This window comes from Sinomonas terricola (genome assembly GCF_034931225.1).
GTDB lineage: Bacteria > Actinomycetota > Actinomycetes > Actinomycetales > Micrococcaceae > Sinomonas > Sinomonas terricola.
Genome location: NZ_JAYGGQ010000018.1, coordinates 1 through 57,073, shown reverse-complemented (window position 1 = coordinate 57,073; position 57,073 = coordinate 1). Strand labels below are relative to the sequence as shown.

The following is a 57,073-nucleotide window of genomic DNA, read 5'->3' as shown; positions in this document are numbered from 1 at the left end:
GCGGACCTTGACGTTGCGGCCTTGGAGGGCCTTCGTGCGGAACGGCTCGGGCCAGCCGCCGGGCGGGTCGCCGAGCTCGCCGCTCAGGAAGCCGATCACGGAGTCGGGGATGTCGTACTTCTGCGGGTTCTCCTGGAAGTCCTTCGGATCCGCGTTGAGGCCCACGAGATGCAGCGCGAGATCGCCGACGACCTTCGACGACGGCGTGACCTTCACGAGGCGGCCGAGGATCCGGTCCGCCGCCGTGTACATGTCCTCGATGGCCTCGAACCGCTCGCCGAGGCCGAGCGCGATGGCCTGCTGGCGCAGGTTCGAGAGCTGGCCGCCCGGGATCTCGTGGCGGTAGACGCGCCCAGTCGGCCCCGGGAGACCCGACTCGAACGGCGCATAGACCCGCCGCACGGCCTCCCAGTACGGCTCGAGCGCGCTCACGGATTCGAGCGAGATCCCCGGATCCCGCGGCGTGTGCGCGAGCGAAGCGATGAGAGCCGACGCCGGGGGCTGGCTCGTCGTGCCGGCGAGCGCCGCCGAGGCGACGTCGACGGCGTCGACCCCTGCATCGATCGCGGCCAGGAGCGTCCCGAGCTGACCGCCCGCCGTGTCGTGGGTGTGCAGGTGCACCGGGAGGTCGAAGCGCTCCCGCAGCGCCGAGACGAGCTTCGCGGCGGCGGCCGGGCGGAGGAGGCCCGCCATGTCCTTGATTGCGAGGATGTGAGCACCGGCGTCGACGATCTTCTGGGCGAGCTCGAGGTAGTAGTCGAGCGTGTAGAGCGATTCGTTCGGATCAAGGAGATCGCCCGTGTAGCACAGCGCGACCTCGGCGACCGCGGTGCCCGTCGCGCGCACAGCCCGGATGGCCGGGGCCATCTGGTTCACGTCGTTGAGCGCGTCGAAGATCCGGAAGATGTCGATCCCGGTCTCGGCGGCCTCCTTGACGAAGGCGTCCGTGACCTCCTCCGGGTAGGGCGTGTAGCCGACCGTGTTGCGGCCGCGCAGCAGCATCTGGAGGCACACGTTCGGAATGGCCTTGCGGAGTGCCGCGAGGCGCTGCCACGGGTCCTCGCCGAGGAAGCGCAGCGCGACGTCGTAGGTCGCGCCGCCCCAGGCCTCGACCGAGAGGAGCTGCGGAGTGAGGACCGAGACAGCAGGGCCGGCCGCGACGAGGTCCCGCGTGCGGACGCGGGTCGCGAGGAGCGACTGGTGCGCATCGCGGAACGTCGTATCGGTCACGGCCACAGCCGTCTGCTCGCGCAGCGCCTTCGCAAAGCCTTCAGGCCCGAGCTCGAGGAGCCGCTGGCGCGACCCCGCCGGCGCCGTCGCGGGATCAACCGCGGGCAGCTTGGCCCGCGGGTCGGCGTGGACGGTGAGCTCACCGTTGGGCCTGTTGACCGTGACGTCGGCGAGCCACGAGAGGAGCTTCGTTCCGCGGTCCGCCGAGCTGCGCGCGCGGAGCAGCTCGGGGCGCTCGTCGATGAACGACGTCGCGACGTTGCCCGCGACGAATGCCGGGTCGTCGAGCACGGCCTGCAGGAACGGGATGTTCGTCGAGACGCCGCGGATGCGGAACTCGGCGAGGGCGCGGCGCGCGCGCTTGACCGCGGTCGCGTAGTCGCGGCCGCGGCACGTGAGCTTGACGAGCATCGAGTCGAAGTGCGGGCTGATCTCCGCGCCCTGGTACACCGTGCCGCCGTCGAGCCGCACGCCCGCGCCGCCGGCCGAGCGGTAGCCAGTGATCTTCCCGACGTCGGGGCGGAAGCCGTTGGCCGGGTCCTCCGTCGTGATGCGGCACTGGAGGGCCGCGCCCTTGAGCTGGATCGAGTCCTGGGTGAGGCCGAGATCGGCGAGTGTCTCCCCCGAGGCGATGCGGAGCTGGGCCTGCACGAGGTCAACGTCGGTGACCTCCTCCGTGACCGTGTGCTCGACCTGGATGCGCGGGTTCATCTCGATGAACACGTGCTTGCCCGCGCGCTCGCCCACGGTGTCGACGAGGAACTCGACGGTGCCGGCGTTGACGTAGCCGAGGGCCTTCGCGAACTTCACGGCGTCCGCGTAGAGCGCCTCGCGGATCGAGTCGTCGAGCTGCGGCGCGGGCGCGATCTCGATGACCTTCTGGTGGCGGCGCTGAAGCGAGCAGTCGCGCTCGAAGAGGTGCACGACGTTGCCTTCGGCGTCCGCGAGCACCTGGACCTCGATGTGCCGCGGACGCAGCACGGCCTGCTCGAGGAACACGGTCGGATCCCCGAACGCGGCGTCCGCCTCGCGCATGGCCGCGTTGAGGGCCTCGGGGAGCGCTTCGCGCGTGTCGACGCGGCGCATGCCGCGCCCGCCGCCGCCCGCAACGGCCTTGACGAAGATCGGGAAGCCGATCGCGTCCGCCTCCGCGAGGAGTTCCTCGGCGTCCGCGCTCGGAGCGCTTGATCTGAGGACGGGGATCCCGGCCTTGCGGGCGGCCTCGAGGGCGTGGACCTTGTGGCCAGCGAGCTCGAGCACCTCGGCCGGCGGGCCCACGAACGTGATGCCCGCTTCCGCCGCGGCGCGGGCGAGCCCCTGATTCTCCGAAAGGAAGCCGTATCCCGGGTAGATGGCATCCGCGCCGGCTTCCTTGGCGACGCGGATGATCTCCTCGATATCGAGGTACGCGCGGACCGGGTGGCCTTCCTCGCCGATGAGATAGGCCTCGTCCGCCTTCTGGCGGTGGATCGAGTTGCGGTCTTCATAAGGGAAGACAGCGACTGTCTTGGCACCAAGTTCGTAGCCGGCGCGGAAAGCACGGATGGCGATCTCACCGCGGTTGGCTACCAGAATTTTCGAGAACACGTCGACTCCTGATAGGGGCACTGAGGGGTCTGGCTAGGTGGTGCCTAGTCTCTATGCGAGAAAACTACCAACTCAACCCGCTGTGGCCGGAATCACGCGCAAAAGATCGAGTAACGTAAGCCCTCCGCCGCGCCCCGGGCCCGGCCGAAGCTGCGCCCGATGGCCACTAAGATGGTGGGGAGTCGGCCAGCGGATAGGTAGTGGATTCTCCAGTGCAAGTAGTCAGCATCAGCAGCCTCAAAGGCGGGGTCGGGAAGACGTCTGTGACCACGGGCCTGGCATCGGCGGCCCTCGCCGCCGGCATTCCGACCCTCGTCGTCGACCTCGATCCCCATGCTGATGCCTCGACCGCCCTGGGTGTGGCCGCCGACGGCAAGCTCGAGGTCGCTCGCCTGCTCAAGGCCCCTCGCCGGGCACGGCTCGCCGACAACGTCGTGGGAAGCACCTGGGTGAACCGCGCAGCAGCCCTCGACGGAACGAAGAACCGCGTGCTCGACGTCGCGTTCGGCGGCTCGCTCAGCAGCGTCTACGACCGCCCGGACCTCGGCCGCCGGGACCTCAAGCGGCTCGCCGCCGTCCTCGACGGCATCGATGGCTACGAACTCGTGCTCATCGACTGCCCGCCCTCGCTCAACGGGCTCACCCGCATGGCGTGGACCGCGAGCAACCGCGTGCTGCTCGTTGCCGAGCCAGGCCTCTTCTCCGTGGCCGGAACCGAACGCACTATGCGCGCGATCCAGGTCTTCCGCCAAGAGTTCGCGCCGAAGCTCGCGCCCGCGGGAATCATCGCCAACCGGGTTCGCCCCTCGTCGACCGAGCACACGTACCGGCTCGAGGAGATGAAACAGATGTTCGGCCCGCTCATGCTCGCGCCGACCATCCCCGAGCTCGCGAACTGGCAGCAGATCCAAGGCGCCGCGCACTCCGTACACCACTGGCCGGGAGAAGCGGCTCGCAGCACGGCCGCGCTCTACGATCAGCTCCTCGCCGAAGTCATCAAGCAGAGCCGCGAGTTCCGCCCGCGCGCCGCGCGCTGAGCCACGGAAGCTGAGCCCACGGAAAAGGGCACCCCACGCGGGGTGCCCTTTCGCACGTCGGCGAGCTGCGCCGTCGTCGTCCGTACTCAGCCCGTCTTGCGGGCGGCGCGACGTCGGCTCAGCTCGTCGCCCGGAAAAGTCTGGTCCTCGGCGTGCTCGCTCGGAAGCTCTGCGAGGCTGCCCTCGACTTCGCGCCACACGCGCCCGACGGCGATGCCGAACACGCCTTGCCCGCCCTGGACGAGGTCGATCACCTCGTCGGCCGACGTGCATTCGTAGACCGAGGCGCCGTCGCTCATGAGGGTAATCTGCGCGAGGTCATCGACGCCCCGCTCGCGGAGGTGGCCCACAGCAATGCGGATCTGCTGGAGGGAGACGCCCGTGTCGAGGAGGCGCTTCACGACCTTGAGCACGAGAATGTCGCGGAAGCCGTACAGCCGCTGGGAGCCGCTTCCGGCCGCCCCGCGCACCGTCGGCTCGACGAGACCCGTGCGCGCCCAGTAGTCAAGCTGCCGGTACGTGATGCCAGCCGCCTTGCACGCGGTGGGGCCACGGTAGCCTGCCTCCTCGTCGAGCACGGGCAGGTCCTCGTTGAACAACAGGCCCTGCTCGCCGACCGGGACATCAGCGCCGGGGCCGCTGATATGGCGTAGCTTTCCCGACTCGCCCTTGGGACTCACGTCACCCTCCTTCTCTCGCTCCCCTGGGGGATGCCGCACCGCCCAGGAGAGGGAGGCGATTGAAGCGCAGCACTGTAATTACAGCCGTCAGTGCACCTTCAAGTGTCGCCCGCGCCAGCCGGGGATGCAATGGGAGCGTCCACCCACGACGTTAGAGGGGAGCCGAACCGAAATCAAAGACCCCGGCCTCGAGCGCAGCCGTGTCGGGCTACTCGTCGAAGTCCTCGGGCTCGACGTCGGCGAGGAACTCGCGGAATCGGCGCATCTCGCTCTCTTCCTCGTCCGAGCTCGGGGCGGCCTCCTCGGTGCCCTCCTCGCTGCCCTCGGCGAGCTGGACGCCCGCCTCCTCGAGCACCGCGTCCGCGCACCAGATGTGGCAGTTGACGCGCAGCGCGACGGCAAGGGCGTCCGAAGCCCGGGACTCGATGACGGTTCCGTCGTCGAAGCCGAGCTGGGCGTAGAACACGCTGTCCTGGACGGCGACGATCGTTGCGCTCACCACTTGGCGCCCGAGGCCATGGACGACGTTCACGAGGAGATCGTGCGTGAGCGGCCGCGGCGGGACGACGTGCTGTTGCGCGAGGGCGATGGCGCTCGCCTCGGCCGTGCCGATCCAGATCGGAAGGTGACGTTCCCCGTGCTTCTCCCGGAGGAGCACGAGGGGCTGGTTGGACGGAAGTTCGATGCGGACACCGACAACCTCGACTTCGATCATCACCCCTCCATCCTTGAGATCCGGCCGTGCACAAGAGCCCTGTGCAGCGTGAGGCACAGATCGCTGATCTCACGTGCGGTTTCAGCGGTGCGCGCCCTCGACGCCTCGTCGCGCCGCGACGCGACCGGGGCCACCGCTCGCTCGACCAGCCCGAACTCGCGCTCCGCAGCCGCACGGAAGGGCCCGAGGTGCCGCGGCTCGATGCCGTGGGACTCGAGCTGGACGCACGCCCGCGCGACCTGGAGCGCGTGCTCGTCGAAGCGGCCGTTCTCCGACGCGATCAGACCGTAGCTCACGAGGGTCTCGACCAGGGTCGCGCTTGCGCCGGACTCGGCCCGAAGCTGCTCCTCCGAAAGCGAACGGGCGCGGTTTCCCCCGAGCTCGGCCGCGACGTCGTCATTCACGGCACGCGGTGCGAGCGTAAGGCCGCCGGGCACGTTCTCAGGGCGCTCGCCCCGATCGATCGCGTCGAGATAGTCCTTGATGACCTTGAGCGGGAGGTACTGATCCCGCTGGAGGGCGAGCACGAACCGGAGTCGCTCGACGTCGCCCTCGCCGTACTGCCGATAGCCCGCGGGGGTGCGCTGGGGCGAGATGAGCCCCTTCTCCTCGAGAAATCGGATCTTGGACGCCGTCATGCTCGGGAACTCCTCGGCGAGCGCGGCGAGCACTTCACCGATGTTGAGGGAGGACGTCCCTCTGCGCTCCGGATGAGCGAGTGCCATGCGCGCCCCCTAGGCGGTGTGCCTCGCCGAGCTCGACGCAGGGCTCAAGTAGAACGTGAGCCGGAATTTGCCAATCTGAACCTCGGAGCCCGTGCGCAGCACGACGCTGTCGACGCGGTCGTGGTTCACGTACGTGCCGTTGAGGCTTCCCGCGTCGACGACCTCGAAGCCGCCGTCGGGCGTCCGCCGGAACTCCGCATGGCGGCGCGAGACCGTGACGTCGTCGAGGAAGATGTCGGCATTCGGGTGCCGGCCCGCCGTCGTCGTATCGGAGTCGAGCAGGAAGCGGGCTCCCGCGTTGGGGCCCGAGTGGGCGATGAGGAGGGCAGAACTGCGCGGGAGGGCAGCGATCGCCGCGGCCTCCTCAGACGTGAGCTGGCGGGCAGTCGTCGGTTCCCGGACAAGCGGCGGCAAATGAATCGACGTCGTCTCCGACGCCGAGATGTTGCGCTGCGTGGCTTCCCCGGCGTCGGACCCGCGACGCTCCTCGCTCCCCATCATTCCTCCTCTTCGATCTTCCCCCGTCGTCTACCCTACCTGCTGTTCGTACTGCGATGCACTGAGCAGATCGTCGACCTCCGAGGCGTCCTTGAGCTGGACGTCGATGAGCCAGCCCTCGCCGTAGGGGTCCGAGTTCACGAGGGCCGGATCGGCGTCGAGCGCCTCGTTGCGGGCCACAACCGTGCCGCTCACCGGGGCATAGATGTCGCTCACGCTCTTGGTCGACTCGACCTCCCCGACGACGGCGTTCGCGGCCACGTCGGTGCCGACCTCCGGCATCTGGACATACACGACATCGCCGAGGGCGTCCTGGGCGAAATCAGTGATTCCGACGCGCACGACGCCTTGGCCGTCTGCCTTCGAGATCCACTCGTGCTCGGCCGTGTAGGAGAGGTCGGCGGGGACGTTGCTCATGGGGCTCGCCTTTCGTGGTCGTGAGGGCCGGGGCGGTGCCCGAGGCCATGCCGCTGAAAGTATAGGCACAAGGCTTGCGCTGCCCCGGGGAGCATTTTCTGCCACGATGGGTCTTGACGAGCGAGGTTCCTCCGGGAAGCACCCGGGTGCCTGTGGGGAGCCTGCATCGAGTGCGGACGAAAGGCAGCCATGCCCGAGCTTCCAGAGGTCACAGCCCTCGCCGCGTTCCTCGACGGCCGCCTCGCAGGCGCGACCCTCGACCGCGTCTACTTCCCCGCTTTCCACGCCCTCAAGACGGCTGACCCGCCTTACACCGAGCTCGTCGGGCGGCAGGTCGAATCCGTGGGGAGACGCGGCAAGTACGTCGTCCTTACTGTCTCGCCCGCCTCTGCTGAAGGCGCAGGGGCGGACGACGGCGCAGGCCGCCTTCACGTCGTCGTCCACCTCGCGCTCGGCGGATGGGTGCGCGTGCTCGACAAGCTGCCTGACCCGGCGCCGCCGCGCGGCAAAGGCTACGTCGCCGCGCGCTTCGGCTTCGTGCGTGGCGAGCAGACGACGGGTGTCGACCTCACCGAGGCGGGGACCTGGAAGAGGCTCGCGGTGTGGATCGTCCGGAGGCTCGAGGACATCCCCCCGATCGCGGAGCTCGGGCCCGAGCCGCTCGAGGACGAATTCACGCTCGAGAAGTTCCGCTCACTGCTGAACAAGCGCCAGCAGATCAAGGGGCTCCTGCGGAACCAGAAGATCATCGCGGGGATCGGCAACGCGTACAGCGACGAGATCCTCCATGTCGCGAAGCTCTCGCCGTTCGCGGTCGCGTCGACGCTCGACGACGAGGAGACGGCACGGCTGTACACCGCCCTCCGCGAGACCCTCGAGGGAGCGACGGCCGAGGCGGTCGGGCGGCCGCCCGAGGATCTCAAGGACGAGAAGCGCGCGAGCATGCGCGTGCACCGCAGGACGGGCGAGGCGTGCCCCGTGTGCGGGGACACGATCCGGGAGGTCACGTTCTCCGACAGCGCGCTCCAGTACTGCCCGACGTGCCAGACCGGCGGGAAGATCCTCGCCGACCGGACGACGTCGAAGTTCCTCAAGTAGCCCTTCACCCGCCCCCCGACGAAGCCGAGCAGGAGCCATGACCCGCCCCAGAATCGCCCTCGCCTCCGCACCCGCCTACGGCCACCTCTACCCGCTCATGCCTCTCGCTTTCGCCCTGCAGCGCGCGGGCGCGGACGTGCACGTGGCCGTCGGCACGCCGTTCCACGGTCGCCTCGACTTCCCCACGCGGCTGGGCTTTCCCGAGGGGGCGACGATCGGCGACGTGACCGCCGAGGTCATGGCGACGTTCCCGGAGGTCAAGGAGAACTTCCGCGAGCGCTGGGTGCCCTCGTTCTTCGGGAACGTCATCTCGCGCCACGCGGCGCCCGTGCTCCGCGAGCAGTGGGCCGCGGAACCGCCCGACCTCGTGATCTACGAGGCGATGTTCCCCGCGGCGAAGCTCGTCGCGGACGAGGCCGGCGCCCGCACGCTCGCGTTCGGCATCACCCAATGGTCCCCGTTCTTCGGGAGCCTCCCCGCGGTCGCCCGGGCCGCGAACGGGGACGACGCGAGGAAGCCATGGCAGGTCGCCGGCGCGTCCATTGGCTTCGAGGCCGGCGGATATGTCGACCCGTTCCCGGCGGGGCTCCAGACCCTCGCGGAGTCGACGCCCGAGCCGCGCATTCCCGTGCGGACGACGGCGTGGAGCGAGGCGGCACCCCAGACGGACCCGTCGCTGCTCGCGCCTCACGTGGACGGGCGGCCGCGGGTGTTCGTGACGCTCGGGACCGTCTCCTTCGGCGCCGTGGACGCCCTCCGCACGGCCGTGCTCGGCGCGGCGCGCACGGGCGCGGAGGTCGTCGTCGCGTGCGGGCCCGAGGGCGATCCCGCGGCCCTCGGCGACGTGCCGGACACGGTGCGTGTGCACCGCTTCGTCCCGCAGGCGGCCATCCTGCCGACGCTCGACGCGATCGTGCACCACGGGGGCTCGGGCACGATGCTCGCGGCGATCGAGCACGGCATCCCCCAGCTCGTCGTTCCGCAGGGCGCCGACCAATTCTTCAATGCGGAGGCCATCGAGCGGGCGGGCGTGGGCATTTCGGGCTCGGCGGGGCTCGACGTCGACGGCGTCGCCGAGGCCGTCGGCCGGCTGCTCGGCAACGGCGAGCATCGCAGTGCGGCGCGGCGGCTCGCCGCGGAAGTGGCTGCGACGCCGTCGCCCGACGACGTGGCCCGACGCCTGCTCGACGAGCTCTGACTGACGGCAGTCCCGCCGCTCCCGCACGGGCCGATGAGGGCCTACTGTGGTGGCGTGGACGCCGCAGCAGCACCCGTCTTTCCGAGCACTCCGCACCTCGCGCATCGGCACACGAGCGCCATCGAGGACGCCGTGACCCTCGTGGCCGGGGCGTGGCTCCTCGCGGGCACGTACGTCGACGGCTGGGCGCACAACAACCTGCCCGATCTCGAGACGTTCTTCACGCCATGGCACGCGATCCTCTATTCGGGGTTCGCGGCCTCGGCCCTGTGGATCGCGTCCCTGACGTGGCGTCGGCGCGCGCCGGGGACGTCGTGGCGGGCGGCCATTCCTCCGGGCTACGGCCCGGCAGCGTTCGGCGTCGTCCTCTTCCTCGCGTCGGGGGCCGCGGACTTTGCGTGGCATTCGGTGTTCGGCATCGAGCAGAACATCAAGGCGCTCTTCAGCCCGTCCCACCTCGGGCTCGCGACGGGCGGCTTCCTCATCCTGGGGGCACCGTTCGCCGCGGCGAGGCGGCACCCAGTCGAGCGCGGGGCGCTTCGGCTCGTCCCCGCCGTCGTGAGCGCCATGTTGTGCGGCATGGTGGCCGCGTTCATCCTCCAGGAGTTCGCGGTCTTCGCGCGCCACGGGCTCATCCAGACCTACGCGGGCTCGGCTGGCGGGCCGCGCGTCGTGACGGAGCCGACGTCGTCGGCGATCATCGTCGCGCTCGGCTCGTTCTTCGTCTCGACCGCGGCCCTTTTCGTCCCGGTCCTGCTGCTCGCGCTGCGCTGGCGGCTTCCCGGCGTCGTGCCTGCCGCCATGGCGTTCGTGCCGTCGGTCGCGCTGCAGTTCATGGTGGCCCTGCGGGACGCCTGGCTCGTGCCCGTCGCCGCGATCGGCGCCGCCCTCGTCGGAGCCGTATGGCTCGCGCTCCGACCCGCGCCCGAACACCCCGTGCGCCTCGCCGCGGCCCTCGCGCTCGCCCCGGTCGTCTTCTGGGGACCCTATTTCGCGGTCGTGGCGATCCGCGACGGGGCCCTGAGCTTCTCGCCCGAAGTCTGGGGCGGGATCCTCGCGTGGACGGGGCTCGAGATGCTCGCCCTGGCCGCGCTGGCCCTTCGACCCTTGCGCGACCGTACTTAGAGTGGCTCGCCCTCGACCGGGCCCTCCGTATTGGGCTTCCAGCCGAGCGCAGGCGCGACGTGCTGGGCAAACGACTCGAGGAGATGCAGGTTGTATTCGACGCCGAGCTGGTTCGGGATGGTGAGCATGACCGTATCTGCCGCCATGACGGCCGAATCCTTGCGGAGCTGCTCGATGAGCTCGTCAGGCTCCGCGGCGTAGGTCTTGCCGAAGGTAGAGCGGAAGCCGTCGATGATCCCCACCTGATCGCCTTCCGGGCGCGAGCCGAAGTACATCGCGTCGCGCGACGTGGTGATCGGGAAGACGCTGCGGCTCACGGACACGCGCGGCGCCCGCGTGTGGCCGGCAGCCTGGTAGGCGGCCCGGTAGCGCTCGATCTGCTCATGCTGGAGGACATGGAACGGCACCCCCGCATCCTCCGTGAGGAGCGTCGAGCTCATGAGGTTGAGGCCCTGTTTCCCCGTCCATTCGGCCGTGTCCCGCGTTCCGCTCCCCCACCAGATCCGCTCGCGCAGCCCGGGTGACTGCGGCTCGACCGGGAGCTTGGTTCCGTGCGGGAATTGGCGCGGATCGCCGTCGGCCACTCCCTCGCCGCCGATCGCCGCGAGGAATCGCTCGAACTTCTCCCGCGCGAGGTCGGCGCCACGTGGATCGGCTGAGCCCGTGTAGCCGAACGCCTCGTAGCCCCGCACGGCGGGTTCGGGGGACCCCCGGCTGATGCCGAGGGCAATCCGGTTGGCGCTGAGGATGTCGAGGGCCGCGGCCTCCTCCGCGAGCTGGAGCGGATTCTCGTAGCGCATGTCGATGACGCCCGTGCCCACCTCAATGCGCCGGGTCTTGGCGGCCATCGCCGTGAGCAGAGGGATCGGCGAGGCCTGCTGCGGCGCGAAGTGGTGGACGCGGACGTACGCGCCATTGACCCCGAGCTCGTCCGCGCCGACGGCGAGATCGACGGTCTGGAGGATCATGTCCGACGCCGTCCGGGTCTGCGAGCCGTGGAACGGCCCGTAGTGGCCGAACGAGAGGAATCCGAAGGCTTTCACGGCAGGGTGCAACCGCGGCGGGGCATGGAAGATTCCCGGCGGCAGCTCATGAGACCGTCGGAGCGGATTCCCGCGGCGCGGTTCTCGCGGCGCTGTCCGTCGGCTCGGGCGCCTCGGCGAGCTCGCGGATGCGGGCATTGGCCGCCTCTTCGACCGTGAGGCCGTCGCCCGGATCCGCGAGGCCCGTGAAGAGCGCAAGGGTCGCGGTGCCCAAGAGCGAGGTCTCGAGCTCGGTGTCGAGCACAGAGTCATCGAGGCCCGCGAGGAGACGCTCGCCGAGTCCCTCTGCAACGGCGAGGAGGAGGATGATGAAGCGCTCGGCGTCGACCCCGGGACGGAGCTTGAAGCGGAACCTCTCGACCCATTGCTCGAACAGGCCGAGCATCGAGCGCGAGGTGTACTCGTAGGACTGCTGGACGATCGACCCCGCCGTCGCCGTGTCCGCGGACGCCACGGCGAGGAGCCGCAGCCGATACGCAGGGAGGTCCACGAGGAGCCGGATGCCGTGATACGCGAACTTGTGGACGGCGGCGGCGAAGTCCGCTTCCGGATCCACGAGCTCCTCGGCCCACACCGTGCTCGTCTGCCACACACGCAGGTGGCGGACCGCGAGCGCGTACGAGATGAAGTCGCCCAGGAAATCCTGATGGCCGCCCCAGCGGTCGCGGAACTTGGCCTCCGTCGGGTCGAGCTCGGGGTACTCAACCTGGGTTCGCCTCACGAGGCGCGGCCGCGAGAGGAACGCGAGGGGAATGGGGTCGTCGTCCAGCTTCGCCTTCGTCTTGCCGCCGAACTGCTCCTCCATCATGCCGAGGGCTGTCATGAGGAAGGCGCGCGTGAGTTCGGAGTTCGCGAGGCGCGCCCGCGCCCCGGCCCGAATCCTGTTGAGGCGGGTCACGATCGTGGAGAGATCGATCTCCGACTCGTCGAGCGGGACCTCATACTGCCAGCCTGACAAGGGGGTCATGGCGCCAGTGTGTCAGAGATGGGACGTGATCCGCCGGATTGGCTGGCCGACGGCCTTCTACCCTTGTTCCAGAAGGAACGCGGCGCCGTCGCGGCGCAGGACGCCGCCCTCGGGGAGGTGGCTCGCGAAGAAGTGCGTGCCCGAGTCGGCGTACCGGTCGAGGACCTCGCGGCGGGTGGCCGCGGAGGCGCTCGGGTCGACGCACATCGCGGCCGAGACGTCGGGGCGGCGCAGCTGGAGCGGGTGGTGGATGAGGTCCCCGGCGAGCAGCACGCGGCGCCCGTCCCCGGAGACCTCGACTATCAGGTGCCCGGGCGTGTGGCCGGGAGCGGGAACCAGCCGCACGCCGTCGTCGATCGTCACCTCGCCCGGCTCCAGGGCGCTAGCGATGGGCCGCGTCGGATGGGCCGAGATCGTCCGTGTAGACGTGCAAGTCCTCGAGCATTTCCTCGTCGACGATGAGTTCGGAGCGGCTTCGCGTCCCCAGGTGGAGTGCGACGGCGGGTCGAAAGGGCCTGGACAAGTGAGACAAATGCTGTGAGGGATCGCAGGATGGTCACGCCCTCACAGTCGACAAACAGTGTGTGCTGGGCTTGGTTGGCGAGCGGCGAGGCGGCATTGTCGGTGAGCGCGATCGTGGTCAGTCCGCGTCGATTCGCGGCTTCCAGGGCGTTCACAGTGTCGGCGGTGTAGCGGCGGATCGAGATCGCGATGAAGACCTCGCCGGCCTCAAGCTCATGGATCTCGTCGGCCAGTTGGCCTGTCACGGGTGCCAACTGATGCACTGCGGGACGAACGAGCCGGAGCGGATAGGCCAGGAGCTGGGCCACCGAGAGGCATTTGCGCAGTCCGATGACATGCACCCGCGGTGCGGTGGCCACGAGCGCGACGATTGCCGCCCATTGGAGCGGATCGATTCGGGAGAAGGTGCGTGCGAGATTCTGCTGGTCAAAATCGACCACGGTGGCGAGAAGGTTCTCCGGGCTGGAGTCCCGCTGCGCCTGGTCGAACCGTCGGACCATGTGCGCCTGGTCGCTGAGGTGTTCGCGGCACAGCCGAACCAGCGCTGGGTATCCGGTCAGACCCAAGCTGCGGGCGAATCGCACCAATGAGGACTGATGGACCTCGGCCAGCTGAGCACGTGAGGGGCTGCGCCGCTGGGTATCTGCGGGCACCGGCGCCCACAATTATGCCCGGGTGGCCGCGGCGACGAGACGGCACCATCCGACCGCCCTCGCCGAGCTCGCGGCCCTCGCTCGCGGCGCCGAGATTGACGTTGACGCATTGCTGCTGGCCAACCTGCGCGGGGACCTTGGCAGCAGCGACGGCACGGGATGCTCGGACCTGGGCTGGCGTGGCCGGAACACGGTCCTCGCGCACAATGAAGATGCCGCGCCCGCGCTTGAAGGGCAGCTGATGTTCGTCACCCTCGCGATCGACGGCGAGCCGACGGTCACGGCCCAGTGGTACCCCGGGTTCCTGCCCTCGAATGCCTTCACTGCGACCTCGAACGGCCTCGTGTGGGGCATCAACCACATCCAGGTCGCCCATCCGAGCGCAAGCCCTGGGCGCCACTTCGTGATGCGATCCCTGCAGTCCGCGCCCGATCTGACGACGGCGCTCGAGTACCTGCGCTCACACCCCATGGCCGGCGGATTCGCCGTGACCATCGGATCCTCACAGGATGGGCGGGCGGCTGGGGTGGAAACCGCCGCCGGTCTGGTGGACATCGCCGAGATCTCCGAGGAGCAGCCGCTGCAATGGCACGCCAACCACCTCCGCCGGCTTCCCGCCACGCTAGACGAGCCCGCAGCCCCCACTTCCGAGGACCCGACCCAGCAGCTGGGCGGCTTCGCGGAAAGCGTCGCGCGCGGGGAACTGCTCGAACGACTGTGCACAACCGTGGCCAACCTGGGTGAAGACCGCATCACCGTGCGCGGCGCTGCGGGTCTCACCTCAACGCTCCCCCTGTCCGACTTCGTAGATGGGCGCCAATTCGTGACCAGCTGACGCCCGAAGCCGCCTTCCCCGCCCGTCGCGACCCGACCCCGCGTGCCGCACGATCAGCCGGAGCTGATGAGATCGACCTGGCACGCGAGATAGAGATCGAGGTATTCCTTGTTCCTGCGCGTGGTCCAGCCGAGCAGCCTCTCGATCTTCTCAAGCCGAAACACCAGGGTATTCCGGTGGATGCTCAGCATCTTCGCCGAGGTGACCAGCGAAAATCCGCTCTCGCACCACGCAATGATGGTGTCGCGGAGCGTTCTCCAATCGGGTTGAAGGAGGAGCCCCGGAGCCACCGATGAGATGAAGCGGTCCCTTGCGCGTCCGGTCAGCCCCTCGAGGAGCTGCGCGGTGCGCATAGTGGCGATGTGCACGACTGGCTGTCGGACCCGGATGCCATGACGCAGCGCGTCGAGGGCGTCGTCGTAGGAGGTCTTGAGGCCGTCGACGTTCTTGCCAATGCTCCCGACACCGATGTTCGGCTCCCCCAGCAACCGCGATCTGAGGTCGTCGGCGCATCTGCGGCACGTAGCGAGCACCCCCTCGAGTCCGTCTTCGCCGACCGGGGCCAACAGCATGTACCGATCGCTTCCCGTGGTGACCGCGACCGTCTGACGATGCGGAAAGTGTTCCCGCAACAGGACAACGATCGTTGAAATCCACCCCGAGTGGCTCAACGTCTCTCGGGTATCCGAAGGGCATTGAACTGCTATTGCCACTCGGGGAATCGAAAGGTTGAGGTTGTATTCGCGTGCCCTCTCGACGATGAGCCGCTCATCGAGTGGATCTTGGGCAAAAGAGCCAACATCTCGGACCAGGTCCTCGAGGAAGCGCTCGCGGCGCAGCGTCGTGCGGAGCAGCGACGCCTGTTGGAGCAGAATCTCCGTCTGGCGTTCGATGATGAGGCCCAGCCGCGTCACTTCGGCTGGGCTCCCAGTTATCCCAACGGTGCCCACTGCGTGGTCATTGAGGAGGATCGGAAGGGTCACCCCGGGCTTGACGCCCTTCAGCGCAGCCGCTTGCTCTGCCGAATGGGCCGCTGCATGCCGCGTCGCGATGACCTCAAGCGAGGCTTCGTGGAAACTGCCGACCCGCTCGGGGTCGCCGCTTCCGAGCACGATTCCCTCGGCATCGGTGATGATGATGTTGAAGCCAACAATGGCGCTAGTCTCGCTTGCGATCTGTTGCGCGAGGGCCGGCGTCAGCTGGGGTGCGTTCAGTATGGTCTCGTGAGTCATGGCAGGTCCTTCGAGGTCCGGTGCTGAAATCGTAGCCCACCTTCCGCCCTCAAATTCTGGACGAATCGTACAATCGCTTCCGCATCCGGGGAACTAGCCTTGAACTAGTCGACGGGCGCCATTCTCCCCAAAGCCCGTCGGTCCCCAGCTCCCGAATTCACAGGGAAGGTAGACGAAGATGTCAGCCAAAGATCCGGCAGTCCTGAAACGAAGCATGGCCGTTGTATTTGCCGCGGCCGCGTCCTTGGCGCTCGCGGCCTGTGGAGCGAGCTCCGCGAGTCCCGGGTCAAGCGGTTCCGCCCTCGACACGATGACTCCCGGCCAGATCACGGTAGCAATCGAGCCGTATGCGCCCTACACCTCGATGCAAGGCGACAAGATGGTGGGCCTCGACGCGGACATTCTTCAGGCGGCCGCGGACAAGCTGGGCCTCAAGATTGTTCCGCAGGTGACTGACTTCAACGGAATGCTCGCGGGCGTGCAGAGCCAGCGTGTGGACATCGCCATCGGCGGCATCGCCTGGACCCAGGACCGTGCCAAAGTGGGACTCTTCACCGATCCGCCCTACTACTCCCCCTCCGCGATGGCCATCAAGGACGGTGCCTCCGCCCCGCAGACAGTCGACGCCCTCAAGGGCCTGGACCTCGGCACTGTGACCGGATACGTCTGGGTCAAGGCGATCCAATCCGTGCCGGATTCGAGGCTCCACACCTATCCAGACGCCAACGGCCTCTTCGCGGATGTCGCGGCAGGGCGCGTCAATGTCGGATTCGTCGATCCGCTCCTCATCTCGTACACCCAGCAACAGCGCCCAGACCTCGGCCTCCAGACCAAGTACATGGACCCGCCGACCGACGCGCAGGTCAAGCAGACTCCCAACTACCAGTACTTCCAGCCCTACATGACCGGCTTCTACGTCCCCAAGCAGGAGCCCAAGCTCGAGGCCGCGATCTCGAAGGAGATCGACGCGATGTACACGGACGGCACGCTCGCCAAGCTCATCCAGAAGTACGGCGGCGATCCAAGCCAGTACCTGACGCCCTCGCCGACGATGTCCGCCGCACGGCAGTCGGCGGACCGCGCCGCGTCGTGGAACGCGCCATCCGGAAAGTGAGATGGAAGCCATGAGTGTTCCCGCCGCCCTCTTCAACGTGGAGTGGAAGGACTATGTCCCGGCTCTCGCCGAGGGCCTCGGCCGCTCCCTCAGCTACACCCTCGCGGGGTTCGCGGGCGCCGTCGTCGTCGGGGCCGTCGTCGCCCTCCTGCGGGTCAGCCGAAGGAAGCCGATCCGTGCCCTTGCCGCCGTCTACACGGAGATCTTCCGCAACGTTCCGCTCCTGGCCATCATCTTCATCACCTATTTCGGCCTTGCATCGGTCGGGCTCAGGCTCGACGCCTTCTCGGCCGGCACGGTGAGCCTCGTGATCTTCTACGGGGCGTACCTCTCGGAGATCTTCCGGGCGGCGCTCCTCGGGGTCCACGGAGGCCAGCGAGAGGCCGGGCAGGCCCTCGGCCTCAACGGCGTGACGACGTTCTCGAGCATTGTCTTCCCCCAGGCACTCCGGCTCGCGCTTCCCGGCACGGCCACGATGTTCGTCGACCTGCTCAAGTCCACTTCGCTCCTCGTGGTGATCTCGGCCGGCGAGCTCATGTCCCAGGCCCAGCTCATCGCGTCCGAGACGTTCCGGGCGCTCGAGGTCTACATCGTGATCTCGGCTGTCTACTTCGTGGTGTGCTATCCGCTCTCGCAGCTGCTCGTGTTCCTCGAGCGGCGCGTCCAGAAGGGCGCCCCCCTATCGGTCCGGCGCCACAGGCGCCTGCGGCGGGCCCGCCAGATTCTCGCATCAACGCCCGAAACGTCGGAGGCGACGTCATGACCATGCACGAGTTCCTGGGAATCGGAACCCCGAATGCCTCGACCGTGACCGAGCTGGTCACCATCCGAGACCTCACCAAGTCCTTCGACGGCCGCGTTGTGCTCAACCACGTCGACTTCGACGTCCCGAACGGAAGCACCGTGAGCATCATCGGCCGCAGCGGCGGAGGCAAGACCACGCTCATGCGGTGCATCAACCTCCTCGAAATCCCCGACTCGGGCCTCATCCGGCTTGAGGAGCAGGACATCTTCAGCGGCACGCGCATCGCATGGAAGAACATGGCCCGGCTCCGCCAGCTGGTCGGGATGGTGTTCCAGCGGTTCTACCTCTTCCCGCACCTCACGGCGCTCGAGAACGTCATGCTCGCCCAGCTCAAGGCTCTCAAGAGCACGGAGGAGGAGGCACTCGAGACGTCACTCGAGCTCCTGACCCAGGTCGGGCTGCGGCACCGCGCCCTGGCGTTCCCCGAGCAGATGTCAGGCGGCGAGCAGCAGAGGGTCGCCATCGCGCGGGCGCTCGCCCTCAAGCCGAAGGTGCTGCTCTTCGATGAGCCGACCTCTGCCCTCGACCCGGAGTCGACCCGTGATGTCCTCAGGGTCATGCGGAAGCTCGGAGACGCGGGGATGACGATGGTCATTGTGACCCATGAGGTCCCGTTCGCGCGCGAAGTTTCGGACAACGTCGTCTTCATCGACGGCGGCCGGATCATCGAGCAGGGCCCGCCGGCGCAGGTCATCGACGCGCCCGAGCAGGAGCGCACGAAGGCGTTCCTGCGAGCGTTCGACACCCCCTGACCCTCGTTCCCCAGCCCCTCCACCCCACGGGGCCCGAGCCCCTGCAGCACACGGGGCAGATCTGCTCTGCCCTGCGGAAGGAAGACCTGTGCCATCAGAACTGTTCGCCATCGACGTACCCGGAGTGACCGGGCCGACGGCGCCCTACCCCTCAGCCGTGCGGGTCGGCGACTGCGTGTTCGTCTCGGGGCAAGTGTCCCTCGACGAGGCCGGCGCTGTCGTCGGACCGGACGACGCCTACGCGCAGACACGCCAGTGCCTGCGCCGCCTCGACTCAGTCCTCGGCCATTTCGGGCTCGGGCTCGAGAACGTCGCGTCCACGACCGTGTACCTTACGGATTCCCAGCTCGCCGACGCCTACAACGCGGCCTGGGCCGACGCGTTCGGGAGCCACCGCCCGGCACGCGCGACCGTCGTGTGCGGGCTCCTCGACGAGCGGTTCCTCGTCGAGGTCCAAGCCGTGGCCTGGTTCGGGGAGCGCTGAGGTGACCAGGGTGATCGTGGTCGGTGCCGGCATCGTGGGCCTGAGCACCGCATACGAGCTGCGGTCCCGGGGCAACGATGTGCTCGTCATCGACCGGGAAGGCCGCGAGGCCGCGGAGACGAGCGCGGCCACCGCCGGGCTCATCGCCCCGGGCCATTCCTACGCATGGGCCTCCCCGTCGGCACCGTGGGAACTCGTGAGATCCCTGTTCTCGTCCGACACCTCGATCCGGGTCAGGCCGCGCCTCGATCTCGAGCTCGTCGCGTGGGGCTTTCGTTTCCTCCGCGAGTGCTCGGCGGCCCGCGCGACCTCCAACACGCTCGCAAAGCTTGAGCTCGCCCAGCGGAGCCAGACTCTGTTCGAGAAGGCCCTCCGCAACAACGGGTTCGCGTTCGAGCCTTCGTCGGGTGGGGTCCTGTATCTTTACCGCGATCCGGCGGCCCTCGCGCGAGCCGTCGAGCGCGGCACGCTCATGCGGGACCACGGGCGGGCCCAGCGCCAGCTGGGGCCGACGGAACTCTTCGAGCTCGAGCCGGCCCTCTCCCGGAGCCTCCCAACCTTCGCCGGGGCTATCCACGACCCCTCGGATTCGAGCGGCGACCCCGAGCAGTTCGCCGCGGAGCTCAGGGCCCGAGCCGAAGCGATGGGGGTCGAATTCCGCTTCGGCGAGCCGGTGACGGGGTTTGAGGTCGACGGCGGCCGGGGGGTCCGGGCGGTCCGCACCGAGCGCTCCGTGTTCCCAGGGGACGCCTTCGTGGTGGCGGGCGGACCGTCGAGCCGCGAGCTCCTGAAACGGGCCGGATTGCGCCTCCCCGTCTATCCGGCGCGCGGCTACAGCGTTACGGCCCCGATCACGAACGACGACGATATCCCGCACCGAGGCGGCATCGATGAGAAAACTCTCGTCGCCTGGTCCCGCTTCGGCAACAAACTCCGTCTTTCGGCAACCGCCGAATTCGCGGGCTACAGCACGGCACATGCTCCGAAGGACTTCGACAACATCCTCAGCGCCGGCAACGAGCTCTTCCCGGGAGCGCTGGACTTCGGCCGGGCCACCTTCAGGGTCGGCCTGCGGCCCATGACACCAGACGGACCGCCTCTCATCGGCCCGACCAAAGTCCCGCAGCTCTTCCTCAACACCGGGCACGGGCACTTGGGATGGACGATGGCGTTCGGCTCCGCAGAGCTCCTCGCCGACTACGTCTCGGGGAACAAGCCCAGCATCGAGCCTGCACCCTACTCGCCTGCGCGATGGGGCATCTGACGCGCCACGACGACGACGCGACGAGCGCCGCCGAATCAGATCCCCGCGGGCTGGCGTTTCCGCGGCAAGACGCGGGCGCTGAATGCGCGCAGGAGGTTGGCATCCGCAGGGCCCGGCCCTAGCGTCGGGACATGGCACACTTCCTGATCACGCTCGACCGTGGCCCTGAGTGGGACGCACGGAGGGGGCGCCGTTCCCAAGATGGTTGGGACGGGCATGCGGCATTCATGGATGAGCTCGTCCGCCGCGGCGTCGTGCTCCTCGGGGGTCCGCTGGGGGACGACGTCGACGCCGGCCCCGCGCTCGTCGTCGTCGCTGCGCCCGACGCCGCGGCCGCGGTGAATGCGCTCGTCGATGATCCGTGGCACGACTCCGTGCTGGTCACCAAGAGCGTCGACCGCTGGACGCTCTGGCTCGGGGTGCGGAGTGGGGGGCTACTCCGACCTCCGCAATAACGCGGGCTGGCTACGCGGGCCGGTTCCGGTTCAGGACCGAGGAGAGGTCGTAGCTGACGGGTTCCTCGAGCTGGTCATAGGTGCACGACTCCGGCGAGCGGTCCTGGCGCCATCGGACCCATTGCGCGGTGTGGCGGAACCGCTCGCCCTCCATGTGGTCGTACTTGACCTCGACGACACGCTCCGGCCGCAGCGGGGTGAACGAGAGGTCCTTGTTCGCATTCCAGCGAGAGTGCGCCGCCGCCGTAGGGGTGCGCGGTGCCGACTGGTCGCGGTTGTCCGGCAGCACCTCGGCGGGCTGCGCCCACGCCCAGGGGTGCCCGTCGAACGTGGTCACGAGCGGCTGCAGCTCCTCGAACAGCTCCTTGCGGCGGGCCAGAGGAAACGCCCCGATGACGCCCACTGAGTTGAGCCGGCCCTGGGCGTCATACAGGCCCAGGAGGAGGGATCCGATGGCGTCGGGTTCGTCCCTGTAGAGCCGGTACCCGGCGAGGACGCAGTCGGCCGTCCGCTCGTGCTTGAGTTTGGACATGACCCTCTTGTCCTCGGCGTAGAGCTCTCCGAGGGGCTTGGCGATGACGCCGTCCAGGCCGGCGCCCTCGAACGTGCTGAACCACTCCAGCGCGAGGGCGGGGTCCTTGGTCGCCTGAGTGAGGTAGACCGGGGGCTCGGCGTCCTTGAGTGCCTCCTCAAGGGCCGCGCGCCGCTCGCGGAACGGACGCTCCACGTAGTTGGTCTGGCCCAGGGCGAGCAGGTCGAAGGCCACGAAGCTCGCCGGCGTTGCGGCGCTCAGCTTTGCGATGCGGGAGGCCGCGGGGTGAATGCGCTGCTGGAGGGCATCGAAGTTGAGCCGGTCACCGGTGTCCGGGTCCACGAGGACGATTTCGCCGTCGATGACCGAGTGGTCGGGAACGTTTGCAACGATGGCCTCGACGAGCTCCGGGAAGTAGCGCGTCATGGGCAGGGCATTGCGCGATCCGATCTCCACCCGATCGCCGGAGCGCCACACGATCGAGCGGAAGCCATCCCACTTCGGCTCGTACAGGTACTCGCCGATCGGGAGCTTCTTGACCGGCTTGGCCAGCATCGGCCCGTACGGCGGAGCGATCGCGGTGCCCCACTCGGCGTCGCGCTCCGCTTTGGGTGCCGAATAGTCCTCGTCGGCTCGGTCCGCCTTGCGCTTGCTCGGCGGCACCCGGGGCGGCTCGCCCGGCATCTTGGGGTAGTCAGGCGGGAAGTTGAGCTCGCCGAGCCCGCGCTCGAGGTCCGCGTCCCATAAGGCGAGTGCGCCCGAAATGTCGCCCGGCGCGACGTCGATGTCCGCCCAAGGGCAGTCACGGGCGGTCAGGAGCGCGGGAACCGTACGGACGGTGAAATCGCGGGGGTCGGCATCGGGGAGCTCGTCCCACGTCAGCGGGGTCGAGACGGGCGCGTGCGGCAAGGGCCGGGGCGAGTAGGCGGCGGCGATCGTCCGGTCGCGGTTGGCCTGGTTGAAGTCAACGAAGACCCTCTCGCCGCGCTCCTCCTTCCACCACGAGGTGGTCACGAGGTCCGGCATGCGGCGCTCCAGCTCGCGTGCAATCCCGATGACGGCGTGCCGTACATGAAGGAACTCGTGCGTGGGCCGGATGCGCGCATAGACGTGGACGCCCCGGTTGCCCGAGGTCTTCGCGTAGGCCTTGAGCCCGGCCTCGGCCATGACCTCGCGCAGCGCCAGCGCGGCGGTGACGGCGTCCCGGAAGTCCCGCCCGGGCTGCGGATCGAGGTCGATCCGCAGCTCGTCCGGGTTGTCCAGATTGGCCGTGCGCACTGGCCACGGGTGGAAGGTGATCGTTCCCATCTGCGCCGCCCACGCGAGCTCGGCGGCCTCGTCGAACACGAGCTGGTCGTGGCGCCTGTGGGACGGGTAGGTGCACGTCACCGTCCTGAGGTAGGGAGGCGCGCCCCTCGGCGGCCGCTTCGAGAAGAACTCCTCGCCGTCGATCCCTTCGGGGAAGCGCTGCAGAGTCATGGGCCGGTCGCCGTTGAGCCGCAGAAAGGGCGATGCCACCGAGATCAGGTAGTGGGCCAAGTCGCGCTTGGTGAGGGGATGATGCCCCTCGACGCTGGGCCACAGCACCTTGTCTGGGCTGCTCAGCTTGACTTCCCGCGCGCCGTCGGGCCCCTCTAGGTGCAGGATCTCAGTATCCGCCATGCGCCCAACGGTAGCCGCTGCAACGCCGTTGGGGCAGGCCGCGCTCGCCAGCTCGTGGACACCGGGGACGACGTCAGTAGTGCCTGAGAATCATTTGGAGGGCCTCCATGATCTCGAGGTCCCCTTCGGGCCGATGGCCCGAATCGACGACTTCAGCAGTCCCGCCACGAACGACGATGAAACGGCCGCCGACGTACTTCGCTGTGACGCCTCGCTTGGAGATCTTGCGGATCTTCACCATGCGAACCACTCCCGAAGACGGTTCCGACGTGCCCCGACGCTTTCCGACGGTGCCTTCGCCCGACACCACCATGGAACCACCGCGGAATCGGCCCAACATGGGTCCTAAGGCCTACTGGGAGTAGTCAGGACGAAGGTCCCTATGGTGGGCCCGCCACCGAGTGGTCAGGGCGCTCTCTCCCCGATGGGCTCCACGGGTTGACGGAGGAGCGTGCGCAGCTTCTCGGGGGCGCTGCGGCGAGGATCCCCCAGATAGATCTCATGATGCGCCCCGCGGGGCCTCAGGCCGGCCTCCGCGATCGCGGCGTGGAGGCGATCAATGGTGGGCGCCTCGTCCGCATAGGGTCCGACATGAAGAGTCTGCGCACACTGCCCCTCTGCCCAGCGCTCACAACGCAGCTCATCGAGAGCGGCGAGGTGCTTCGGGCGGCAGTCTTCAATCGCCTGCTCCACGACCTCGGCGGTAACGGGCTCGGGCTGCGCGATCATCGCCTGCCAGTGCCACGCCGACCGGTCGACGCCGGCCATGTTCGTGAGCGCGCCCGCGCCCTCGGCCTGCCCGATGCCGTCAAACCACCAGAGCGCCTCCAATGGCATGACCCGTGTGACTTCCCCCGATCGCTTCTTCACGATGAAATGAGCCGTGTAGCTCACCGAGTACAACGCCTGCACCGCTGAGGAGAAGGCGGTCCCCTCTGGGTCTCCGCTCCCCCGCACGACGGCAAACGTCATCTCGGGGACAGTCACGAAATCGACGACGCCGACCCGCGCCTTGTAGAGCGAGCGAAGCCGCGCGGAGTCCCCCACGTCGTGCACCGGAAGCTCGCCCACGGGGCCCTCCGTTCGTTCGTGGACCGGGCCACCTTCCGGTCTCGTTGCTCCATTCTTCCCTCGCACGCAGACGGCGACCAGAGGCGCGGCCAACCTGACGGCAGGCGACCGACCACCAGGGGTCGGCATCCTCTCCCTGGTGCCATTCGGGCGGTATCCTCTCCTGCATGGAGAGCCCGAATCGCTCGCTGCCGCGCGCGTCGGGCTCGGCTGTTTGGCGGCGACGGACGGGCGCGCCGGCTTACTTCCCAGAGAGGAAGCATCATGGTCTTCGGAGTGTCCGGGAGCCGAACCGCCCGGTACGCGCAGATCGCGGAGGTCCTGACCCGCCACGGCATGGGCCACCTCCTGCACGCCACCGGCCTCGACCGCTGGGCACCCGCGGCACTCCTGGGCGTCGGGGTCGACCGCACCGCCGGAGGCGCTGTGCACCTGCGACTCGCCCTCGAGGAGCTCGGTCCGACGTTCATGAAACTCGGTCAGATCCTCTCGACCAGGCCGGACCTCCTCCCCGAGCAGTACCAGACAGAGCTCGCCAAGCTGCAGGACGCGGCACCACCAGTGGGCGCCGAGGCGATCCGCGCCGTCGTCCGCGAAGAACTCGGGATCGACGCCGGCGAGGCGTTCGCAACGTTCGACGACGAGCCCATCGCAAGTGCGTCGATCGGCCAGGTCCACGGGGCGCAGCTTCCGGACGGGACACGCGTTGTCGTCAAGGTACGCAAGCCGGGTGCGGTCGACCGCATCCGTGAGGACCTCGAGATTCTGCGGAACCTCGCAGCCCACGCGAGCCGGCAGTGGACCGCTGCCGCCGACTACAACGTCGTAGGCCTCGTGGAACAGTTCGGCCGCACCATCCTCGCCGAGCTCGACTACCTCCAGGAGGGCCGCAACGCCGAGCGCTTCGCGGCGAACTTCGAGGGCGATGCCCGGGTCCGCATCCCCCGCGTGTTCTGGGCCACGACGACCTCACGTGTCCTCACGCTCGAGCGGGTCGAGGGGCTCAAGATCAACGACATCGCGGCCCTCGATGCCGCCGGTTTCGACCGTGCGGCCCTCGCGGTCAACGCTGCGGGCGTCCTCGCCCAGATGGTCTTCCAGGACGGCTTCTTCCACGCGGACCCACACCCGGGGAACATGTTCGTCCAGCCTGACGGCGCGATCGCGCTCATCGACTTCGGCATGGTCGGGGAGATCGACGAGCAGCTCCACGACCAACTCGGCCGGCTGCTCCTGGCGCTCGGGAGGAAAGACCCGCGCCGCCTCGCGCGGGCGCTCATGGACATGTCCACGTCACCGCGTGAAGCGGACGTGCCGAGTCTCGCGGACGACGTGGCCGGCTTCATCTCGCTCTACGACCGAACTGATCTGCAGGATCTGAACATCTCCCGCCTGGCCCAGCGGCTCCTCGCGGTGATTCGCGCGCACCGGCTGCAGATGCCCGCCGAAGTGGCTGTGATCTCGAAGATGGTCGTGATGGCGGAGGGCCTCGGGCGGGTCCTGGACCCGAAGTTCCGGCTCAGCCAGGCGCTCCGGCCGTACGTCCTCGTGCTGTTCCTCGAACGGCACTCCCCTCAGGCCTTCCTGCATGATCTCCGCGACGCGGGCCTCGAGGCAATCGACCTCGTGGAGGACCTCCCCCATCTGCTGAACGGGCTCGTCCGGATCGTGGATTCGGGTGGGCTCGAGGTGCGCCTGCGGGCCGAGGAGCTCGAGCCGCTCATGAGCCGTGCGGAGCGGATCGGCGACCGGGTGGTCGCTGGGGTCATCGCGGCGGCCTTCATCCGCGGGGTCGGCGACCTCGTGTCCATGGACCGGGAGCGGTGGACCGGCTGGCGCGCGCCCTTCATGCGAACAGGCCTCGCTGCCCTCGGGGGCCTGGGCGGCTACTTTGCGTGGAGCGCGGCTCGCCGGGCCAGGCATCGGCGCAGCTAGAGCGCTGTGCTCCCTGTCGCTGCCTGTGGCTCAAGCCGCTCGGGGCCGATACCCTTGATGATCATCTTCTTGGCACCCTTGAAGTGCCCGCCGACGATCATGTCTGCCATCTCGCGCGCCGTGGATTCAGACTCATAGCCCTGACCGCCGTCGATGGCGATGATCCGGCCGTTGTCCTCCTCAAGCCGCCACCCCCACCTGCCGTCATTGCGGGTGTAGAGGATGCGCTCTGCCATGGAAGATTCCCCTATCGGCTGATGCCTGCTGACAGTTTCCGCCGCTCGTTTAGGGCGACAGCCCCGAGGGGCGCTGCCATCGCATCCATCGAACCGTCGGACGCCGGGCGACGGTAGTGCCATAGGTCCCCTGGTGTGGGGCCCTTCCAGTCGTTGCGGGGCAACTGGGTACCCGGTCCTATAACGCACGGGTGCGGACCGTCTGCCGAAGAGCCTCGTGCCCGGCTATTCGAAGGATGAGCGCCGCGCATCGTTCGCGCGGGTGTTCCATAGATCTGGCCTATTGACCTTGAAACGGCGCCCGGTCAGGGCCCGGGGTGTCAATCGGATGTAGTGGCCTTTGACTCCGGGCTGCCACGGCTCGAGGTGAAGTGCATCGGCGGCATCCTTCTCCTCCTGGCTGCTGATGACCGCCAGGCCGCCCTTCGCCACGACGCTCCAGGCCTCTTCTTGGCGGGGATCGTAGCCATCGATCTCGAACGCGGCCGGCTCGTCGGCCTCCGCCTCCCAGAGTTTTGCACCTCTTGCCGTCCGGAAGACGATGCTCCCTCGCTCCAGGACGTAGTTCACCGGAAAGATCTCCGGGTGTCCATCGACTACCAGGGCGAGCCGGCCCACGATCCCGGCCGCCAGCAGCTCCCAGCAGGCGTCGTGGCTCAGATTTCCCGTTGAGGGCACACCGGTCTCCACGAACAGCCACGTTACCTGCTCCCGCCCACGAAATCTGCGGTACCGGCCCAGAGCACGAGCATGTTCTTGCCGACGCGCCCGACATGTCCAGCTTGGAGGGGACAGAAGGGAGGAATCAGAGGCGCAGAGTCGTCTTCGGCTCTGGCGGGAATGGCCTTGCGCTGGTAGCTCTGTGCCATGACCCGTTCCCCAACGCTGGAGGCCGCCCGGCCGCCGTTCGACGCCGTGTTCTTCGACCTCGACGGCGTTGTCACCGACGCGGCTGCCGTGCATGAGGCCGCGTGGCGCGAGCTGTTCGGCTCGGTGCTTCACGATGCGCGGGTCCCGGAGGGTGCGAACACCTCTCCGTTCCGGCGTGACGACTACCTGCGCTACGTCGACGGCCGGCCCCGAGAGGACGGCGTCCTGACGTTTCTCGGCGCACGTGGCATCCAGCTCGAGCGCGGCGATGCCTCCGACCGACCCGGGGAGTGGACGGCCTTTGGCCTCGGCGCGCTCAAGAACCAGCTGTTCCGCGATCGCCTCGCATCATCCGGCGTCTCGGTCTTCCCCGAGACCGTCGATCTCTTGGACCGCCTCCGCGCGGGGCACGTGCCCGTCGTCCTCGCGACCGCGAGCCGGAACGCCAGCAGCGTTCTCGCGGCGGCGCACCTCGAGGGCGCGTTCGACGTCGTCCTTGACGGCGTCGAAGCCGCAAGACTGGGGCTGCCCGGCAAGCCGGAGCCCGCGCTCTTCCTCGAGGCCGCACGCCGGCTCGGGGTCACGCCAGAGCGCGCCGTCGTCATCGAAGACGCCGCGGCGGGCGTGGAGGCGGCACGTCGGGGCGGCTTCGGACTCGTCGTGGGCATCGACCGCACAGGCGCCAGGGCCAAGCTCGAAGCCGCCGGGGCCGACGTTGTCCTCAACGACGTCGGCGAGCTCGACCTCGGGCTCGTGCTCGCCGATCCTTGGACTCTCGTCTACGAGGGCTTCGACCCTGGCCACGAGGGCCACCGCGAGGCGCTCACCACGCTCGGCAACGGCTACATCGGCGTGCGTGGGGCGGCCCCCGAGAGCGGCCGGGGTGGCGCGGGCTACCCTGGCACGTACCTCGGCGGGGTCTACAACCGGGTCGTCAACCTCGTCCAGGACCAGGAAACCGAGGACGAGCACATGGTCAACGCGCCCAACTGGCTGCATCTTGACGTGCGGCTCGAGGGCGGCTCGTGGTGGTCGCAGGGCGGGCTTTCCCTGCGCGAGGAGCGGCGCGTGCTGGACCTGCGCTCGGCCGTCCTCGTGCGCGAGGCGGTGATCGAGGACGACGGCGACAGGCGCCTTCGCGTGCGTCAGCGGCGCTTCGTGTCCATGGACCAAGCGCGCCTCATGGGGCTCGAGACGACCTTGACCGCGGAGGGGTGGAGCGGGGAGGTGACGATCCGCAGCGGAGTGGACCTCGACGTCGCCAACGAGAATGTGCTCGAAGACGCCCTCCTCGCGCGGCGGCACCTTCGCGATGTGAGCCCACCTGAAGACGACGGCGCCGACGCGGCCGCCGTCGAGGGCGCGGTTGCAGACGTCGTCGCCGAGGCAGAGACCACCCAGAGCCACGTCCGCATCGCCGTCGCCCTGAGGAACTCGGTCGACGGGCAGGAGCCGGCCGAGACCTCGACAGGCCGCATCGGGGGCCTGCATTACCGTCAGTTCGTCCTCAGGCTCCAAGCCGACGTCCCCGTGCGGGTCACAAAGATCGCCACGTTCGCGACGTCGCGAGCGGGCGGTTTCCTCGGCCCGGACGGGCGCGGTAGCCGTCCTCGAGCGGGGGCGCGCAGATTTCGATGAGCTCCTGGCCGAACACTCGGCGACATGGGAGAGGATCCGGAGGCTCTTCGCCGTTGAGCTTGACGCGGCACCACATGTCCAGCTCGTCATGAATCTGCACGTGTTCCACCTGCTCCAGACCCTCGCGCCGTTCGTCGCGGATCTGGACGTGGGGGTCCCGGCCCGTGGGCTGCATGGCGAGGGGTACCGCGGGCACGTCTTCTGGGACGAGCTTTTCGTCCTGCCCCTGCTCACCTCGCGGATTCCCGCCGTCGCCCGCTCTCTCATCGCCTATCGCGGGCGCCGGCTCCCAGCCGCGCGGCGCGCGGCCGCGGAGCAGGGTCTCGAAGGCGCCCTGTTCCCGTGGCAGAGCGGAAGCGATGGACGTGAGGAGACCCCGCGTTGGATCTTCAACCGCCGGTCAGGGCACTGGCTGCAGGACTATTCGCGTCTCCAACGGCACGTAGGCCTGGCGATCGCGTTCAACGCCTGGCAGTACTTCGAGGCGACCAGGGATCGGTATTGGCTGCTCCGGCAGGGCCGAGCTCGTCATCGAGGTGGCCAGGCTGTTTGCCTCAATGGCGGAGCACGACGCCGGGGCGGACCGCTTTCACGTGCGCGGGGTCATGGGGCCGGACGAGTATCACACCGGCTACCCCGACCGGCCTGAACCTGGCTTTGACGACAACGCCTACACCAACGTCATGGCCGCATGGGTCTGCCTTCAGGCCTGCCACATCCTCGAGCTTGTGCAGGGGCACGACCGCAGTGACCTCATGGAGAGGCTCCGAATCCGGCCGTCGGAGCCCGAACGCTGGGAGCATTTGAGCCGCAGGATGACGGTGCCCTTCCACGGCGACGGGATCATCAGCCAGTTCGCGGGCTACGGGCACCTCGCGGACCTCGACTGGGACGCCTACCGGGACAGATACCACAACATCGAGCGCCTCGACCTGATCCTCGAATCGGAAGGCGACAGCCCCAACCGGTACAAGCTGGCCAAACAGGCGGACGCCCTCATGCTCCTCTATCTGCTCGGCCAGGAGGAGCTCATCGCGTTCCTCGGCCGGCTCGGCTACACCGTCACGCCGCAGCAGGTTTCCCGGACCGTGGAGTACTATCTCGCCCGGACGGCGCACGGCTCGACTCTGAGCCGCGTGGCCCACGCTTCCGTACTCGCCGGGATGGACCCCGAACGCGCATGGGAGACGTTCCGGGAGGCGCTCGACGCCGACCTCGACGACACGCAGGGCGGCACGACCCGCGCAGGTGTCCACCTCGGAGCGATGGCAGGAACCATCGACGTCGTCCAGCGCACCTTCGCCGGGCTGCGCCTCACTCGAGACGCGCTCATCTTCTCGCCGCGCATGCCCAAGGAGTTGCGTTCTGTGCGGTTCCGAGTGCGGTACCGGGACCAACTCCTCGACGTCGACCTCGAGGCCGGCGCCCTACGGGTCACCTCCGCCGCAGCCGACGCCGAGGCCGTGCGGATCTGTGTCAGCGAGGAAGAGATACTGCTCGAGCCCGGCGCATCCCATTGCTTCCAGCTGTCGCGGACGTAGGCGCGTGGACGACGGGAGAGGTCCGGCACCCGTCTGCGATCATTCTTGAGCATCGAGCCCGTGGCGGTTAAGCGATAGGTAGACCGTCCGCCCTTCGACCCTCTCGATCGCGTCGCCGGCCGCATAATAGTTCTCAGCCCAGAAATGCGGCGCGGCAATCTTGAGGTACCCCTTTCGGAAGAACCGGAGAGCCATTTCCGGAGGAACTTTGGGCTCGATTCCGACGATCGACCCAATTCCCAGGCCAATCAGGCCGTGAATCGACGCCACTCGCTCCTCGAAGGCGGCTGATTTCGGGTCGGGCGCCCTCACGAACTCGACTTTTCCGAGCTCATCGCCGTCTGCGTCGATCACCGACATGCCCACCTGAACTTGCTCGAGCAAACTCATGGATCCTCCAGACTCCAGTTCAAGACCCGGACGGCGGAACCCGGCAATCAACACTGCTCTGCCACGCCGGCCTCCCTGCCGTACCCCAAGTCTCGGCCCAGACATACGGCCGGGCAACATCCCACGAGGTAACGCGAACCGATCGAAAGGCGGCTTGATTCAGGACCGAAGAAGGTCCGACCTTAGCCGCCACCGTGGGGGAAGTATCTTCCCGTGACCTTTGGCACTAGGCCCTCCCAGTGCCGCAGGGATGTCATGGACGTGTGAGGGCTGGAACTCCACAGATCGCCCATTGGCCACCGATCCGCAAGGATGCCCGTATCCTCCGGGTACACCCGAATCTGGCCGACTACGAGTCAGAACGGGCTGCTTTCACGTGGGAGTCCGCAAGGGCCATGCTTTCCGGCCTTCCCGGGGGTGGCCTGAACATCGCGCACGAAGCCGTCGGGCGGCACGCCGCAGGGCCTTTAGCCGACCACGACGCTCTGCGATTCGTCGGATCCGACGGGACGATCCGGGCGCTGACCTACCGACAGATTTCTGAGCTGGCCGCACGCTTTGCGGGCGTGCTCCGCGGCCTCGGCGTGGGGCGCGGGGAACGCGTCTTCTCGCTCGCGGGCCGGATCCCCGAGCTCTACGCCGCCGTTCTGGGGACACTCATGGCGGGGAGTGTCTTCTGTCCATTGTTCTCGGCCTTCGGGCCCGATCCGGTCCGGCAGCGTCTCCAGCTCGGGGAGGGCCGCGTCCTCGTGACGACCCGGGCGCAGTACCGGAAGAAGGTCGCTGCCTTGCGGGCGAACCTGCCTGAGTTGCGTCACGTGCTACTCGTCGACGCGGACGGTGCGCCGGAGCCGGGCACGCTCGATCTCGCCGAGCTCATGCGCGCCGCCGAACCGGTCGAGGGACCGGCCCCGACGCGTCCCGAGGACCCGGCGCTCTTGCATTTCACCAGTGGGACGACCGGCACGCCGAAGGGGGCGGTGCACGTCCATGAGGCCGTCGTAGCCCATTGGGCCACCGGGCGGTACGCCCTAGACCTGCATCCCGAAGACGTCTACTGGTGCACGGCTGATCCCGGCTGGGTCACGGGGACGTCGTACGGCATTATCGCCCCGCTCGTCCATGGGGTCACAGTCGTGGTGGATGAGGAAGAGCTGGAAGCCGACCGCTGGTACGGCATCCTCGGGCAGCAGCGGGTCAGCGTCTGGTACACCGCCCCCACGGCCCTGCGCATGCTCATGAAGGCCGGCGCGGAGCGGGCCGCTGGTCACGACCTCAGCGCGCTGCGCTTCGTTGCCAGTGTCGGAGAACCGCTCAACCCCGAGGTCGTCCTCTGGGGGCAGGAGGCCCTCGGACTTCCTGTCCACGACAACTGGTGGCAGACCGAAACCGGCGGGATCATGATCGCCAACTACGCCGCGATGGACATCCGGCCGGGGTCCATGGGCAAGCCGCTGCCGGGCGTCGACGCGGCGATCGTGCTGCGCGGCCCCGACGAGCGTCCGGTCCGGCAGGACGGCGTGGTGGTCCTCGCCGAACCAGGCGTGGTCGGTGAGCTCGCGCTGCGGCCGGGCTGGCCCTCGATGTTCCGGGGCTACCTCAACGAGGACGAGCGCTACCGGAAGTGCTTCGCCGGCGGCTGGTACCTCAGCGGGGACCTCGCCACGCGGGACGAGGAGGGGTATTTCTGGTTCGTCGGCCGCGGCGACGACGTCATCAAATCCTCGGGCCACCTCATCGGGCCGTTCGAGGTGGAGAGCACGCTCATGGAGCACCCCGCCGTGGCCGAAGCAGGAGTCATCGGCGTCCCGGACCCAGTGGCGGGCGAGGCCGTCAAGGCCTTCGTTGAGCTGCGCGCCGGCTGGCAGCCGGCGGACCAGCTGCGGCTCGAGCTCATAGGCTTCGCCCGCAAGCGCCTCGGCGCGGCTGTGGCGCCGCGCTCCCTGGACTTCGTCGACGCCCTCCCGCACACGCGCAGCGGAAAGGTCCTGCGCCGCCTGCTCAAGGCCCGCGAGCTGGGCCTGCCCGAAGGCGACACGTCCACCTTGGAGGAAAGGTCATGAGCATCACCGCGCACCCGGCCGCCCGTCTCGCCGACAACCCAGGCCCCGCCCTGGCCCTACTGCGGGACATGCTGCGGATCCGGCGCCTCGAGGAGGCCTGCGTGCGTCTCTACACCGAGGCCAAAATCCGCGGGTTCCTGCACGTGTACATCGGCGAGGAGGCCGTCGCAGCCGGCGTGATGTCCGCGCTCTCCCCCGAGGATGCCGTCGTGGCCACCTACCGCGAGCACGGCCACGCGCTGCTCCGGGGCGTCCCCGCACGGAAGCTCATGGCCGAAATGTACGGCCGAGCCGAGGGCTGCTGCCGCGGCCGGGGCGGATCGATGCACCTCTTCGACGCGGCGACCCGGTTCTACGGCGGCAACGCAATCGTCGCCGGCGGACTGCCGCTCGCCGTCGGCCTCGCCCTCGCAGACAAGCTCTCCGGAAGGGACCGGGTGACCGCCTGCTTCTTCGGCGACGGGGCCATGGCCGAGGGCGAGTTCCACGAGAGCATCAACCTCGCCGCCCTGTGGCAGCTCCCGGTCCTGTTCTGCTGCGAGAACAACCTCTACGCCATGGGCACAGCGCTCGCGCGCTCCGAATCCCAGACCGACCTCGCGCTCAAGGCCGCGGCCTACGAGGTCGCCGCGTGGGCCGTCGACGGAATGGACCCCCTTGCCGTCGCGGACTCTGCGCGGCGGGCCGTCGACGCTGTGCGCTCCGGCGGCGGACCCCACTTCCTCGAACTGCGCACCTATAGGTTCCGCGCCCACTCGATGTTCGACCCGGAGCGCTACCGTCCGAAGGCCGAAGTCGCCGCGTGGATGGAACGCGACCCCCTGACACACTTGCGCGCCGCCCTCGCCAATGCCGGGCGCCTGGAGGATGAGGAGTGGGCACGGCTCGAGCGCGAGGCCGACGACGAGATCCTAGACGCCATCGAGTTCGCCGAGGCGGGAACGCTCGAGCCGGTCGAGGAGCTGGCACGCTTCGTCTACAGCGAAGGGCCGAAGACATGAAGACGACCTACCGGGAGGCCATGCGCGCGGCCATCCGGGACGCGCTCCTGCGCGACGAGCGGGTATTCCTCATGGGCGAGGACGTCGGCGCCTACGGCGGATGCTATGCCGTCAGCCTCGGGCTCCTGGAAGAGTTCGGCCCCGAGCGCATCCGCGACACGCCGCTGTCAGAAGGCGGATTCGTCGGTGCCGGCATCGGTGCTGCGCTCGGCGGCATGCGCCCCATCGTCGAGATCATGACAGTCAACTTCAGCCTGCTGGCCCTCGACCAGATCGTGAACAGCGCCGCCACACTCCTGCATATGTCCGGCGGGCAGCTCAACGTTCCCATCGTGATCCGCATGACCACCGGTGCCGGCCGACAGCTCGGAGCGCAGCACTCGCACAGCCTCGAGGGCTGGTACGCCCACATCCCCGGACTGCGCATCCTCGCCCCGGCCACCCTCGAGGACGCACGCGGTATGCTCTGGACGGCGCTCGAGGACCCCGACCCCGTGCTCGTCTTCGAGCACGGCTCGCTCTACGCGGCTGAGGGTGAGCTCGACGACGACGCCAGCGCCGTCGGCATCGACCGCGCCGCAGTGCGCCGCACCGGGAAGGACGTCTCTCTGATCACCTATGGCGGGACCCTGCCGATGACCCTCGACGCCGCCGAGCAGCTCGCGACCGACGGCATCCAGGCGGAGGTCATCGACCTGCGCACGCTCCGCCCGCTCGATGAGGAGACCATCCTCGCGAGCGTCGCCAAGACCCACCGCGCCGTCGTCGTCGACGAGGCCTGGCGCAGCGGGAGCCTCGCCGGAGAGATCAGCGCGAGGATCGCCGAGAAGTCGTTCTACGACCTCGACGCTCCAGTCGTGCGCGTCTGCGGGGCCGAGGTGCCCATGCCGTACGCCAAGCACCTTGAGCAGGCCGCCCTGCCCTCCATCGAGCGCGTCGCCGCAGCCGCGCGAGAGGCGGTGGACCACCGTGCCTGAGCTGCGCATGCCCTCGCTAGGGGCGGACATGGACCACGGCAAGATTGTCGAGTGGCTCGTCAAGCCCGGGGACACCATCCACAGAGGCGACCTCGTGGCTGTCGTCGACACCGACAAGACCGTCATGGATGTCGAAGCCTTCGACGACGGGGTCGTCGCGGAGCTGCTCGTCGACGTCGGCGAGACCGTCCCCGTGGGGACGGCGATAGCCCGGCTCGAAGGCGAGGGCGCAGAGGCGCCAATCGAACTCTCGCCAAGGCCGCCTGCGAAGGCGACACGGACGACGGCGGCCCCAGCCGGTGCGGAGGCCCCCGCCCAGCGGGTTCGCTCCTCGCCGCTAGCACGGCGGCTCGCCGCCAGGCTCGGCATCGATCTCACAACGGTCCAAGGGACCGGACAGCAGGGCTCCGTCACCGAAGCGGACGTGCGCCGCGCGGCACCGCAGGCACCACAGACACCGCAGGCGCCGCCCGCCGCCGAGCCCTCGCCGCCCGCGCCCCCCGTAGGGCTCGTCCCACCCCAGCCCGGCGGGCCCGGGGCCGAGCACCGAGGCGCCAGCAGGTCTGGCTCGCTGAGATCGTCCATCGCTGCGCTCATGGCCCGGTCCAAGGCGACGATCCCGCACTACTACCTCGGCGCTACTCTCGACCTCGCGCCGGTGATGGCCCGGATGCTCGAGCTCAATGCCGCGCGTCCCGTCTCGACGCGCCTCGTGCCCGCGGCGTTCCTGCTGAAGGCTGCGGCCCTCGCCGCCAGCGAGGTCCCGGATCTGAACGGCTTCTTCGTCGACGGCGCGTTCCAGCCAAGCGACCACGTCCACTTGGGCATCGCCGTCGCCCTGCGCGGAGGCGGCCTCGTCGCGCCGGCGCTGCACGACGCAGACACCCTTTCCGTCGACGAGCTCATGGCGAAGCTCCGCGACCTCGTCGCCCGCGCGAGGGCGGGCCGGGTCCAGCGGGCGGAGATGGCCGACCCGACGATCACCGTCACGAGTCTGGGCGATCTCGGCGTCGAAACCGTCTTCGGCGTCATCGTCCCGCCCCAGGTCGCTATGGTCGGCATCGGCCGCGTCGTGGAGCGGCCGTGGGCACAGAACGGGATGCTCGGCGTGCGCCCCGCAGTGACGGCGACGCTGGCCGCGGACCACCGCGTGAGCGACGGACTCGGGGGCGGGCGCTACCTGGTACGCCTCCAAGAACTGCTGATGAAGCCGGAGGAGCTATGACCGAATGGGACGCCCGGGCCGCCGTCATCGAGGCCCTCGGGCAGATCGCACCAGAACTGGAGCCTGGGGACCTCGAGGACGGTGCCCGGCTGCGCCAGGACCTCGACCTCGACTCCCTCGACTTCCTCCGGCTCATCGAGCAGATCGCCGGCACCACCGGCGTCGACGTCCCCGAACGCGACTACCCCCGCGTCACGACCGTCGGGGAGCTTGTCAGATACCTCGACGCGAGGCGCACAGCAACCTGAGCGCGCAGGCAGCAGGCCGGGCGCCTCGGGGGCGTCGGCTGTGTGTTCATCATCGAGGGCCGCGAGCCCGGCCAGGGCCGGGCTCGCGCGACTCACCAGACGGAGTCACCGCGCAGGACGACGTCGCTGCCGCCGTCGACGTAGACGATCTGGCCGCACACATGGGTGTTCTCCTCGCCGCCGAGCCAGGCCAGCAGCTTGGCGACGACGGCAGACTCGGCGATGCCATTCAGCGGCATCGGCACCATCTTCAGCAGGGCCTCACGCCCTTGTTCCGTCGCGATCAGCTCTGCCGTCATGGGGGTGGCGATGATCCCGGGGGCGACCGCGTTCAGCGGAATGCCGGCACCGGCCCACTGCGGGGTCGCGGCCTGACGGCGGACCCACCGGGAGAGCGCGAGCTTGGTCGATGCATAGATGAGCGCCCCGGTCGTCTCGGGCTCCTTGGCGAGAATCTCGGCGCGGGCCAAGGCTGCGGGCTCGTCGCAAATGCCCAGCAGGGCAACCAGGTCCTCGTCGCTGGGCAGCAGGGCGGCCATCGAGGACACCAGCACCGCCCGCGGAGCGCGGGAGCCGGACAGCAGCGAGCGGAGCCCCTCGAGCGTGGCGAGCGTGCCGAAGAAGTTCACGGCCACGGTCGCCGGTGTCGGGGCTGCGAGCCCGGCGACGGCGTAGACGGCGTCGATGCGGCCCCCGCTCAGACGCCGCACGCCCTCCACCAGCGCCGTGCGGCCCGCGGCATCCGAGAGGTCGGCGACCACCTCCGCGTCGTGCACATCCACCCCGATGACCCGCTCACCCCTAAGCTCCAGCAGCTCCCTGGTCGCCTTGCCGATGCCCGAGGCGGAGCCGGTGACAACACTTGTCCGAGCCATGAGGATCCCCTCTTTCCATTTGGTGGGCCGTTCCGCCTACCACCCTGCCCGGGCGGGCCCGTCCGGGCCAGAGTCCAACGGCCCCACCCGCCCCCATCGGCCCCGATGGCCGGACGGCGACCACAGGGTGCCCTGCATGGACACGGCGGGTCCTCCTGCAGCACCACCCACGTGCATCGGATCCGGATCATCGGACGCCACTCGGACGACAGGGCCCGCGGTGAGCTGAGGCCGCGATCCCTGCCACAGGGACCTTCGGCCCTTGGGCCCCCGCCCGGCGCCACCGAGACTAGGGCTAGCGGGTGCAGTGCGCGCGGAGAGCCTCGGAGGTGCAGATGCCCCGGTCGAACTTCCTGGACCGCTTCCGGCCGGTGGGGTCGCCGGGGCCTGCCGCACGCACGGGCGTACCCGGCACCGACGTAGTGGGGCCGGCTGCTGAACTCGCCCGAGCGTTCGCGAGCCTCAGATCCGACGTTGAAGGCACCCGAGCGTCGGTGGAGGAGGCCCGGCATCAGGCCGAGCGCGAGCTCGACGCGGCGCGGACAGCCGCAGAGGCGGTCGTCGCCCAAGCCCGGCTCACGAGTGAATCGTCACGGCGCGCCGCCTACGACCGCGTGCTGGCCGCTTCCGCCCAAGACGACGCTCGGCTGGTCCTCGCCGCAGAGGCTCGGGCAGAGCAGATCACGCAAACCGGAAGAGAGCGCCTCCCGGCTGCAGTCCACCAGATCATCGAGGCCCTCCTGGCCGAGGCGGTGCAGGAGTGAGCGCGGGCTGGACGGCAGCCTCAGTCCGCGCGGGCGGCCTCGCCCGGCAGCGCCTCGGCGCCGGTCGCTGCCGAGACCTCGCCGCCCAGCACAGCCTCGCCGCCGCAGTAACCCTGCTTCGCGCCACTGTCTACGCGCGTTTCCTGGCACCGGGGGCGTCACTCGAGGACGCCGCCCACGGCACGCGAGCAGCCGTGCTGTGGGAGCTGCGGGTTCTCGCCGGCTGGCTCCCGCCGTCCGGCGCGCGTCTCGCCCGCGCCCTCGCGGCAGGCTTCGAACGAGACAACATCGCAGGGCACGCCGCGCGTCTCTCCGGGCGGCCTGCTCCCCCTGCATTCGAGCTCGGCACGCTCGCCACCGCCTGGCCCCGGCTCCGGCAGGCCGGCTCGACCGTGGAGCTTGAGACCGAGCTCGCGCATACCGTGTGGGCTTCAGCTCCCCGAGGCTTGCCTCTGCGCGACAGGCTCACGCTCGCGTGGTTGCGCCGCCTCGACGCCGTCGCTCCCGCGGTGCGTCCGTGGCACGAACTGGCGGTGGTGACCCTGATGGCCAAGACCTGGCTTTTCGAGGGGACTGCTCCCCCGCCCGCGTTCAGGGAGGAAGCCGCCCGACTGGTCGGCAGTCGCTGGGAGACAGCCCACAGCATCGATGAGCTCCGCGAGGCTTTGCCACCAGCGCCGCGGCGGATCTTGGCCGAGGTCACGGCATCGGACGAGCTGTGGCGCGCCGAGGCAGCGCTGTGGCACCGGATCGAGGACGACGCCTTCGCCTGGGTGAGATCGCCGCGCGAAGGACCGGAGACGATCCTCGGCAGCATCGCCCTGCTCGCCTCAGATGCGAGGCGGGTGCGGGCGGCGCTCGCCTCGGCCGCCGCCGGGGGACTCGTCGAAGAGGTGTTCGATGTCGTGGCGTGACGAACTGACGCCGGTCCGCATGCAGCGGATCGGGCTCCTCGCGACAGAAGAGTCACTGCCGGAAGCCCTCCGGGCCGTGGCGCGCAGCGGACTCGTCGAGCTCGACCTGCCCTACACAAGTACGACTTCGCCCATGAAAACAATGGATTGGGTCTTGAATAGAGTCGACCCGTTTCGATGACGGAACTCGTCAGGCCAGAAACCAAAAAGACAAAGTTTCGATTCTCTTGCACCAGACTTCGCAGGCTCCCCAAAAATTGCGGAATCGAAGTCATCGAACCTTCAGTGGTGTCGGTGACATCCGAAGGTGTCAAATATTCGATCTCGTCGAGGAGAAGACATAGGGAAACATTCGATTTTTCCATAGCCCTCAGGGTGGACTGGATTGCTCGCTTAAAATCACCTATCGTCGAACTGTAATTCAAGGACGCAAGGTCAAGAGTGCGAAGGCCCCGCGTTCGGAGTTCGTCCAAAAGCTTTGAGCGTAAGTCGGCGATGAGATCTGGGATCGGGTCGTCCGGTGGCGACGGGAGGCTTTCAAGATCCTGAAGAATGACGATTTGGCTCTCGTCAAGCGTGGTCTCTTTTAGTTCATTTAGAACACTCGTCTTGCCTGCCTTTCGAAGGCCAAAAAGGCCAGCGACCCGCTGGCTATGGATATCATCCTGGAGACTTCGGAGGAGACTGTGTCGGCCGAAAAATCCCGATCCATGAACCGGCGTGGTCTCGTAGAATAGATCCCGTGCAAAGATGTGGTTCTTTAGGAGCGAGATGAAAGAGATGGGTTCGTCGGCATGGAGTCCTTGCAATGAGATTGGGAGGAACTTTCCCGAAGCCCAATCGCCCAGCTTCTCGGTCAGTCGAGCATCCGGCGACCACATAAACAGCATATCCGGCGTCACGTCGCGTTGAAGGGCCGATAGGGCTGTCTTGGCGGCCCTAAAGGTACGTATTTGCAGGTCGCGGTGTGGGCTATAGAAGAATAGGACTTCGCGGGTGATGCCGAATGCGCTCTCTATAGCTCCACTAAATCGAACCAGTGCAACGTAGGAGTCCTCGTAACCGCGTACTTGACAGGAATCCGTGTAAACAATCTGGGACCCAAGGCGGTTAAGGGAGGCTAGGTGGTCCTCACTGATTGGAAATGCCGAGTGAAGCCTCCTTAGATTTCTCAGGACGTCAGGGTGCGTGGGCCTCTTGACAGGATTCGCACTCCAGCCCGAGGGAGTACTGGTTCCCCGCGCTCTCAGAGCGACTTCCACATCGGTATTGAGAGATTCGCGAAGTGATTGAGCTTCTTGCACGGTGACGGCTCCGGAAGCACTCGCCTTATGGATTCCGAGTTCAGCGAGCTTCTGAAGAACCTGGTTCGAGCTCATTCCAAGTTCTTTGGCAAGCTCATGCACGCGTTGGCGTGGGTTGGGGCGAGTTTCTTCCACAAAACGTACGCTAGCACCCTACTGGGCTTTAGCGTCGGCAATCCCGAGATGACCAAGCTGTCCACCTGCGTGGCCTTCCTGCCGCTGCTCCCGGCTACGCAGACTGCATGGCGGGCTCCTTCGCAGCTACATCTACGTCAGCGTCAACGAAAGGAACCGTATCCGCGACGACACCAGGCAGCCCCGGCGGGGCGATGTCATGGTCTCCCCCGTCGACGGTTGATGGCTCATCCTCGGCCGCGGGACAGACGACAACCGGCCCGGAGCCGTTCGCGCTCCGAGGTCCACCTCAGGATCCTCACCGACGATCTTGGCCCGGACCGAAATTGCACGATTCCGCGAAAACTGAACTAGGGCAGTTGAGGCGATTGCTTGGACCGGAGAGACGTCTCGTATTCCTGAAGTTGTGAGACTTCAGGGGCGTCAGGACCGGGGGCGCCTCCACTGTTAGAGGATCCCTCACCGCCAACCGGAGCCGGGCCTACTTCATCCTGGCGCAGGCAGGCATTACTGGAGGCGTGAGTCGGTGGATCTCTCCTCGGCTCCCCGCGCCCCGGAATTCTAGTAGCCTTCGGGCGCTTCGGGGAGCGTATGTTGGAGGCCAGGAGCACGGTGCTCCTGGCCTCCAACTAGTCAACCTTGGGGTTTCTTCCCGTAGTAGACCCATGCATAGAGGGTCTTGTAGAGGTCGGCCTGGCCAGCGAACCCTGCCTGGGAGGCCATCCACGGATTGCGCTCATCGTTTTGGAGATTGACCTTCTCCCAATCGACTTCTGCGAGTGCGCCCACGAGGCTCTTCATTCGTTCGTTGAAGTTCGGGTGCTCCAACGCACTGGTGATGATGTCCTTACCAAGCTTGGCCAGCGAGGCGACTCCCACGAGTTCCTTGATTCGATACTTGGGCGTATACGGGACCTTGTCCCCGTTCTCATCGATACGGGTACGAGATTCTTCGTTCCATGCCTCAGCGCAGGTCTCAGCGATCATGGCCCAGTACATGCGGGCAACCTCGTCGACATCCTTGCCCGCTGCTTCCAACCGTCCAAGCAGTTCGCTGGGAAACATTGAAGCAGAGGAGCGCCGCAGGCCCTCAAAGGTCACAGGCTTGTTCGGGTCCCTCGCCCCGGTCAGGTTCACCTGCCCGTGCCAGACCGATTCTTCGTGACGGGCAAGCATCGTCGCAATGAGACGGACCCGCTGTGTGTGGGTAGCGTGTCCGAGCTCCCTCACGTCTGCCTTAGTGATCTCGATCAGAGCCTTGGGCAGCTTCTTCTGCTCAGTGTTGATGACGTCGAAGAAGGTGGCCTCCTCGGTGAAATCCAGTCCGAAATACAGGCTGACCGGCGCCAGCGGGCAGAAGGAAGGATCTTTTGTCCACGCTTCGACCAGACCGAGATACCGGTGCTGGCCGTCCACGACGGACATAACGCTCTCATCGAACTCTTGCCGGATGCCCTCGATGTTGCCGGCAGCAAAGAGTTCCAGGAATCGCTCAATAGCCGCTTCATCCCTCAGACGGACCGAGACGATGATCGGGGTTGTCCGCGATGTTGGCTCCTTCTTGAGGTAGAAATCCCTGATCTTAGGAATCCGCTCCCTCATCGGCTGCCGCTGGTACCCGTGCCGGTCGGCAGCGGGCGACTCAGGATCGGTCTCTTCGAAATTGCTGATGAAGAGCAGCCTAGCCATCGCCGCCGGCGTCATAGCGGCGGAGGCCTCCTTATAGGGATCAAGGACGCCAAGGAGGGCGATGGGACGTCCCTCAAGGGGGGTGCCGAATGTGCTAAACGTCCCAGCGGGCGTCGCAGTTGTGGTCATGATATTTCCTTCTCACGTGGCCAGTAGCCCTATTTGTCGCGGCTGGCCCTTTGGGCTGGCCGCCTCAGATGCGGTAGTGCATCTGGTCACCAGCGTGACACCAATGACCAAGAACTGTCAAGTAACAGGAACAAAATGTTCCCAGTGCCGATTTTTTAGGCGCTGGCCTGCGAGCACTTGGGCCTCGTCGGCGCCGGATCCTTCGCCAGCCCGGAACGACGTCGCTAGCGAGTTCTTGGCACATACAAGGGCCACGCCCCGGTGCGGTCACTTTGCCACACGACGTTCGCTGCCTCGATCAGAGGCTCGGGCCGTAGGCCTCTCCGCGGGGTACGTGCCCTCGTATGGTCGGGCGCTGGGCTTCGGCATTCTGGGCCATGCGGGCCGCGGCCTTCCGCGCCTGGGCTGTCCGGGTGCGCTCGATGCGGGCGAGGGCGTCGCGAGGGGCCAGCGACCTCAGCGCCTTGGCCTCGGTTCGCGCGCTTTCTGCAGTCTTTGCCCAATGGCGGGCTTCGCGGTCTGGGTTGGCGCGTTCGAAGCGCCCGGCCGCTCGGCGGACCTGTTCTACGCCGAATACGCGGGCCATGGCGGCCAGTCTTGCCGACCTGAGGGACGGCGTCGGGAGCCGTCTGCCCGGTAAGACGAGAAGGTCGGTGACGTGTCCCCATTGGGCGGCCCTACGCTCGGCGGCCTCGGCGCGGGCGATGAGCGCAGCGATTTCGTCTCGAACCCGCCTGGCCGGGCCGTCGTCGACGAGGCTGCGAACCGCTTCCTGTGCGCGGTCTGTGGCGACGGCGAGCCCGCGGTCGGCGCGGTCGCGTCCCATCGCGGCGGTGAACTGTTCCCGGGCATCCGCAGGGTCCCCGGCGACGACGTGTAGCAGGTTCTCCTGGCGGCCGCGGGTCATGCCGACGTAGACGGCCGCCGCGCTCGTCTGGTCGGTGAGCAGCGTGTGCGACGTCGTCACAGTCGCGCCCTGGGCACCGTAGGCGGTCGCCGCGTAGGCAAGGTGCGCGTGCTCTGCCACGTAGTCGGCGGGGAGGTGGACGCTGGTGTTGCTCCGTCGGCCTGTGCCGGTCTCGCGCGCCCACAGTGATCCGTCAGCTTCGACCTGCTGCACGGTCCAGGTCTGCCGGTTGGCGACGCCGAGGCGGGTTTCGTTGCGTCGGGTCTGGATCAGGTCGCCCGATCCAATGCTCAGGCGGTCGCTGCCCGTGGCTGTGCGGGTGCCGTCGACGACGCCCTGCTCCATTCGGCGGGCGCGGATGCGCTCGTTGAGGGCAGTGGCTTCCTCGATGGTCGCGACGGTGATCGCGTCGCCATCGCGGGCGGTGACGGCGATGTGCGCCTGGGCGTCGTCCGCGTCTGCGTGGATCCGGACGAGGCCGAGTGCGGTGAGCTGGTCGAACACGGCGCCAGGGTCGCGGCCGTCGCGCATCGCGATCGTGAGGTCGGCGTAGGCCGGATCGGCGAACCGGTGCACACTGGTCATCAGCCAGGTGCGGCCGCGGAGCTGGGCGGCCATGTCGAGCACTCCCCCGCGGCCCACTGAGGGAAGCTGCGCCCGGTCGCCGACCAGCGCCACGGTCGCGTCCGACTCCTTGGCGAGGGTGAACAGGGCGAGCGCGGTGTCCTGGTCGAGCATCCCGGCCTCGTCGACAACGATCCGCTCGCCCCGGCCGATCCGTACCGCTGCGGGCGAGCCGTTGTAGCTGCGTCCGGTCTCGGGGTCGATTGCGCCGGGGGCGAGGCGGGTCCATACGCCGTCGGCGTTCCATCGCCAGCCGTGCGCGTGCACGAGGGCTGCAACCGAGTCCGCAGGCACGTCGAGTTCTTCGGCGGCGACCTGTGCTGCTTTCTTCGTCGGGGCGACCACCCGCACGGGACGGCCTTCGCGTTCGGAGGCGGCGATCGCGGCGGCGAGCATCGTCGTCTTCCCCGCACCGGCGGCGCCCTCGACGACGACGAGCGGATCCCTCGATGCAACAGCCGCGGCCGCTTCGCGCTGGTCGGGATCGAGGCCGTCGGCCTGGGCGAGGCCGCCGAGACTGGGGCGCTCGGGCTCGGCGTCTGCGACGCGGGCGGCGAGGAGGTCGCGGAGCTCCGTCTCGGCGCCGATCACGCTGACGCTCGTGAGGTGGGCGACGTGCTCCGGTGCGGGTGCGCCGGGCGGCAGGAGCGAGAAGCAGTCCTCCAGCGCGAGTCGGGTCGCGAGCGCGATGAACTCCCTCAGCTCGTCGCCGGCTGCGCGCACGCAATATTCGGTCAGCAGGCCGGTGATGTGCTCGGTGACCGTGTGCGTAGTCCAAGCGGAGGCGCCGGCCGCGCAGCGGTCTAGGGCGCGGGAGGCGATCTCCGCGATCGAGAGCTCGTCGAGCGCAACCACCGCGGGCGGTGCGGCGCGTGTCAGGGTTGCGGGGTCGTATCCGGCCTGACGGAGTTCGGCGATCCACGTCGCCTCCTCGGAGCGGGTGGTCGGTTTCTTCGCGGGCCGCTCGTGCGCCCACGCCTTCGCCTGTAACCTCGCGGTGACCGCCGGCCCAGGGGTCTCGCCGGGGTGCACGGCCTCCCATTCGGCGGTCAGGCGGGCGAGGTTCCGCTCCACCTGGGCGGCCCTCTTGCTCATCGCCGCGTTGAACGGCTGCAATTCGGCGACCTCGCCGGTAGCCGGGTCCAGTGTCAGCCCGTGCCGGTGGAGCACCTTGGCGAGCACGGGATGGGCGGCGATCACGGTGGTTCCGAGGGCGCGGATTGCGCCCTGCTGGGCGAACAGTGCAGTGGTGTCGAGGGCACGCCAGGCACCGGCCGCGCGCACCCGGGCGCCGATCTGGAGGTGGATGTGCCGGTGCGGATCCCCCGACCGGCTCGTGCGGTGCCCGACTGCGACAGTGTGCAGCTCCTCCACCGGCACCACCTCCTGCGCGCCGCGCGGCCCGACCCGCGTCACCGAATGGACGGCGAGCCAGCGGCGGATCTCGGCTGCCGCGTCCTGCTGCGCGGCATCGAGCGCTTCCGACACCTCCGGATGCAGGGCAGCGGCGATGGAAAGGGACTTAGGGGCGTTGACCACTATCTCCGCGAAGCGCGGCGATCCCCCACGGCCCTCCCCCGCCTGGCGCGGGACACCCAGCCGTTCCCCGGTGACCGGGTGCGCCCAGTCCACCCACGCCGCGTACGCCTCCGGGGCGAGCTCACGGACGGCCGTGACCTCGCCGTCGCGGCCGAGCTGGACGAACTCGGCAACGGCCGCGTCGGTGAGGTAATAGTCATCGGCGCGCGAGCGGTCGGCTTCGACATACCGCCGCGCGGCCCCGCCGTCCCCGCGGAACAGCGTCACACCGCCCCTCACGCCCGCCTCCCTCACCTCTGCGAGAGACAGGTGCGCAGCACCTACCGGCGGTAGCATGCGTCCATTCAGAAGATCGTGCCGAATAGCAAGACCTGTTCGGCGGATGCTAGGCGTCAGCGGGGTGCGATCAGGACGCGCGTCCGCGATGGCTGGGCGTGCAGATTTGGGCGCGCTTCAGGTGTTTGAGTTGTGGCACCTTTGCGTGCATTTTCATCATGCGGGTCTTACGTGCCTCGTACAGCCAGCGATCTCAACGACCGACACCAGGTCAGGCACCGAGTGGCGGTGGGCCGGCTTACGGGCAACCTAAGAGGACCTTTCGTCACCTACGTCCTCGCCGACTCAGTCTTCAACCGATCTGCAGGGGTTTGGTCAAGCTCTGGGCTTGCTAACCGCAAGGAACGGGACAACACGCCCGACCGCAGGCTGAGGATCAATTACGCGTGATCTCAATGTACGGCTCCGCCAGACTGGGATCTTCCCAACTGTCTGGTCCCACATCGCAGGCATGTAGGCTCCAACGATGTCTTCTGACGGCCACCGGAGGAGCGCCAGAAGACCTTGCCCGTTGGCAAGCAGGCGCCCCAACGCCAAAGACGCCTGCTTGCGCATTGCCTCCAGACGAAGCCGGGCACTCCGGCAACGTCACCCTCTACCTGCCAACGGATCTGAGCCGTTGACTGACAGAGCATCACGACGCTTCCCGAGTCTCGTAACTTGCGCCGAGGAATCCGAGAGCCGCGAAATTGAGGGGCGCCCCAGATTGCAGACCGTGGCCGGCCGACCCCCGGAGCGGTGAAGACACTGGCCCAGACAAAGCTTCACCACGGTGAGGGGGTCTAGTTCCCTCATGGAACAACCTCTGGTGGCAAAAAGTAGCCTCGGCTCTGCCAATTCGACGTGCCCGGCGTTTCGGGTGCGGATTATGTCGCTCCCAGCTGACACAATGCGAGTTGGCACGATGCTCGACAAGCATTTCGCCTGACTTGCCGGGTAGCGGACGGGGACTGGGGTAGTGGGAACAAGCAGCGGAACCTTCCGGTTCATCGACCTCTTCGCTGGGCTCGGTGGGTTCCATGTCGCTCTCGATGAACTGGGCGGCCAAGGTGTGTTCGCGGCCGAGTGGGAGCCGACGCTGAACGCCCTCTATCGGGACAACTTCGCCATCCGGCCTTGGAGCGACATCAACGACCTGGGCTCCGACGAAGACGTTGCACGGGAGGTCCCCGACCATGAGGTGCTGACCGCAGGGTTTCCGTGCCAACCCTTCTCCAAAGCCGGCGACCAGATGGGCTTCGCGGACACCGCCCAGGGGAACCTCTTCTTCGCGGTGCACCAGATCCTCCGGGTCAAGCGGCCCCGCAGGTTCATCCTCGAGAACGTCCCGAACATCCTGAACCACGACGGGGGGCGTACCAAGAGGACGATCATCGCGATGCTGCAGGAGCTGGGCTACGAGGTCGACATCGAGCATTTCTCGCCGCACGAGTTCGGCATCCCACAGGTTCGGGACCGCGCCTACTTCGTGGGGTCGCTCGACGGACTGGATGGGTTCGAGTGGCCCACCAAGCACAAGGATCCCACCGACATCACCTCTGTGCTGCGCCACGACGTGCCTTCTAGCCGTCCCATTCCCCCGAGTACGTTGAACGCCATCGACATGTGGGGCGACTTCCTGAAGCGGTCGCCGGCTGACCTCAAGATGCCGTCGTTCCCAATCTGGTCGATGGAGTTCGGCGCTACCTATCCGTACGAGGACGAGACGCCTGCAGGCGTCTGGACTCGTCGCTCGAAGCACGGGCTAAGTGGAATGCACGTCGGCGGCAGCTTCGGCTTCAAGCTCGATGGCCTCACCATCCCCGACCAACAGGCCCTCATCCCAAGCCACGCTCGTCGGGAGAGCGACTTCCAGTTCCCGAACTGGAAGCGTGGCTTTATTCGTCAGAACCGCAAGTTCTATGAGGACAACGTGGACTGGATCGAGCCGTGGCTCAGAGAATGGCGTCCGTGGGAATTCCACTCCAGCTTCCAGAAGCTGGAGTGGAATGCGCAGGGGGAGGAGCGCGACATCGACAACTTCGTCCTGCAGATGCGCGCCTCCGGCGTCCGCGTCAAGCGACCGACTACGGCTCCCAGCCTGATCGCGTTCACACAGACCCAGGTACCGATCCTCGGGGCCAACTTGACAGGCCAGCGGCGCTACATGACACCCGCCGAGTGCGCCGAACTTCAGAGCCTCGGCGGCATCCAGCTTCCCGCCTCCGAGCTCGCTGCCTACAAGGCCCTTGGGAACGCCGTGAACGCCCGTGTCGTCAAGGCAATTGCCAACAGCCTCCTGGACGGGCTGTGCGACTCACCCGCGTCCCCCCACACTGACCACGAACTCCTGGGAGCCATCGCGTGACCGAAAATCCTGCCGTTGACGAGATCGACGAGGAAGACCCCCGCACGCAGTTGTGGGAGAGCATCGCTAATGGTATTTCGACCTTGTCCGAAATGGCAGATACGCCATCGGGTGTCACCGCGGCATCTATGCCGATCAGCAGCGACGACATCGACATGTCTTCTGACTCATGGATGTCAGAGCTCGCGGAGGTTCAGGGTTGGCTTAATCTTGCTGAGCAGTTGCCCAACTCCGGCCGCGAAGACTTCCTCGGCAGCCTCGTCTCCAGTCTCGAGCTGGATACTGCTGAAGCGATCGACACGACGACCTCCCCAAGTGAGTTGACGCCGCGAGCGCTCGAACGGCTCAACGAGCGCATTGAACTAGCATGCCGGCTGCAGCAGTCCTTCGTCGAGGACCTCGAGTCGGAAGGTGCTACCCGCGCGGCGGCGACGAGCATCTGGTCGGCGGCTTGGGAGGAGTCCGATCCTGGGGCGCAACAACTCAGCACCGAACCGGTCATTGCAACGGCCGAGGTGTGGCCGATCATCCAGCTCACGGACTCCGATCTGAACCTTACGCCTTCGTACCAGCGGGGCGACGTTTGGACTACGGCCGACCGGCAGGCCCTGATCGAATCCGTTCTTCGCGGCATACCCCTCCCGTCCATCATCCTTCGTGAGGTGGGCGCGTCCGACCCTCAAGAAGTCGTCGATGGCAAGCAGCGACTAACCGCACTGTTGCGATTCGTGGGCACCCACCCCGTCGCCTTGGCGAAGGTGCAGGAGGCGGACTCCAGACACCCTGGCAAGGACCTGCTCAAGAACTTCTCAGAGGACTACCTCAAGTTCCGCAAGGCGTGGAAGACCTTGGAGGGCGAGACGCTCACCGCGGCCCTGGAGAACGACTACTACTTCCCCTTCAAGCTGCGCAACAACGACAGCGGCGGCCTCAAGGGCCATGAGTTGGAGCCCCTCCAAGGGAAGTACTACACGCAGATCGTCGACAACGTGATCAATGTCGCGGGGGCGGGGATGACGGTCAAGAAGCTCTTTACGAAGGTGGTCGCCTACAAGGTTCCCGTCATCCTCTACACGCAGGCAGACCCAAGACAGATCCACGACGTCTTCAAGCTCTACAACAAGCAGGGTGTGCACTTGAACGCGGAAGAGATCCGCAACGCAGCCTTCCACGAGATCGAACTGACGCCTGCGATACTGCTCGCGGCCGGCGACGCGGATCCGCGTATCGAGACCAAGGACATTGCCCCCTCGCTCGTCGACGTCCCCCACCTTGGGAGCCTCGGTGAGGCTCTCAGGGGCTATGGCTTCGGCGTCACTCGCTATCGTCGGACGAAGGTCGTCTCCTGGATCCTGTCGCTGCTCCTACTTGACACCGAAGGTGAGAAACTCAAGACCACCGCTCGGCATATCGACGAGTTGCTCACGAGGGTCCAACGCAATGACGTGGACCCGCTGCGCAATAGGAAGATCCTCGCCGAACTCTTCGAGTGGTTGGTCAGGGCTGTCGACCTGCACGGCCGCCATCCCGAACTGTGGTCAGAAGCGTTCATGGATGGTGGCAGCGGGGCCAAGTGGCAGGAACTCCAGCTCGTGGGCTCACTGGTTGGCATCGCATTCGCGCTCGCCGCCTCTCCCGACGACATCGAGGACCGTATTGCGCGGAATGCCGACAGGATTTGGGAGGCCAGTAACGCCGATTGGGAGCGCATCCGGAAGGCCCAAACCAAGACCCAGTGGAGTTACATCGCGCGCATCGCCAAGGGAGTGATCGAACTCCTCGACCTCGACCCTAGCCAGGCCTCCGGTGCCGTCAGGGATCGCTTCGGATCATCGGGCTACGAATCGCTGCAACGGATGGTCCTTTCGGGGGATCAGCAGTAACACATGCATACGCCACCGCCCACCGAACGCGTCTACTTCAATCCGCCCGACCTGGCTCCGGCGGACACATGGTGGTCGCGCTACGAGGCGCAACTCCACGGCTTGAGCCCTACCGCCAGGGCTTCCGTCGAGGCCGACAGTCGCTACATCCTTGAGCGCGGCATCCTCGGCGACGGAGATCCTGAGCCGCTTGCATGGCCGTTTAGCCGCGTTCGGACCGGGCTGGTAATGGGGTCGGTCCAGTCCGGCAAGACCGCCTCGATGCTCGGCGTCTCCGCCCTGGCCATCGATCATGGGGTAGACATAGTGATCGTTCTGGCCGGAACTCGGCTATCCCTTTGGCGGCAGACTTATAGTCGTCTGGTCGAGCAGCTCGACTCAGGCCCGGACAACGCCGTCAAACGCTCAAGAAGGCTCCTCTGCCCTGCGGCAGGGATAGCCCTCTCCGAGGGCACCCATTCGCTGGACAGCATGTACCGCCTGATGCCGGCCACCGTAAAGCAGCGCCTAGCGCAGCGGCAGCCGATCATCATCGTGGCTATGAAGCAGACGCACCATCTGCGTGCGCTCAGCGATAGCCTCCGTAAGTCAGTCTTCAACACGATTGGTGAGCTCGACCGTCCGGTCCACATGATTGTCTTGGACGACGAGGCCGACGAAGGGTCGATCCTTGACGCGGTCGCGGAGTCCAGTCAAGACCAAGTCTATGGAAACCTCAAGCAGATCCCGCGTGCCATCGCCAACCTCTGGGACCCGCCCAAAGGCTCACCCAAGAACCTCTTTGCCACTTACATCGCCTACACGGCCACGCCCCAGGCCAACCTCCTTCAGGAGGACCACAACCCCCTCGCACCTAGGGACTTTTTGGTCTCGCTGAGAACCCCGCTCGACATAGGCCACATGGTCGACACAGCCGAGCCCCGCAATCTTGATGCACCTCGCTCGTCGACGTTCCCGGAACCAGCAGGAATGCCAGCCTTCTACACCGGGGGTGAGGTCTTCTATCGCCGCGGCAAACTGGCACGTCTGTGCCGGCCTGCGACCAATGACCCAAACGACGACCGCGCTCAGGCGGTGCGAGCGTTCCTGGTGGCAGGCGCGATTCGCCTCCACCGCTCCCGTCGCGTCGGCCCGGCCACGGCGGCCACCATGCTGTTCAATGGCGCCGAGGAAGCCGAAGCAACAGTCATGGCGCCGCACTCGATGCTTTTCCACCCGTCGGCGAACATCCAGGACCACTTCCAAGCGGCCGAGGACCTTCTCGTGTGGGCCGGTGTTCCCGACAGGCGCAGCGCCCGTCGGCTGCTCGATGACGGGGAGGCGCGCCTGCCATCTCAGTTGATTGCCACCCTCACCACCCACCCCTCATCGTGGGAGGTGTGGCTCGACCGGTACGAGGCCTCGGCCCGCGCGGTCGAAACCGAGTTCAACATCGTCCACCCGACCCAGTTCCCGGACTGGCCGACGCTTAAGGAACTTCTGGCCGACGAGATCATCCCCGGCACCCGGGTCTCGGTGGTCAACAGCGATCCGATCGCTGACGACCGCCCGTCCTACCGCGCGACCCCCGACCCTGCGTCAGGCCAGTGGAATGCGCCTCGGGACCTATGCACGATCTTCGTGTCCGGCAACGTCATGGCGCGCGGTCTCACCCTCGAGGGGATGACCACGGCATTGTTCCAGCGGTCTGCCAGCACCCCGCTGGCTGACACCCAGATGCAGATGCAGCGCTGGTTCGGCTACCGGGGCTCCTACATCGAACTGTGCCGCGTCTTCGCGGCGTCCGATCAACTCGGCCTCTTCAGCGCTTACCACGACACGGATGAGGCGATTCGGGGCGCCATCATCGAGCGCATGATGGGTGGCGCGCCCGAACCCGCGGTGCTGCAGGGGTACAACTTCGCCGCGACGGGAAAGATCACCAGTACGCGTAACTATCCTCTCTCGCCGGGTGCGCGGCCATTCCTGACTGTCCTCAACAGCGGGGGTCGGCCAGACCCGAATGCGCAACTCGTGGCAGATCTCTTCAAAGCAGGTCCTTCGTCGCCACTCGTCGCGGGAGGAACGGTGCGCGGCCAAATCCTGGATCAACCGCTGGGTCTTAATGAGGTGGCCGACTGGCTGGACCAGCTGAAGTACGACGCCTACGCCCCTGGAACTGAAAGCCCCATCTCCACTCATTGGTCACAGATCGAGGCCCGCGTGGCCGCGATGGGCCCCTTGGCGAATCCGGGTCTCTATAGGCCACCGGTGTCCGGAGGCCAGGGCGATCCGACGCGGCGTCCCTGCCCGTACGCGATCGCCGCTTACCTCCGGCTCTGGGCAGCCAGCTTGACCCGCCCGGTTCGAGGACTGTTCGTCACCGGCGAGCCCGGGCGGTTGTGGTCCATGTCTGACCTTCAGCAGAAGCGGGTCCAGCAGCCCCGCTTTTGGGTTGGTATCCGCTTCGGGGACGGCCAGACCGTCAAGAGTGGTCCCCTGTCGCATCTGGCCTTCCCGGTCAGGACCACCACCAAGAACGTGGAGGCTGGGGAACTCACCACCACTTGGGGGGCCAGTGATCCGACAGCAGGTCCAGGCCAGTACCGCAGCGATCTTTACTTCGACTACTACCACCGCAACGATCCGTTGCCCTCGGTACGGGGGGACTCCGCTTGGCGGCCCGCTGGCTCCGACGGTCAGATCTTGATCTACATCAATCAGCTCAAAGGCCAGCCCCACCCCACCATCGCCGTCGCTCTGTGTATCCCGGCTGGCGGACCCGAGCAGTTCGCGGCCACACGCGCCGGTGTCCTGTTGAACTGAGAAGAGAGACGGTCCCATGACCACTTACGAGGAAGTCCTCACCCAGATCACCGCGATCCCCAAGGGTGTCGAAGGCCGTGATCGCACGATCCAGTGGCTCACTACGTCCCAGATCGTCGGTGCCGCTCGCGACCATCTGGGGCACGTGGAGTTGTTCCTGACCGGCCCTGCGCTCCAAGCCAGAACGAAGACGGTGCGTGACGCAGTGCAGCACCACTCGTGGCATCGCGAGAACGCGTCAGCTCTAGAAGCCAACCGAATCCTTTTCCCCGCCTTCGGTCACTACGACCAGGTCTGCGCCCTTATCAGCACTGAGTTGCTCCGCGAAGGAGCAGATAGAGACCTACCGCGGGCCTTCGCAATAACGGAACCGATTATTGAACTCGCCATCAAGAGGCTCGAGCTCTCCCAAAGCGCGCTGCTCGGTCTTGCAGGAGAACTTCTGCTCCTCGATGCCGTATTCCGCCACGCCGACGAACAGTACGTCGGCCAACTCGTCCAGGCGTGGGACGGCTGGCGACGCTCCTCACGCGACTTCTCTTGGGACGGGACTGGTGTGGAGATCAAGACGACGACCGGGCGCACCTCGAGCCACACCGTCCAAGGTTTGCACCAGATCGAGCCGCTCCAAGCCACCGACGACGTACCCGGCGAGGACAGGCTGTTGCTTGTAAGTGTCGGGCTCCAACTGTCCGAACCCAGTGCCAATTCCTTCACGGTGCCGCAACTCACCCAGCGGATCATGGAGCGCATGGAAGGCACGGGAAAGGGAGGCGCCGTGGCGGACTTTTTGGCACACATCGCCAGCTACGGGTCCGAATCAGGCTTCGGCTACCACCACACGACGATGTCGAATGACGCCCCCTTCACCACCTCGTTTACGCCGGCCTTCGTCCGGTGCTACAAGATGGGGGATCCTGCGGTGGAGGTGCTCAGACGCGACGACGTGGTGAGCCACCACCACGTGGATGCCCAGTCCGTGACCTTCAGGATCAACCTGCCGGCGACGATCAGCGCCGACAACCCCGTGTCCGGAATCCACCGGGTGGCCGTGGCGATTCTTGGCGGTGAACCGCAAGTTCAGTGAGGCAAAGCCGCGGCGGGCGCTTCATCCATCAAACCCAGGGGCACTTCAGACTGAATCGCCCCCGGGTTTCGTGGAGGCTCGTTTAGTTGGTTCCCGCGGGCGCAGGCGCCTTTGATTCAACGTAGTCGCTGACGGCGTCGGATGCCCAGGGTGGCCTCGAACTCGCTCGGCGGGACCTGCCCGAGCTCGCCGTGGAGGCGCCGGTGGTTGACCAGTCGACGTACTCGGCGACCGCCAGTTCGACGTCGACGACGGACTTCCAGCCGCCTTTGGGCGCATCGCCGGGTTGCGGACGCACTCGGCCTTGAACAGCGAGTTGAACGCCTCGGCCATGGCGTTGTCGTACGAGTCGCCCTTCGAACCGACCGAGGCGACGGCCTCGGCCTCGGCGAGGCGTTCGGTGTAGCGGATCGCACGGTACTGGACTCCGCGGTCGCTGTGATGGATCAGTCCGGCGGTGTCCCGTCCCGATCGCCGGCGTTCCCACAGGCCCATGTCGAGGGCGTCCAACGCCAGGTCGGTGCGCAGCGACGTGGACACCTGCCAGCCGACGACGACCCGGCTGAAGACGTCGATGACGAAGGCTGCGTAGGTCCAGCCGGCGTGCGTGCGGACGTAGGTCAAGTCCGCAACCCAGAGCTGGTTCGGTGCCTCGGTTGTGAACTTGCGGCTGACGAGGTCCTCCGGGCGCTCGGTCTCGGCACCGTCGCCGTTGGTGGTCCTGCGGAACTTCTCCCGCCGGATCCCGTGCAGGCCCTCGGCGCGCATGAGCCGCTCGACGGTGCACCGCGCGACCGCGATACCCTCGCGGTTGAGCGCGGCGTGACCTTCCGCACCCCGTAGACACCGAGGTTGGCCTTGTGAACGACCTTGATGTCCTCGACCAGCCCCATCACGCAGGGTGCGCGCAGACGGCTCCCGGGTCTTGAAGGCGTAGTAGGTGCTCGGGGCGATCTTGGTCCCGGCCTGTGCCAGGACCTGACAGATCGGCTCGACCCCGAACCGGGCGCGGTGCCCATCGATGTACTCGACGAGCACCGCGGTCGGCATCTGGGCTACTTCAGCTTGCGGTCGAGCTCCGCCGCGGCGAAAAAGCCGACGCGGTCCTGAGGATCTCGTTCGCCCGCCGTAGCTCGCGGTTCTCCCGCTCCAGTTCCGCAATTCGCCGAGCGTCGCCCGTAGTGGTGCCCGCCCGCACGCCGCCGTCGACCTCCGCCTGCCGGACCCAGTTCCTCAGGGTCTCGGGATGCATGCCCAGCTGCTCAGCGACGCGCTTGATCGCACCGGCCTTCGTCCCGGGGTCCTGCCGCAGCTCAAGCGCCAACCTCGTGGCCCTCTCACGCAACTCGTCGGGAAACTTCCTGGGTGCTGACATGACTCTCATCCTCCATGGATTGAGAGCCTCCACCAGACCCGGGGCGATTCATGGTGCTCGGGTGCATCCCCTTCTGTTCGGCTTCTGGCCTCTGCGGTTTGTCCGCGAAATGAGTTCCAGCCGCCCCTAGGAGGTCTTGGTCTGGATGAGCTGCCAGCCGTCGGGGATCTGTGCCTCGAGCCTGGTCCGGCTATCCTGGTAGTCCTCGGCCTCGACTGTAAGCCCGTCTGTTTCCGAGGGACGAATGATTCCCGTGATCTGCACTGACCAATCCTAGGCCTGCGCTGGATTACACCTCTGCTACCCAGCCTCGGCCCTAACGGCCGCGGGGTCGGGGTCAGGGCGGAAGTGGGCCAGCCGAATGGGGGGCGGAAGGCGATCCCTATGCGGACAACGCCGGGGTCAGGCCCGTAGAAAAGCACCATCTTCGATGACAGACCTGAACCCCCGGTGGGGGACGCAAGCCGCGAAATGACGGGGTTCGCAAGTTGGTCCCTAGGACCAAGTTGCTTGGCAATCTACACCCGTCAACCGGCGTCCCCCATCATCGGGGGCGGATCCGGAGCAGGCATCCCGATCGCCTCCTGAACGATGAGCACGGCGTCCTCGCGATCCGCACGCGTGTACGCAACGTCGTCGTCCCCGTACTGGTCCTCGGCGATGCGGGCGGCCTCCTCGGGGCCGACCTCAAGCCTCTGTGCCAGGTACTGGATGTCAAGCAGGTCCCGATCCCGGCCGGCGCTCAGCTTCATCGCCAGAAGTGTCTCGGCGGAGGCCGCACGAGCATGGATCGGGGCGTCGAGGTCCACCTCGAGCCAGGTGGCACCCGGCGGTATCCACGCTGTCGCCGAGGAGTTGATCCAGTCCGAGGGCAGTCCGTACTCCGCAGCCATCTCCCGGGCCACAGCCTCGACCTCCGCCGGGTGCGCGTAGGAGGCGTCGATGTCCTTGGTGCGCCGGCGGGTGCTCCCGGTGAATGCGATCGCCGCGCCGCCGACGATGCGGATGTCGCCGTCGACGCCGCGGGCAGCTAGCCTCCTGCCGAGCTCTGCGAGCAGGGCACGGATCTCCTCGAGGCCGAAGTCGTCGGTCACCGGTCGGCCAGGGACTTGTCGTTGAGGAAGATGTTGAAGTCAGCCAGCTCCTTGGGTGTGCGCCTGACCGTCAGCCGACGGTAGGCGTCGCCCAGGACGCGTGTGTCCGCCGCGGGGAACCACGCAGTCGGCAGCCTCTTGCCCCAGCGCGGCTTGGCGCCGGTCCCGCGGACGGCGATCCTAGCCCCGGCTGCAAGGAGAGCGTCCCAATGGGCGTCGCCGGTACTCCGGGGCTTCTTGAGCGTCTTGGGTGCCATGCTGCGCAGGCGCCTGGTCGCATCGAGGGCGAGGCGCAGCGCCATGTCGGTGTCGCCGCGGGCAAGTTCCCTGCGGATGCCCTCGGCTCCCTCTTCCAGCACTGTCTGGGGCGAATCATCAGGAGACATCCATGACAGGCCGAGGACGGACGCGACGGCGAGGGCAGTGCCCAGGGCGGCGCCTTCCTTCCCTGCTTCGAGGTCGAGGATCAGCTTCCTGGAGACGCCTGCCCGCTCGGCCAGGTCTGCTTGGCTGAGGCCTCGAGCAAGGCGCGCTGATCGGATGGCGGTGCCCAGGTCCGCGGCGGTCTTGATCGTCCTCATGCACCCAATTGTGCCACCGATCGGTGACATATTGCACGCCCGCGTTCCGTTGCCGAGCCGCTCACAGGCCTGGTAGCCCGCCTCGCCCACGCAGCTCTCGGCGCCGTCGGACACGGCGCAGTGCGTTTCCTGCTCCCCTTCGACGACTTCGAGCCGCCGGTGCTGCCCTCCGACCTGGAAAGCTACAAGCGCTACCGTCAGGACAGCCTCAAACTCTTTGAGGCACGCCGCTTCAGTATTCTGGACGAGATCAAGCGCCGCTGCGCGCTCGACTGATCACCAAGTCCGGGACTAGAGGTTCGCGAACGACATGCTGGTGGGGCACAGGTAACCCTCCGGCTGGCGTATTGGCCACACCGCGGCCTGCGATTTGACCCGATGCCGCAATGCCCGGTGAAGGATCCTCTACCGGGCATCAACCACACCAGCCGCCCACAGGGGTGAGCGGCAGCCCGCTTCGGCTTCCGTCCGTGTCGGCGCTCGGCCGTCACGGGCCTCACATCCATAGGCCTTCCAGAACCGGGGCGGGTGGGCTGAGCACGTCTGATCCTGGCCCGCACCGACCTCGATTGCCGGGGAGCGCGTGTGCACCTATCTGCTGGGAGGTGCCGCTTTTGATGGACACAACGAGCTGCAAACGGAGAAACCGGTACGGGTTCACCGTGCTGGAATGGACGGCGACCGCGGTACAGGACATCCCTGGCGAACCGTTCGGCGACCTCCTGGCCGACGACCCGTCGCGTCATCCGGAGGCCTCACGGTTCACTGGACAGTGGATAACCCCAGGTCAGCAATGCGGTGCCTGCGGCACACCGTGATGCGCGAAGATTCTCGGAAGCGTTCCGTCCTGCTGTGTTCAC

The 57,073-nt window shown here is 67.5% G+C and carries 51 protein-coding genes and 2 pseudogenes (1 of these 53 cut by a window edge); 27 read left to right on the top strand and 26 right to left on the bottom strand.

Going from position 1 to position 57,073, the window contains the following annotated elements; genetic code table 11:
• Positions 1-2,817 carry the 5' portion of a pyruvate carboxylase gene (locus SPF06_RS19255; RefSeq protein ID WP_323280768.1) on the bottom strand. It extends 585 nt beyond the left edge of the window, so only the first 2,817 of its 3,402 coding nucleotides appear in the window; it begins with the start codon at positions 2,815-2,817; the stop codon falls past the left edge of the window.
• 212 nt (positions 2,818-3,029) lie between these two features.
• Between SPF06_RS19255 and SPF06_RS19250 the strand changes: the two genes are divergently transcribed.
• Positions 3,030-3,854 carry a ParA family protein gene (locus SPF06_RS19250; RefSeq protein ID WP_323280767.1) on the top strand — a complete coding sequence of 275 codons (825 nt, stop codon included), beginning with the start codon at positions 3,030-3,032 and terminating at the stop codon, positions 3,852-3,854.
• A gap of 86 nt (positions 3,855-3,940) precedes the next feature.
• On the opposite strand, the gene SPF06_RS19245 is transcribed toward SPF06_RS19250, so the two are convergent.
• From SPF06_RS19245 to gcvH, 5 genes are all read right to left on the bottom strand, one after another.
• Complete coding sequence (locus SPF06_RS19245) at positions 3,941-4,534, bottom strand: MerR family transcriptional regulator (RefSeq protein WP_323280766.1); 594 nt, start codon at positions 4,532-4,534, stop codon at positions 3,941-3,943.
• 208 nt (positions 4,535-4,742) lie between these two features.
• Positions 4,743-5,249: a bifunctional nuclease family protein gene (locus tag SPF06_RS19240; RefSeq protein WP_323280811.1), complete on the bottom strand. Its 507-nt coding sequence runs from the start codon at positions 5,247-5,249 to the stop codon at positions 4,743-4,745.
• Positions 5,249-5,974, bottom strand: coding sequence for a transcriptional regulator FtsR (gene ftsR, locus SPF06_RS19235; RefSeq protein WP_323280765.1), 726 nt, complete (start codon positions 5,972-5,974; stop codon positions 5,249-5,251). The genes SPF06_RS19240 and ftsR overlap by 1 nt, the downstream gene beginning before the upstream one ends.
• Before the next feature lie 9 nt (positions 5,975-5,983).
• Positions 5,984-6,472, bottom strand: a complete 489-nt coding sequence (locus SPF06_RS19230) for an FHA domain-containing protein (RefSeq protein ID WP_323280810.1) — start codon at positions 6,470-6,472, stop codon at positions 5,984-5,986.
• Positions 6,473-6,502: 30 nt separating this feature from the next.
• The gene (gcvH, locus tag SPF06_RS19225; protein ID WP_323280764.1) at positions 6,503-6,889 is read right to left on the bottom strand and encodes a glycine cleavage system protein GcvH; all 387 of its coding nucleotides are present in this window, start codon (positions 6,887-6,889) and stop codon (positions 6,503-6,505) included.
• Positions 6,890-7,078: 189 nt separating this feature from the next.
• Here gcvH and SPF06_RS19220 point away from each other — a divergent pair, with 189 nt between their 5' ends.
• From SPF06_RS19220 to SPF06_RS19210, 3 genes are read left to right on the top strand one after another with little or no spacing between them, the layout of a single operon-like run.
• On the top strand, positions 7,079-7,987 hold the full coding sequence (locus tag SPF06_RS19220; protein WP_323280763.1) for an Fpg/Nei family DNA glycosylase: 909 nt from the start codon (positions 7,079-7,081) through the stop codon (positions 7,985-7,987).
• 37 nt (positions 7,988-8,024) lie between these two features.
• Entirely contained in the window at positions 8,025-9,185 is a 1,161-nt protein-coding gene (locus tag SPF06_RS19215) for a glycosyltransferase (protein WP_323280762.1), read from the top strand.
• A 54-nt stretch (positions 9,186-9,239) separates the two neighbouring features.
• Positions 9,240-10,310, top strand: a complete 1,071-nt coding sequence (locus tag SPF06_RS19210; RefSeq protein ID WP_323280761.1) for a hypothetical protein — start codon at positions 9,240-9,242, stop codon at positions 10,308-10,310.
• Here SPF06_RS19210 and SPF06_RS19205 read toward each other — a convergent pair.
• The 4 genes from SPF06_RS19205 to SPF06_RS22190 are packed head-to-tail and all read right to left on the bottom strand — an operon-like array spanning position 10,307 to position 13,342.
• Complete coding sequence (locus SPF06_RS19205; protein WP_323280760.1) at positions 10,307-11,353, bottom strand: LLM class flavin-dependent oxidoreductase; 1,047 nt, start codon at positions 11,351-11,353, stop codon at positions 10,307-10,309. The genes SPF06_RS19210 and SPF06_RS19205 overlap by 4 nt on opposite strands.
• 46 nt (positions 11,354-11,399) lie before the next feature.
• Positions 11,400-12,320, bottom strand: a complete 921-nt coding sequence (locus SPF06_RS19200; protein ID WP_323280759.1) for a hypothetical protein — start codon at positions 12,318-12,320, stop codon at positions 11,400-11,402.
• A gap of 57 nt (positions 12,321-12,377) precedes the next feature.
• Positions 12,378-12,710 (bottom strand): MBL fold metallo-hydrolase, encoded by a 333-nt coding sequence (locus SPF06_RS19195; protein WP_323280809.1) that lies wholly within the window; start codon positions 12,708-12,710, stop codon positions 12,378-12,380.
• Entirely contained in the window at positions 12,680-13,342 is a 663-nt protein-coding gene (locus tag SPF06_RS22190) for a MurR/RpiR family transcriptional regulator (protein ID WP_428985806.1), read from the bottom strand. Before SPF06_RS22190 ends, SPF06_RS19195 begins: the two co-directional genes overlap by 31 nt.
• Before the next feature lie 127 nt (positions 13,343-13,469).
• Between SPF06_RS22190 and SPF06_RS19185 the strand changes: the two genes are divergently transcribed.
• Positions 13,470-14,330 (top strand): C45 family autoproteolytic acyltransferase/hydrolase, encoded by an 861-nt coding sequence (locus tag SPF06_RS19185; protein ID WP_323280808.1) that lies wholly within the window; start codon positions 13,470-13,472, stop codon positions 14,328-14,330.
• 53 nt (positions 14,331-14,383) lie between these two features.
• Here SPF06_RS19185 and SPF06_RS19180 read toward each other — a convergent pair whose 3' ends face one another.
• On the bottom strand, positions 14,384-15,562 hold the full coding sequence (locus tag SPF06_RS19180) for a CdaR family transcriptional regulator (RefSeq protein ID WP_323280757.1): 1,179 nt from the start codon (positions 15,560-15,562) through the stop codon (positions 14,384-14,386).
• 214 nt (positions 15,563-15,776) lie between these two features.
• Between SPF06_RS19180 and SPF06_RS19175 the strand changes: the two genes are divergently transcribed.
• The 6 genes from SPF06_RS19175 to SPF06_RS19150 all read left to right on the top strand — a co-directional run bounded on the left by SPF06_RS19175 (position 15,777) and on the right by SPF06_RS19150 (position 20,436).
• Positions 15,777-16,676, top strand: a complete 900-nt coding sequence (locus SPF06_RS19175; protein WP_323280756.1) for a substrate-binding periplasmic protein — start codon at positions 15,777-15,779, stop codon at positions 16,674-16,676.
• 10 nt (positions 16,677-16,686) lie between these two features.
• Entirely contained in the window at positions 16,687-17,439 is a 753-nt protein-coding gene (locus SPF06_RS19170; RefSeq protein WP_323280755.1) for an amino acid ABC transporter permease, read from the top strand.
• Positions 17,436-18,233 carry an amino acid ABC transporter ATP-binding protein gene (locus SPF06_RS19165; protein ID WP_323280754.1) on the top strand — a complete coding sequence of 266 codons (798 nt, stop codon included), beginning with the start codon at positions 17,436-17,438 and terminating at the stop codon, positions 18,231-18,233. The genes SPF06_RS19170 and SPF06_RS19165 overlap by 4 nt, the downstream gene beginning before the upstream one ends.
• An 88-nt stretch (positions 18,234-18,321) precedes the next feature.
• The gene (locus SPF06_RS19160; protein WP_323280753.1) at positions 18,322-18,717 is read left to right on the top strand and encodes a RidA family protein; all 396 of its coding nucleotides are present in this window, start codon (positions 18,322-18,324) and stop codon (positions 18,715-18,717) included.
• Position 18,718: 1 nt separating this feature from the next.
• Positions 18,719-19,981 carry a D-amino acid dehydrogenase gene (locus SPF06_RS19155; protein WP_323280752.1) on the top strand — a complete coding sequence of 421 codons (1,263 nt, stop codon included), beginning with the start codon at positions 18,719-18,721 and terminating at the stop codon, positions 19,979-19,981.
• 131 nt (positions 19,982-20,112) lie between these two features.
• Positions 20,113-20,436 (top strand): hypothetical protein, encoded by a 324-nt coding sequence (locus tag SPF06_RS19150; protein WP_323280751.1) that lies wholly within the window; start codon positions 20,113-20,115, stop codon positions 20,434-20,436.
• Positions 20,437-20,446: 10 nt separating this feature from the next.
• Here SPF06_RS19150 and SPF06_RS19145 read toward each other — a convergent pair whose 3' ends face one another.
• The 3 genes from SPF06_RS19145 to SPF06_RS19135 form a co-directional block, all read right to left on the bottom strand.
• Positions 20,447-22,630: an ATP-dependent DNA ligase gene (locus SPF06_RS19145; RefSeq protein ID WP_323280750.1), complete on the bottom strand. Its 2,184-nt coding sequence runs from the start codon at positions 22,628-22,630 to the stop codon at positions 20,447-20,449.
• Between the two features lie 73 nt (positions 22,631-22,703).
• Entirely contained in the window at positions 22,704-22,871 is a 168-nt protein-coding gene (locus SPF06_RS19140; RefSeq protein WP_323280749.1) for a hypothetical protein, read from the bottom strand.
• 164 nt (positions 22,872-23,035) lie between these two features.
• Positions 23,036-23,701, bottom strand: a complete 666-nt coding sequence (locus SPF06_RS19135; protein ID WP_323280748.1) for a GyrI-like domain-containing protein — start codon at positions 23,699-23,701, stop codon at positions 23,036-23,038.
• Between the two features lie 264 nt (positions 23,702-23,965).
• Between SPF06_RS19135 and SPF06_RS19130 the strand changes: the two genes are divergently transcribed.
• On the top strand, positions 23,966-25,636 hold the full coding sequence (locus tag SPF06_RS19130) for an ABC1 kinase family protein (protein ID WP_323280747.1): 1,671 nt from the start codon (positions 23,966-23,968) through the stop codon (positions 25,634-25,636).
• On the opposite strand, the gene SPF06_RS19125 is transcribed toward SPF06_RS19130, so the two are convergent.
• The gene (locus SPF06_RS19125) at positions 25,633-25,872 is read right to left on the bottom strand and encodes a DUF1508 domain-containing protein (protein ID WP_323280746.1); all 240 of its coding nucleotides are present in this window, start codon (positions 25,870-25,872) and stop codon (positions 25,633-25,635) included. The two genes, SPF06_RS19130 and SPF06_RS19125, sit on opposite strands and share 4 nt — an antisense overlap.
• A gap of 225 nt (positions 25,873-26,097) precedes the next feature.
• Complete coding sequence (locus SPF06_RS19120) at positions 26,098-26,562, bottom strand: pyridoxamine 5'-phosphate oxidase family protein (protein WP_323280745.1); 465 nt, start codon at positions 26,560-26,562, stop codon at positions 26,098-26,100.
• Positions 26,563-26,739: 177 nt separating this feature from the next.
• Here SPF06_RS19120 and SPF06_RS19115 point away from each other — a divergent pair, with 177 nt between their 5' ends.
• From SPF06_RS19115 to SPF06_RS19105, 3 genes and pseudogenes are all read left to right on the top strand, one after another.
• Positions 26,740-28,380, top strand: coding sequence for an HAD-IA family hydrolase (locus tag SPF06_RS19115; RefSeq protein WP_323280744.1), 1,641 nt, complete (start codon positions 26,740-26,742; stop codon positions 28,378-28,380).
• A gap of 88 nt (positions 28,381-28,468) precedes the next feature.
• A pseudogene (locus SPF06_RS19110) lies at positions 28,469-29,600 on the top strand (glycoside hydrolase family 65 protein); the annotation flags it as partial.
• Between the two features lie 45 nt (positions 29,601-29,645).
• Entirely contained in the window at positions 29,646-29,921 is a 276-nt protein-coding gene (locus SPF06_RS19105; protein ID WP_323280807.1) for a glycosyl hydrolase family 65 domain-containing protein, read from the top strand.
• 39 nt (positions 29,922-29,960) lie between these two features.
• Here the strand turns inward: SPF06_RS19105 and SPF06_RS19100 are convergent, their stop codons facing one another.
• Positions 29,961-30,311, bottom strand: a complete 351-nt coding sequence (locus tag SPF06_RS19100) for a hypothetical protein (protein ID WP_323280743.1) — start codon at positions 30,309-30,311, stop codon at positions 29,961-29,963.
• Between the two features lie 263 nt (positions 30,312-30,574).
• On the opposite strand from SPF06_RS19100, the gene acsA reads away from it, so the two are divergent.
• From acsA to SPF06_RS19075, 5 genes are read left to right on the top strand one after another with little or no spacing between them, the layout of a single operon-like run.
• The gene (gene acsA / locus SPF06_RS19095; protein ID WP_428985803.1) at positions 30,575-32,374 is read left to right on the top strand and encodes an acetate--CoA ligase; all 1,800 of its coding nucleotides are present in this window, start codon (positions 30,575-30,577) and stop codon (positions 32,372-32,374) included.
• Positions 32,371-33,375: a pyruvate dehydrogenase (acetyl-transferring) E1 component subunit alpha gene (gene pdhA, locus SPF06_RS19090; RefSeq protein WP_323280742.1), complete on the top strand. Its 1,005-nt coding sequence runs from the start codon at positions 32,371-32,373 to the stop codon at positions 33,373-33,375. The genes acsA and pdhA overlap by 4 nt, the downstream gene beginning before the upstream one ends.
• Positions 33,372-34,352 (top strand): alpha-ketoacid dehydrogenase subunit beta, encoded by a 981-nt coding sequence (locus SPF06_RS19085; RefSeq protein ID WP_323280741.1) that lies wholly within the window; start codon positions 33,372-33,374, stop codon positions 34,350-34,352. Before pdhA ends, SPF06_RS19085 begins: the two co-directional genes overlap by 4 nt.
• Positions 34,345-35,577 carry a dihydrolipoamide acetyltransferase family protein gene (locus tag SPF06_RS19080; RefSeq protein ID WP_323280740.1) on the top strand — a complete coding sequence of 411 codons (1,233 nt, stop codon included), beginning with the start codon at positions 34,345-34,347 and terminating at the stop codon, positions 35,575-35,577. The genes SPF06_RS19085 and SPF06_RS19080 overlap by 8 nt, the downstream gene beginning before the upstream one ends.
• A complete protein-coding gene (locus tag SPF06_RS19075; protein ID WP_323280739.1) occupies positions 35,574-35,825 on the top strand; it encodes a phosphopantetheine-binding protein in 252 nt (83 codons plus the stop codon). The genes SPF06_RS19080 and SPF06_RS19075 overlap by 4 nt, the downstream gene beginning before the upstream one ends.
• 92 nt (positions 35,826-35,917) lie before the next feature.
• Here SPF06_RS19075 and SPF06_RS19070 read toward each other — a convergent pair whose 3' ends face one another.
• Positions 35,918-36,700, bottom strand: coding sequence for an SDR family oxidoreductase (locus SPF06_RS19070; RefSeq protein ID WP_323280738.1), 783 nt, complete (start codon positions 36,698-36,700; stop codon positions 35,918-35,920).
• A 335-nt stretch (positions 36,701-37,035) separates the two neighbouring features.
• Between SPF06_RS19070 and SPF06_RS19065 the strand changes: the two genes are divergently transcribed.
• Positions 37,036-37,464, top strand: a complete 429-nt coding sequence (locus SPF06_RS19065; RefSeq protein WP_323280737.1) for a hypothetical protein — start codon at positions 37,036-37,038, stop codon at positions 37,462-37,464.
• Complete coding sequence (locus SPF06_RS19060) at positions 37,461-38,378, top strand: hypothetical protein (protein ID WP_323280736.1); 918 nt, start codon at positions 37,461-37,463, stop codon at positions 38,376-38,378. The genes SPF06_RS19065 and SPF06_RS19060 overlap by 4 nt, the downstream gene beginning before the upstream one ends.
• Positions 38,379-39,655: 1,277 nt before the next feature.
• On the opposite strand, the pseudogene SPF06_RS22185 reads toward SPF06_RS19060, so the two are convergent.
• The 3 genes and pseudogenes from SPF06_RS22185 to mobF form a co-directional block, all read right to left on the bottom strand.
• Positions 39,656-39,784 (bottom strand): annotated as a pseudogene (locus tag SPF06_RS22185) (translation initiation factor IF-2 N-terminal domain-containing protein); the annotation flags it as partial.
• Positions 39,785-40,450: 666 nt separating this feature from the next.
• Positions 40,451-41,635, bottom strand: coding sequence for a DGQHR domain-containing protein (locus tag SPF06_RS19055; protein ID WP_323280735.1), 1,185 nt, complete (start codon positions 41,633-41,635; stop codon positions 40,451-40,453).
• A 298-nt stretch (positions 41,636-41,933) separates the two neighbouring features.
• Positions 41,934-44,984: a MobF family relaxase gene (mobF, locus tag SPF06_RS19050; RefSeq protein ID WP_323280734.1), complete on the bottom strand. Its 3,051-nt coding sequence runs from the start codon at positions 44,982-44,984 to the stop codon at positions 41,934-41,936.
• A 1,015-nt stretch (positions 44,985-45,999) separates the two neighbouring features.
• Here mobF and SPF06_RS19045 point away from each other — a divergent pair.
• Genes SPF06_RS19045 through SPF06_RS19030 form a run of 4 tightly spaced genes read left to right on the top strand, consistent with a single transcriptional unit; the run spans position 46,000 to position 53,163 of the window.
• Positions 46,000-47,388, top strand: coding sequence for a DNA cytosine methyltransferase (locus SPF06_RS19045; RefSeq protein ID WP_323280733.1), 1,389 nt, complete (start codon positions 46,000-46,002; stop codon positions 47,386-47,388).
• Complete coding sequence (locus SPF06_RS19040) at positions 47,385-49,271, top strand: DUF262 domain-containing protein (RefSeq protein ID WP_323280732.1); 1,887 nt, start codon at positions 47,385-47,387, stop codon at positions 49,269-49,271. The genes SPF06_RS19045 and SPF06_RS19040 overlap by 4 nt, the downstream gene beginning before the upstream one ends.
• 3 nt (positions 49,272-49,274) lie before the next feature.
• Positions 49,275-52,076 carry a Z1 domain-containing protein gene (locus SPF06_RS19035; protein WP_323280731.1) on the top strand — a complete coding sequence of 934 codons (2,802 nt, stop codon included), beginning with the start codon at positions 49,275-49,277 and terminating at the stop codon, positions 52,074-52,076.
• 16 nt (positions 52,077-52,092) lie between these two features.
• Complete coding sequence (locus tag SPF06_RS19030) at positions 52,093-53,163, top strand: PD-(D/E)XK motif protein (protein ID WP_323280730.1); 1,071 nt, start codon at positions 52,093-52,095, stop codon at positions 53,161-53,163.
• Positions 53,164-53,208: 45 nt separating this feature from the next.
• On the opposite strand, the gene SPF06_RS19025 is transcribed toward SPF06_RS19030, so the two are convergent.
• From SPF06_RS19025 to SPF06_RS19010, 5 genes are all read right to left on the bottom strand, one after another.
• Positions 53,209-54,213, bottom strand: coding sequence for an IS3 family transposase (locus tag SPF06_RS19025; RefSeq protein WP_428985802.1), 1,005 nt, complete (start codon positions 54,211-54,213; stop codon positions 53,209-53,211).
• 10 nt (positions 54,214-54,223) lie between these two features.
• Complete coding sequence (locus SPF06_RS22180) at positions 54,224-54,538, bottom strand: transposase (RefSeq protein ID WP_428985801.1); 315 nt, start codon at positions 54,536-54,538, stop codon at positions 54,224-54,226.
• 126 nt (positions 54,539-54,664) lie between these two features.
• Complete coding sequence (locus tag SPF06_RS19020; protein WP_323280729.1) at positions 54,665-54,802, bottom strand: hypothetical protein; 138 nt, start codon at positions 54,800-54,802, stop codon at positions 54,665-54,667.
• Between the two features lie 263 nt (positions 54,803-55,065).
• Positions 55,066-55,632: a DUF6036 family nucleotidyltransferase gene (locus SPF06_RS19015; protein WP_323280728.1), complete on the bottom strand. Its 567-nt coding sequence runs from the start codon at positions 55,630-55,632 to the stop codon at positions 55,066-55,068.
• Positions 55,629-56,213: a helix-turn-helix transcriptional regulator gene (locus tag SPF06_RS19010; protein WP_323280727.1), complete on the bottom strand. Its 585-nt coding sequence runs from the start codon at positions 56,211-56,213 to the stop codon at positions 55,629-55,631. The genes SPF06_RS19015 and SPF06_RS19010 overlap by 4 nt, the downstream gene beginning before the upstream one ends.
• A gap of 120 nt (positions 56,214-56,333) precedes the next feature.
• Between SPF06_RS19010 and SPF06_RS19005 the strand changes: the two genes are divergently transcribed.
• Complete coding sequence (locus SPF06_RS19005; protein ID WP_323280726.1) at positions 56,334-56,489, top strand: hypothetical protein; 156 nt, start codon at positions 56,334-56,336, stop codon at positions 56,487-56,489.
• The last annotated feature ends 584 nt before the right edge of the window (positions 56,490-57,073 follow it).

Excerpts from the sequence above, each read along its gene's own strand:
- SPF06_RS19065 (WP_323280737.1), top strand. The coding sequence starts at position 37,036 with ATGCCCCGGTCGAACTTCCTGGACCGCTTCCGGCCGGTGGGGTCGCCG.
- gcvH (WP_323280764.1), bottom strand. The coding sequence starts at position 6,889 with ATGAGCAACGTCCCCGCCGACCTCTCCTACACGGCCGAGCACGAGTGG.
- SPF06_RS19055 (WP_323280735.1), bottom strand. The coding sequence starts at position 41,635 with ATGACCACAACTGCGACGCCCGCTGGGACGTTTAGCACATTCGGCACC.
- SPF06_RS19115 (WP_323280744.1), top strand. The coding sequence starts at position 26,740 with ATGACCCGTTCCCCAACGCTGGAGGCCGCCCGGCCGCCGTTCGACGCC.
- pdhA (WP_323280742.1), top strand. The coding sequence starts at position 32,371 with ATGAGCATCACCGCGCACCCGGCCGCCCGTCTCGCCGACAACCCAGGC.
- SPF06_RS19105 (WP_323280807.1), top strand. The coding sequence starts at position 29,646 with ATGGCAGGAACCATCGACGTCGTCCAGCGCACCTTCGCCGGGCTGCGC.
- ftsR (WP_323280765.1), bottom strand. The coding sequence starts at position 5,974 with ATGGCACTCGCTCATCCGGAGCGCAGAGGGACGTCCTCCCTCAACATC.
- SPF06_RS19085 (WP_323280741.1), top strand. The coding sequence starts at position 33,372 with ATGAAGACGACCTACCGGGAGGCCATGCGCGCGGCCATCCGGGACGCG.
- SPF06_RS19070 (WP_323280738.1), bottom strand. The coding sequence starts at position 36,700 with ATGGCTCGGACAAGTGTTGTCACCGGCTCCGCCTCGGGCATCGGCAAG.
- SPF06_RS19130 (WP_323280747.1), top strand. The coding sequence starts at position 23,966 with ATGGTCTTCGGAGTGTCCGGGAGCCGAACCGCCCGGTACGCGCAGATC.
- SPF06_RS19170 (WP_323280755.1), top strand. The coding sequence starts at position 16,687 with ATGAGTGTTCCCGCCGCCCTCTTCAACGTGGAGTGGAAGGACTATGTC.
- SPF06_RS19180 (WP_323280757.1), bottom strand. The coding sequence starts at position 15,562 with ATGACTCACGAGACCATACTGAACGCACCCCAGCTGACGCCGGCCCTC.
- SPF06_RS22180 (WP_428985801.1), bottom strand. The coding sequence starts at position 54,538 with ATGTCAGCACCCAGGAAGTTTCCCGACGAGTTGCGTGAGAGGGCCACG.
- SPF06_RS19200 (WP_323280759.1), bottom strand. The coding sequence starts at position 12,320 with ATGACCCCCTTGTCAGGCTGGCAGTATGAGGTCCCGCTCGACGAGTCG.
- SPF06_RS19220 (WP_323280763.1), top strand. The coding sequence starts at position 7,079 with ATGCCCGAGCTTCCAGAGGTCACAGCCCTCGCCGCGTTCCTCGACGGC.
- SPF06_RS19010 (WP_323280727.1), bottom strand. The coding sequence starts at position 56,213 with ATGAGGACGATCAAGACCGCCGCGGACCTGGGCACCGCCATCCGATCA.
- SPF06_RS19215 (WP_323280762.1), top strand. The coding sequence starts at position 8,025 with ATGACCCGCCCCAGAATCGCCCTCGCCTCCGCACCCGCCTACGGCCAC.
- SPF06_RS19240 (WP_323280811.1), bottom strand. The coding sequence starts at position 5,249 with ATGATCGAAGTCGAGGTTGTCGGTGTCCGCATCGAACTTCCGTCCAAC.
- SPF06_RS19230 (WP_323280810.1), bottom strand. The coding sequence starts at position 6,472 with ATGGGGAGCGAGGAGCGTCGCGGGTCCGACGCCGGGGAAGCCACGCAG.
- SPF06_RS19035 (WP_323280731.1), top strand. The coding sequence starts at position 49,275 with ATGCATACGCCACCGCCCACCGAACGCGTCTACTTCAATCCGCCCGAC.
- SPF06_RS19125 (WP_323280746.1), bottom strand. The coding sequence starts at position 25,872 with ATGGCAGAGCGCATCCTCTACACCCGCAATGACGGCAGGTGGGGGTGG.
- SPF06_RS19030 (WP_323280730.1), top strand. The coding sequence starts at position 52,093 with ATGACCACTTACGAGGAAGTCCTCACCCAGATCACCGCGATCCCCAAG.
- SPF06_RS19075 (WP_323280739.1), top strand. The coding sequence starts at position 35,574 with ATGACCGAATGGGACGCCCGGGCCGCCGTCATCGAGGCCCTCGGGCAG.
- SPF06_RS19140 (WP_323280749.1), bottom strand. The coding sequence starts at position 22,871 with ATGGTGAAGATCCGCAAGATCTCCAAGCGAGGCGTCACAGCGAAGTAC.
- SPF06_RS19100 (WP_323280743.1), bottom strand. The coding sequence starts at position 30,311 with ATGAGTTTGCTCGAGCAAGTTCAGGTGGGCATGTCGGTGATCGACGCA.
- SPF06_RS19025 (WP_428985802.1), bottom strand. The coding sequence starts at position 54,213 with ATGCCGACCGCGGTGCTCGTCGAGTACATCGATGGGCACCGCGCCCGG.
- SPF06_RS19150 (WP_323280751.1), top strand. The coding sequence starts at position 20,113 with ATGGCACACTTCCTGATCACGCTCGACCGTGGCCCTGAGTGGGACGCA.
- SPF06_RS19145 (WP_323280750.1), bottom strand. The coding sequence starts at position 22,630 with ATGGCGGATACTGAGATCCTGCACCTAGAGGGGCCCGACGGCGCGCGG.
- SPF06_RS22190 (WP_428985806.1), bottom strand. The coding sequence starts at position 13,342 with ATGGTCCGACGGTTCGACCAGGCGCAGCGGGACTCCAGCCCGGAGAAC.
- SPF06_RS19165 (WP_323280754.1), top strand. The coding sequence starts at position 17,436 with ATGACCATGCACGAGTTCCTGGGAATCGGAACCCCGAATGCCTCGACC.
- SPF06_RS19175 (WP_323280756.1), top strand. The coding sequence starts at position 15,777 with ATGGCCGTTGTATTTGCCGCGGCCGCGTCCTTGGCGCTCGCGGCCTGT.